General features: G+C 73.8%; 55 protein-coding genes, 2 pseudogenes and 1 riboswitch (2 of these 58 only partly in view). Of the genes and pseudogenes, 20 read left to right on the top strand and 37 right to left on the bottom strand.

Annotation, left to right across the window (positions count from 1 at the left end; genetic code table 11):
* Positions 1–872: the 5' portion of a DUF885 domain-containing protein gene (locus ACF08F_RS22310; RefSeq protein ID WP_392300267.1), read on the bottom strand. Its footprint begins 832 nt before the window's first position; 872 of the gene's 1,704 nt are visible here — the first part of the coding sequence; it begins with the start codon at positions 870–872; its stop codon lies beyond the left edge, outside the window.
* Between the two features lie 48 nt (positions 873–920).
* On the bottom strand, positions 921–1,418 hold the full coding sequence (locus tag ACF08F_RS22305) for an Lrp/AsnC family transcriptional regulator (protein WP_189513211.1): 498 nt from the start codon (positions 1,416–1,418) through the stop codon (positions 921–923).
* A gap of 59 nt (positions 1,419–1,477) precedes the next feature.
* On the opposite strand from ACF08F_RS22305, the gene ACF08F_RS22300 reads away from it, so the two are divergent.
* Positions 1,478–2,707: a trans-sulfuration enzyme family protein gene (locus ACF08F_RS22300; RefSeq protein ID WP_392300266.1), complete on the top strand. Its 1,230-nt coding sequence runs from the start codon at positions 1,478–1,480 to the stop codon at positions 2,705–2,707.
* Here the strand turns inward: ACF08F_RS22300 and ACF08F_RS22295 are convergent.
* The 7 genes from ACF08F_RS22295 to ACF08F_RS22265 form a co-directional block, all read right to left on the bottom strand.
* The gene (locus ACF08F_RS22295; RefSeq protein WP_392300265.1) at positions 2,616–4,136 is read right to left on the bottom strand and encodes a GNAT family N-acetyltransferase; all 1,521 of its coding nucleotides are present in this window, start codon (positions 4,134–4,136) and stop codon (positions 2,616–2,618) included. The genes ACF08F_RS22300 and ACF08F_RS22295 overlap by 92 nt on opposite strands.
* Positions 4,137–4,277: 141 nt before the next feature.
* On the bottom strand, positions 4,278–6,989 hold the full coding sequence (locus ACF08F_RS22290) for a DUF6493 family protein (RefSeq protein ID WP_392300264.1): 2,712 nt from the start codon (positions 6,987–6,989) through the stop codon (positions 4,278–4,280).
* 397 nt (positions 6,990–7,386) lie between these two features.
* Positions 7,387–8,985, bottom strand: coding sequence for an alkaline phosphatase D family protein (locus tag ACF08F_RS22285; RefSeq protein WP_392300263.1), 1,599 nt, complete (start codon positions 8,983–8,985; stop codon positions 7,387–7,389).
* Positions 8,986–9,230: 245 nt separating this feature from the next.
* A complete protein-coding gene (locus tag ACF08F_RS22280; protein WP_392300393.1) occupies positions 9,231–10,610 on the bottom strand; it encodes a PLP-dependent aminotransferase family protein in 1,380 nt (459 codons plus the stop codon).
* 184 nt (positions 10,611–10,794) lie between these two features.
* Positions 10,795–12,225, bottom strand: coding sequence for a flotillin family protein (locus ACF08F_RS22275; RefSeq protein WP_392300262.1), 1,431 nt, complete (start codon positions 12,223–12,225; stop codon positions 10,795–10,797).
* Between the two features lie 120 nt (positions 12,226–12,345).
* On the bottom strand, positions 12,346–12,861 hold the full coding sequence (locus tag ACF08F_RS22270) for a hypothetical protein (RefSeq protein ID WP_392300261.1): 516 nt from the start codon (positions 12,859–12,861) through the stop codon (positions 12,346–12,348).
* A 165-nt stretch (positions 12,862–13,026) separates the two neighbouring features.
* Positions 13,027–14,100: a PucR family transcriptional regulator gene (locus ACF08F_RS22265; RefSeq protein ID WP_392300260.1), complete on the bottom strand. Its 1,074-nt coding sequence runs from the start codon at positions 14,098–14,100 to the stop codon at positions 13,027–13,029.
* 138 nt (positions 14,101–14,238) lie between these two features.
* Here ACF08F_RS22265 and ACF08F_RS22260 point away from each other — a divergent pair.
* Positions 14,239–14,778 (top strand): annotated as a pseudogene (locus ACF08F_RS22260) (EamA family transporter); the annotation flags it as partial.
* A 471-nt stretch (positions 14,779–15,249) separates the two neighbouring features.
* Here the strand turns inward: ACF08F_RS22260 and ACF08F_RS22255 are convergent.
* Entirely contained in the window at positions 15,250–16,080 is an 831-nt protein-coding gene (locus ACF08F_RS22255) for an alpha/beta fold hydrolase (protein ID WP_392300259.1), read from the bottom strand.
* Between the two features lie 118 nt (positions 16,081–16,198).
* Between ACF08F_RS22255 and sigJ the strand changes: the two genes are divergently transcribed.
* Together sigJ and ACF08F_RS22245 are read left to right on the top strand one after the other, a co-directional pair.
* Positions 16,199–17,104 carry an RNA polymerase sigma factor SigJ gene (gene sigJ / locus ACF08F_RS22250; RefSeq protein ID WP_392300258.1) on the top strand — a complete coding sequence of 302 codons (906 nt, stop codon included), beginning with the start codon at positions 16,199–16,201 and terminating at the stop codon, positions 17,102–17,104.
* A 295-nt stretch (positions 17,105–17,399) separates the two neighbouring features.
* Positions 17,400–18,140, top strand: a complete 741-nt coding sequence (locus tag ACF08F_RS22245) for a GntR family transcriptional regulator (RefSeq protein ID WP_392300257.1) — start codon at positions 17,400–17,402, stop codon at positions 18,138–18,140.
* A gap of 54 nt (positions 18,141–18,194) precedes the next feature.
* Here the strand turns inward: ACF08F_RS22245 and ACF08F_RS22240 are convergent, their stop codons facing one another.
* The gene (locus ACF08F_RS22240; RefSeq protein WP_392300256.1) at positions 18,195–19,352 is read right to left on the bottom strand and encodes an ROK family transcriptional regulator; all 1,158 of its coding nucleotides are present in this window, start codon (positions 19,350–19,352) and stop codon (positions 18,195–18,197) included.
* Positions 19,353–19,502: 150 nt separating this feature from the next.
* Here ACF08F_RS22240 and ACF08F_RS22235 point away from each other — a divergent pair, with 150 nt between their 5' ends.
* Complete coding sequence (locus tag ACF08F_RS22235; RefSeq protein ID WP_392300255.1) at positions 19,503–19,922, top strand: hypothetical protein; 420 nt, start codon at positions 19,503–19,505, stop codon at positions 19,920–19,922.
* On the opposite strand, the gene ACF08F_RS22230 is transcribed toward ACF08F_RS22235, so the two are convergent.
* From ACF08F_RS22230 to ACF08F_RS22215, 4 genes are all read right to left on the bottom strand, one after another.
* Complete coding sequence (locus ACF08F_RS22230) at positions 19,913–20,443, bottom strand: hypothetical protein (RefSeq protein WP_392300254.1); 531 nt, start codon at positions 20,441–20,443, stop codon at positions 19,913–19,915. The genes ACF08F_RS22235 and ACF08F_RS22230 overlap by 10 nt on opposite strands.
* Positions 20,444–20,454: 11 nt before the next feature.
* Positions 20,455–20,952 (bottom strand): G/U mismatch-specific DNA glycosylase, encoded by a 498-nt coding sequence (gene mug, locus ACF08F_RS22225; protein ID WP_392300253.1) that lies wholly within the window; start codon positions 20,950–20,952, stop codon positions 20,455–20,457.
* A 62-nt stretch (positions 20,953–21,014) separates the two neighbouring features.
* Entirely contained in the window at positions 21,015–22,457 is a 1,443-nt protein-coding gene (purB, locus tag ACF08F_RS22220) for an adenylosuccinate lyase (protein WP_392300252.1), read from the bottom strand.
* Positions 22,458–22,530: 73 nt separating this feature from the next.
* Positions 22,531–23,337 carry an SGNH/GDSL hydrolase family protein gene (locus ACF08F_RS22215; protein WP_392300251.1) on the bottom strand — a complete coding sequence of 269 codons (807 nt, stop codon included), beginning with the start codon at positions 23,335–23,337 and terminating at the stop codon, positions 22,531–22,533.
* A gap of 65 nt (positions 23,338–23,402) precedes the next feature.
* Between ACF08F_RS22215 and ACF08F_RS22210 the strand changes: the two genes are divergently transcribed.
* A complete protein-coding gene (locus ACF08F_RS22210) occupies positions 23,403–24,434 on the top strand; it encodes a maleylpyruvate isomerase N-terminal domain-containing protein (protein ID WP_392300250.1) in 1,032 nt (343 codons plus the stop codon).
* Between the two features lie 77 nt (positions 24,435–24,511).
* Here ACF08F_RS22210 and ACF08F_RS22205 read toward each other — a convergent pair whose 3' ends face one another.
* The 8 genes from ACF08F_RS22205 to bioB form a co-directional block, all read right to left on the bottom strand.
* On the bottom strand, positions 24,512–25,531 hold the full coding sequence (locus tag ACF08F_RS22205) for a hemolysin family protein (RefSeq protein WP_392300249.1): 1,020 nt from the start codon (positions 25,529–25,531) through the stop codon (positions 24,512–24,514).
* Positions 25,528–26,877: a hemolysin family protein gene (locus ACF08F_RS22200; RefSeq protein ID WP_392300248.1), complete on the bottom strand. Its 1,350-nt coding sequence runs from the start codon at positions 26,875–26,877 to the stop codon at positions 25,528–25,530. Before ACF08F_RS22200 ends, ACF08F_RS22205 begins: the two co-directional genes overlap by 4 nt.
* 231 nt (positions 26,878–27,108) lie before the next feature.
* A complete protein-coding gene (locus tag ACF08F_RS22195) occupies positions 27,109–27,534 on the bottom strand; it encodes a GNAT family N-acetyltransferase (protein WP_392300247.1) in 426 nt (141 codons plus the stop codon).
* Positions 27,535–27,598: 64 nt separating this feature from the next.
* Positions 27,599–28,183: a class I SAM-dependent methyltransferase gene (locus ACF08F_RS22190; RefSeq protein ID WP_392300246.1), complete on the bottom strand. Its 585-nt coding sequence runs from the start codon at positions 28,181–28,183 to the stop codon at positions 27,599–27,601.
* 136 nt (positions 28,184–28,319) lie between these two features.
* Positions 28,320–28,664 carry a VOC family protein gene (locus ACF08F_RS22185; protein ID WP_392300245.1) on the bottom strand — a complete coding sequence of 115 codons (345 nt, stop codon included), beginning with the start codon at positions 28,662–28,664 and terminating at the stop codon, positions 28,320–28,322.
* 102 nt (positions 28,665–28,766) lie between these two features.
* On the bottom strand, positions 28,767–29,495 hold the full coding sequence (bioD, locus tag ACF08F_RS22180) for a dethiobiotin synthase (RefSeq protein WP_392300244.1): 729 nt from the start codon (positions 29,493–29,495) through the stop codon (positions 28,767–28,769).
* 26 nt (positions 29,496–29,521) lie between these two features.
* A complete protein-coding gene (locus ACF08F_RS22175; RefSeq protein WP_392300243.1) occupies positions 29,522–30,802 on the bottom strand; it encodes an adenosylmethionine--8-amino-7-oxononanoate transaminase in 1,281 nt (426 codons plus the stop codon).
* The gene (gene bioB, locus ACF08F_RS22170; protein ID WP_392300242.1) at positions 30,795–32,048 is read right to left on the bottom strand and encodes a biotin synthase BioB; all 1,254 of its coding nucleotides are present in this window, start codon (positions 32,046–32,048) and stop codon (positions 30,795–30,797) included. The genes ACF08F_RS22175 and bioB overlap by 8 nt, the downstream gene beginning before the upstream one ends.
* Before the next feature lie 143 nt (positions 32,049–32,191).
* On the opposite strand from bioB, the gene ACF08F_RS22165 reads away from it, so the two are divergent.
* Positions 32,192–33,373 carry an 8-amino-7-oxononanoate synthase gene (locus ACF08F_RS22165; protein WP_392300241.1) on the top strand — a complete coding sequence of 394 codons (1,182 nt, stop codon included), beginning with the start codon at positions 32,192–32,194 and terminating at the stop codon, positions 33,371–33,373.
* Between the two features lie 172 nt (positions 33,374–33,545).
* A complete protein-coding gene (locus ACF08F_RS22160; RefSeq protein ID WP_392300240.1) occupies positions 33,546–33,989 on the top strand; it encodes an ATP-binding protein in 444 nt (147 codons plus the stop codon).
* Between the two features lie 58 nt (positions 33,990–34,047).
* Here ACF08F_RS22160 and ACF08F_RS22155 read toward each other — a convergent pair whose 3' ends face one another.
* From ACF08F_RS22155 to ACF08F_RS22145, 3 genes are all read right to left on the bottom strand, one after another.
* Positions 34,048–34,524, bottom strand: coding sequence for a C40 family peptidase (locus tag ACF08F_RS22155; RefSeq protein WP_392300239.1), 477 nt, complete (start codon positions 34,522–34,524; stop codon positions 34,048–34,050).
* Between the two features lie 3 nt (positions 34,525–34,527).
* Positions 34,528–34,735, bottom strand: a riboswitch (cyclic di-AMP (ydaO/yuaA leader).
* Between the two features lie 314 nt (positions 34,736–35,049).
* Positions 35,050–35,355 (bottom strand): hypothetical protein, encoded by a 306-nt coding sequence (locus ACF08F_RS22150; protein WP_392300238.1) that lies wholly within the window; start codon positions 35,353–35,355, stop codon positions 35,050–35,052.
* A gap of 7 nt (positions 35,356–35,362) precedes the next feature.
* Positions 35,363–35,986 carry a ClpP family protease gene (locus tag ACF08F_RS22145; protein WP_392300237.1) on the bottom strand — a complete coding sequence of 208 codons (624 nt, stop codon included), beginning with the start codon at positions 35,984–35,986 and terminating at the stop codon, positions 35,363–35,365.
* Positions 35,987–36,053: 67 nt separating this feature from the next.
* Here ACF08F_RS22145 and ACF08F_RS22140 point away from each other — a divergent pair, with 67 nt between their 5' ends.
* Positions 36,054–36,332 carry a type II toxin-antitoxin system Phd/YefM family antitoxin gene (locus tag ACF08F_RS22140; RefSeq protein ID WP_392300236.1) on the top strand — a complete coding sequence of 93 codons (279 nt, stop codon included), beginning with the start codon at positions 36,054–36,056 and terminating at the stop codon, positions 36,330–36,332.
* Positions 36,333–36,603: 271 nt separating this feature from the next.
* Here the strand turns inward: ACF08F_RS22140 and ACF08F_RS22135 are convergent, their stop codons facing one another.
* Entirely contained in the window at positions 36,604–37,185 is a 582-nt protein-coding gene (locus ACF08F_RS22135; protein ID WP_392300235.1) for a TetR/AcrR family transcriptional regulator, read from the bottom strand.
* Between the two features lie 63 nt (positions 37,186–37,248).
* Here ACF08F_RS22135 and ACF08F_RS22130 point away from each other — a divergent pair, with 63 nt between their 5' ends.
* Positions 37,249–37,785, top strand: a complete 537-nt coding sequence (locus tag ACF08F_RS22130) for an SRPBCC family protein (protein ID WP_392300234.1) — start codon at positions 37,249–37,251, stop codon at positions 37,783–37,785.
* Between the two features lie 170 nt (positions 37,786–37,955).
* Here the strand turns inward: ACF08F_RS22130 and ACF08F_RS22125 are convergent, their stop codons facing one another.
* The gene (locus ACF08F_RS22125) at positions 37,956–38,966 is read right to left on the bottom strand and encodes an ABC transporter permease (protein ID WP_392300233.1); all 1,011 of its coding nucleotides are present in this window, start codon (positions 38,964–38,966) and stop codon (positions 37,956–37,958) included.
* A gap of 103 nt (positions 38,967–39,069) precedes the next feature.
* Here ACF08F_RS22125 and ACF08F_RS22120 point away from each other — a divergent pair, with 103 nt between their 5' ends.
* The 7 genes and pseudogenes from ACF08F_RS22120 to ACF08F_RS22090 all read left to right on the top strand — a co-directional run bounded on the left by ACF08F_RS22120 (position 39,070) and on the right by ACF08F_RS22090 (position 44,668).
* Entirely contained in the window at positions 39,070–39,687 is a 618-nt protein-coding gene (locus ACF08F_RS22120) for a TetR/AcrR family transcriptional regulator (protein WP_392300232.1), read from the top strand.
* Positions 39,688–39,853: 166 nt separating this feature from the next.
* On the top strand, positions 39,854–40,156 hold the full coding sequence (locus ACF08F_RS22115; RefSeq protein WP_392300231.1) for an urease subunit gamma: 303 nt from the start codon (positions 39,854–39,856) through the stop codon (positions 40,154–40,156).
* Positions 40,157–40,168: 12 nt separating this feature from the next.
* Positions 40,169–40,474, top strand: a pseudogene (locus ACF08F_RS22110) (urease subunit beta); the annotation flags it as partial.
* A gap of 118 nt (positions 40,475–40,592) precedes the next feature.
* On the top strand, positions 40,593–42,314 hold the full coding sequence (locus ACF08F_RS22105; RefSeq protein WP_392300230.1) for an urease subunit alpha: 1,722 nt from the start codon (positions 40,593–40,595) through the stop codon (positions 42,312–42,314).
* Positions 42,315–42,328: 14 nt separating this feature from the next.
* Positions 42,329–42,991 (top strand): urease accessory protein UreF, encoded by a 663-nt coding sequence (locus ACF08F_RS22100; RefSeq protein WP_392300229.1) that lies wholly within the window; start codon positions 42,329–42,331, stop codon positions 42,989–42,991.
* A gap of 241 nt (positions 42,992–43,232) precedes the next feature.
* Positions 43,233–43,928 carry an urease accessory protein UreG gene (gene ureG, locus ACF08F_RS22095; RefSeq protein WP_392300228.1) on the top strand — a complete coding sequence of 232 codons (696 nt, stop codon included), beginning with the start codon at positions 43,233–43,235 and terminating at the stop codon, positions 43,926–43,928.
* Positions 43,925–44,668, top strand: a complete 744-nt coding sequence (locus ACF08F_RS22090) for an urease accessory protein UreD (protein WP_392300227.1) — start codon at positions 43,925–43,927, stop codon at positions 44,666–44,668. Before ureG ends, ACF08F_RS22090 begins: the two co-directional genes overlap by 4 nt.
* A gap of 35 nt (positions 44,669–44,703) precedes the next feature.
* Here ACF08F_RS22090 and ACF08F_RS22085 read toward each other — a convergent pair whose 3' ends face one another.
* Positions 44,704–45,738 carry an NAD-dependent epimerase/dehydratase family protein gene (locus ACF08F_RS22085; RefSeq protein WP_392300226.1) on the bottom strand — a complete coding sequence of 345 codons (1,035 nt, stop codon included), beginning with the start codon at positions 45,736–45,738 and terminating at the stop codon, positions 44,704–44,706.
* 64 nt (positions 45,739–45,802) lie between these two features.
* The gene (locus ACF08F_RS22080) at positions 45,803–46,522 is read right to left on the bottom strand and encodes a lysophospholipid acyltransferase family protein (RefSeq protein WP_392300392.1); all 720 of its coding nucleotides are present in this window, start codon (positions 46,520–46,522) and stop codon (positions 45,803–45,805) included.
* A 79-nt stretch (positions 46,523–46,601) separates the two neighbouring features.
* Here ACF08F_RS22080 and ACF08F_RS22075 point away from each other — a divergent pair, with 79 nt between their 5' ends.
* Positions 46,602–47,648 (top strand): DUF3048 domain-containing protein, encoded by a 1,047-nt coding sequence (locus ACF08F_RS22075; protein WP_392300225.1) that lies wholly within the window; start codon positions 46,602–46,604, stop codon positions 47,646–47,648.
* Positions 47,649–47,682: 34 nt separating this feature from the next.
* Here ACF08F_RS22075 and ACF08F_RS22070 read toward each other — a convergent pair whose 3' ends face one another.
* From ACF08F_RS22070 to ACF08F_RS22050, 5 genes are all read right to left on the bottom strand, one after another.
* The gene (locus ACF08F_RS22070) at positions 47,683–47,904 is read right to left on the bottom strand and encodes a hypothetical protein (RefSeq protein ID WP_392300224.1); all 222 of its coding nucleotides are present in this window, start codon (positions 47,902–47,904) and stop codon (positions 47,683–47,685) included.
* 121 nt (positions 47,905–48,025) lie between these two features.
* Positions 48,026–48,973 carry a cytochrome c oxidase assembly protein gene (locus tag ACF08F_RS22065; RefSeq protein ID WP_392300223.1) on the bottom strand — a complete coding sequence of 316 codons (948 nt, stop codon included), beginning with the start codon at positions 48,971–48,973 and terminating at the stop codon, positions 48,026–48,028.
* A 102-nt stretch (positions 48,974–49,075) separates the two neighbouring features.
* A complete protein-coding gene (locus ACF08F_RS22060; RefSeq protein ID WP_392300222.1) occupies positions 49,076–50,101 on the bottom strand; it encodes a 6-phosphofructokinase in 1,026 nt (341 codons plus the stop codon).
* Positions 50,102–50,247: 146 nt separating this feature from the next.
* Positions 50,248–50,976: a type 1 glutamine amidotransferase gene (locus ACF08F_RS22055; protein ID WP_392300221.1), complete on the bottom strand. Its 729-nt coding sequence runs from the start codon at positions 50,974–50,976 to the stop codon at positions 50,248–50,250.
* Positions 50,977–50,995: 19 nt separating this feature from the next.
* Positions 50,996–52,243, bottom strand: coding sequence for a MurT ligase domain-containing protein (locus ACF08F_RS22050; protein ID WP_392300220.1), 1,248 nt, complete (start codon positions 52,241–52,243; stop codon positions 50,996–50,998).
* 125 nt (positions 52,244–52,368) lie between these two features.
* On the opposite strand from ACF08F_RS22050, the gene def reads away from it, so the two are divergent.
* On the top strand, positions 52,369–52,929 hold the full coding sequence (gene def / locus ACF08F_RS22045) for a peptide deformylase (protein ID WP_392300219.1): 561 nt from the start codon (positions 52,369–52,371) through the stop codon (positions 52,927–52,929).
* Positions 52,930–52,937: 8 nt separating this feature from the next.
* On the opposite strand, the gene ACF08F_RS22040 is transcribed toward def, so the two are convergent.
* A complete protein-coding gene (locus ACF08F_RS22040; protein ID WP_392300218.1) occupies positions 52,938–53,585 on the bottom strand; it encodes a TetR family transcriptional regulator in 648 nt (215 codons plus the stop codon).
* Between the two features lie 164 nt (positions 53,586–53,749).
* Here ACF08F_RS22040 and ACF08F_RS22035 point away from each other — a divergent pair, with 164 nt between their 5' ends.
* Positions 53,750–54,967 carry an acyl-CoA dehydrogenase family protein gene (locus tag ACF08F_RS22035; RefSeq protein ID WP_392300217.1) on the top strand — a complete coding sequence of 406 codons (1,218 nt, stop codon included), beginning with the start codon at positions 53,750–53,752 and terminating at the stop codon, positions 54,965–54,967.
* Between the two features lie 43 nt (positions 54,968–55,010).
* On the opposite strand, the gene ACF08F_RS22030 is transcribed toward ACF08F_RS22035, so the two are convergent.
* Positions 55,011–55,237, bottom strand: partial view of a VOC family protein gene (locus ACF08F_RS22030; protein WP_392300216.1) — the final stretch only. 241 nt of this gene lie beyond the right edge of the window; 227 of the gene's 468 nt are visible here — the last part of the coding sequence; its start codon lies beyond the right edge, outside the window — the gene reads right to left on this strand; the stop codon is at positions 55,011–55,013.

The following is a 55,237-nucleotide window of genomic DNA, read 5'->3' as shown; positions in this document are numbered from 1 at the left end:
GCCTCCCAGGGGCCCGCGCCGGGCAGGATCCGCTCGGCCTCGGTCCGCATCTCGCCGAGGAGGCGGTGGTACTCCGACCAGCCGTACGCGTAGGCCTGGTCGAGGTCCAGGTCGGTGCCGTTGAAGTAGCGGCTCCACCGCTGGTACCGCTCACGGCCCACGGTGTTCGGCGCGTCCGCGACGGTCGGGGCGTACACGTCACGCATCCAGTCCCGCAGCGCCGCCACCGCCGCCGTGGCGCCCCGGGATGCCGCCGCGAGCTCGGCCCTGAGCTCCTCGGGCAGCGTGTCGGGACAGGACGCGGCGAACTCCTCGAACCAGCCCCGCCCTCCGCTCTCCGCGCCGGCCCACTCGGTGAGCTGGCCGACGAAGGTGGCGGTCGGGCGCGGCCCGGCGTACAGCTTGCGCTCCAGGCCGAGCGCGAGCGCGGAGCGGTAGCCCTCCAGCGCCGTGGGGACGGCCCGCAACCGGGTGGCGACCGCCGTCCAGTCCTCGGCGGTCTCCGCCGGCATCATCGTGAAGACGATGCGCACGCTGTGGGCGGGGGAGCGCATGTTGCTGACCACGCAGAGACCCTCGTCGGCCTCGTGCACGGCGAGTTCGGCCGTGAGGCGCTCCCGCAGCAGCCGGGCGCACCGCTGCTCCGCGTCGCTTCCGGCGCCGGGGGCGCTCTCCGCCGCGTCCAGGGCCGCGAGCGTCCGCCGGGCGAGGTCGGCCACGGCCTTCTGCCCGGCGGGCGAGAAGTCCGGCAGACGACCGGCGCTCTCCTTGACTCCCAGGTACGTACCGGTGATCGGGTCGAGGGCGATGAGTGCGTCGACGTGGGCGTCGGCGACCTGGCGGGGCAGCGGGCTGCTGGAAGTCTCTGGCATGGGGGTCATCCTGGCCTCTCCCGTCGGCTCCGTCACCCTCGTTCGATCTCAGTCGGCCGACAAGGAAGGGCCCGCCGAGGGCGGCAGGAGCGGGCCGCACTCCCACTGCTGGAAGATCAGCCGCGTCTCGACGCGAGCCACCTCGCGGCGCGAGGTGAACTCGTCGAGCACGAGTCGTTGCAGGTCGGCGGGGTCCGCCACGGCCACGTGGACCAGGTAGTCGTCGGGACCCGTCAGATGGAAGAGGGCCCGGGACTCGGGAAGGGCCCGGATCCGGTCGACGAACGGACCGATCAGTTCCCGCCGATGGGGGCGGACCTGGACGAGAAGAAGAGCTTCGAGCCCACGCCCGAGTTTGGCCGGATCCAGTCGTAGCTGATGACCCAGGATCACGCCCGTGCGGCGCAGCCGGGCCACTCGGTCCAGGCAGGTCGAGGGCGCCACGCCGACCTCGGCGGCGAGTTCGCGGTAGGTGGTCCGGGCGTCGTTCTGCAGGAGGCGAAGAATGTGCAGATCGACCGCGTCCAGTACGACAGATTCGGCCATCTGTCGAACGTAGCACGGCCTGTTCCCCCTACTTTCCGGTAAACGTTCACAGTGCCGCCATGGACGCCATGGACCGCGACCCCTCGGCCACCCCGAGGGCGCTCGCCACCGAAGCAGTGCACGCCGGCCGCGAGGACCTCGCCACGCTCGGTCTGCACGCCCCGCCGCTCGACCTGTCGACCACCTACCCCTCGTACGACGCCCGGGCCGAGGCCGCCCGCATCGACGAGTTCGCGACCACCGGCGCGCGGCTCGACGGCCCGCCCGTCTACGCCCGGCTCGACAACCCCACCGTGGCCCGCTTCGAGGAGGCCCTCGCCCGCCTGGAGGGCGCCGAGGCAGCCGTGGCCTTCGCCAGCGGCATGGCGGCGTTCACCGCCGTCCTGCTCGCCCGGGCCAGCCAGGGCCTGCGCCACGTCGTCGCGGTCCGTCCGCTGTACGGCTGCAGCGACCACCTCCTGGAGGCAGGTCTCCTCGGCACCGAGGTGACCTGGACCGACCCGGCGGGCATCGCCGACGCGATCCGCCCCGACACGGGCCTCGTCATGGTCGAGTCCCCGGCGAACCCGACCCTGGCCGAGGCCGACATCCGCGCCCTCGCCCACTCCTGCGGCTCCGTGCCGCTCCTCGTGGACAACACCTTCGCCACGCCGGTCCTCCAGCGCCCCGTCGAGCAGGGCGCGCGGATCGTGCTGCACAGCGCGACCAAGTACCTGGGCGGGCACGGCGACGTCATGGGCGGCGTCGTCGCCTGCGACGAGGAGTTCGCCCGTACCCTCCGCCAGGTCCGCTTCGCCACCGGCGGGGTGCTCCACCCGCTCGCCGGCTACCTGCTGCTGCGGGGCCTCTCGACCCTTCCCGTACGGGTGCGGGCGGCGTCCACGTCGGCGGCCGAGCTCGTCCGGCGCCTCGCCACGGACCCCCGGATCGCCCGCGTCCACTACCCGCGGATCGGCGGCGCGATGATCGCCTTCGAGGTGTACGGGGACCCGCACGACGTGATAGCCGGGGTACGGCTGATCACGCCGGCGGTCAGCCTCGGCAGCGTCGACACCCTCATCCAGCACCCGGCCTCCATCAGCCACCGGATCGTGGCCGAGGGAGACCGTCGCTCGGCGGGCGTCAGCGACCGGCTGCTGCGCATGTCGGTCGGCCTGGAGGACGTCGAGGACCTGTGGCGGGACCTGACGCAGGCGCTCAGCGCTCCGCCCGCCGGACCTCCTCGTGAGGCAGAGAGTGCGACGCGGGGCGCGGGCTCCGGTGCGGTGCCGTGGCCAGCCGCGCGGTGATGACGAGGGTGCCCTCCTCGATCTGGTAGTCGAGGGGGAGCCGCAGCGCCCGCATGGCGGCCACCATCCCGGTGTTGGACGCCTGGGTCACGGCGTACACGCTCTCGCAGCCGGCCTCCTCGGCCATCGCCACCAGCCGGCCGAGGAGTTCGGAGCCGATGCCCCGCCGCTGCCAGTCGTCCTCGACCATCAGGGCGACCTCGGTCTCGTCGCCGTCCCACAGGAGATGGCCGAGCGCGACGAGCCGGCCCGAGGCCGTCTGCACGGCGAGCGTCCGCCCGAAGCGGGGGCTGAGCAGATGGTCGAGGTAGCGGTCGGCGTCACCGACGGGGCCGTGGTAGCGCAGGCCGAGGGTGCGGGCCGAGCAGCGGTCGTGCATCGCCCGCGCGGCCCGCAGGTCGCGCTGGTCCGCACGACGGACCGTGATCTCGTTGCCCTCCGGCAGGGTCAGCACGTCCTGGCTGCGCGGCACGCGCGGACCGAGCCGGGCATCGAGCTCGACGAGCGCCCGGGCACGGGCGAACTCGGTCGGGGTGAAGGGCAGATAGGGCCGCTCGACGATGAGCGTGCCGCCGTGCGGATCGCGCAGCTTCATCACGGTCTCCTCCAGCACCCCTTCGACCGGCGCCTGTTCGCCGATGGGGCGGCCGGTGAGGGAGCGCGCGGGCACGGAGTGGAGCGTGCAGCGGCCGAGGAGCCCGCGCAGCGCGAGCGGCAGTTCGGCCGCGTCGAGGGCCGTACGGGTGGCCAGGCCGAGGACCCGGGTCGGGGTGTCGACCAGGTCGTGGGCGTCGGCCCGCTCGGTCCAGGTGTCGCGGCCGCCGGCCGATGTGGTCTCGCGGGCGAGGTCCTGGGCGGAGAGCTCGGCGGGGGCGCGGAGCAGGAACTCGTCGACGGTGCCCCGGGCGAGCGGGTGGGTCTGGAGGGTGAGGATGTCGACGCCCAGCCGGGCGAGGACCGTGCACAGGGCGGCGAGGCTGCCCGGGGTGTCCTCGACGGTGGTCCGCATGCGCCAGAGCGCGGTCTCGGCGGGCGGACGCGGGGCGTCCTCCGCGCCCTCGCCGCCGTCGGCCGCGCCCGTGCTCCGGCCGTCCGTGCCCGTGCCCGTGTTTTGTTCGGTCGTGCCCGTGCCTCGGCCGGCCGTCGGGGCCGTGGTGGCGCGCCCGCCGGTGGCCCCGGCCGGGGATCCGGGGGGCGGGGGATGACTGGCATGGCTGTGCCTCCGCGCCCACCAGGTGTGGAACGCGACGGTGGCGACCAGCGCGATCGCCGAGAACACCAGCAGGTAGGGGCCGTCGGGCCCCTTGGCGATGGTCTTGGCGATCGTGTCGGCCACCACCACGGCGGTGAAGAGGGCGGCGAGCTCGATCAGGTCGTGCCGCCAGTGGTGCGGGCGGCGGTTGCTCTTCGAAGACGTCACATCGGTCATGACCTCACTGTGACCCAGCGGTGTTGCGTGATCACGAACGTTCTGTGACTGACGGGTTAAGCGCCGATCTGGTGCCTTAGGGCCCGTTTCAGGCCGTTTGGGTCAGGGTCTGATCGGGCCCGTGACCGGGCCTTGACCGGCTCACCGTCCGAGCGCCTCCCGCAGCCGCCTCGCCTGGACGACCAGCTGCGTGGAGCCCTTCGCCGAGGCGAGGCCGTCCAGGCCGGGAAGCTCACCCCGCGCCCCGCACCGCTCCACGCAGTCGGCCGCCACCGCGAGCACCTCGCCCAGACCCCGCACCGGCTGCCCCGCGCCCAGCGCCTCCGGGAGCGCCGCGGCGAGAACCGCCCAGACCGTCCCGTACGCCCCGGTGGCCGCCGCCGTCCGGGCCGCGTCCGCCAGCCGGTTCGGCTTGACCGAACCCTCGGCGAGCAGCCACGCCAGCTCCTCGCCCACCCGCCGCGCGTCCAGGTCCCCCCGGGACGCGAGCACGAGCAGCGCGTCCACCGCCCGCAGCCGGTCGTCCGCGTCCCCGTGACCCAGCCCGAGCGCGAGGGCGAGCGCCACGGCCCGGCCCATCCGGCCCTCGGCCTCGGCCACCCCCGTCAGCGGCTCGGCCGAGTCCCGCGTGCCGCCGCCGACGGACCGCGCGAGCGAGGGCACGAGACAGGCCGCGAGCACCTCACGGTCGGCCGGCAGGACCGACGCCCAGTGCTCCCCGCCGGTGATCCAGTGGGAGCAGGAACGGGGAGCCGCCTCCGAGGCGCCGCCCAGCCACCGGAACGCGGGCGGGAACTCCGCCCCCACCACGGCACTGTCGGCGAACTCCACGACCAGCCGGTGGACGACGTGCCACCGCATCAGCGACCGGTCCTCCTCCCGCGCGAGGACCCGCACGTCCGCCGCCACCGGCGCGTCCGCCCGCAGCCACGCGGCGAGCCGCAGCCCCGCCGGGGTGTCCAGTGCCCAGGCCTCCTCGGCCGCCCGCCCGGCCCCCGGGTCGCCCCGCAGGACCCGCAGCAGCGCCTGGGCCAGGTCGGCGGGGGCGGGTTCGACGCCCGCGTCCCGGTAGGCGCGCAGCCGCTCCACGAGCGTCGCCGGATCGATGCCGCCGGTGCTCAGGGTCGGCGAGGCCAGCAGGAAGGGCAGCGCGTCCGTGCCGACCAGGGCGGCGGCCTCCCACAGCCGGGTCTCCCTGATGCCCGTCAGCCCCTCGTGGGGACAGGCCGTCGCCTCCGGCTCACGCGCGAGACGGGCGTCGATCCACGACCGGTCCACCGTCCCGAGCAGCCCCGCGAGCACCGAGTGCACACCGTGGCTGTCGTACGCGAAGTGGTACGGCTCCCCCCACTCCGTCGTGGCGAACGCCTCCCGCACCGCCGAGGTCAGCGCCTCCCGGTCCCGGTGCGCGTGGCGCACCAGCCCGTCCAGGGCCCGCTCGAACCGCACCGGATCCTCGGAGACCCCCTTCGCCAGCAGCTCCTCCACCAGCTCCTCGACCGTCGACGCCGGCGGACCGACCGGCAGCGGCGCGGGCACGGGCGGCAGGATCTCCTCGTACGGAAGCCCGGTCCCGCCCTCCACGGACGCCCCGAACAGCTCCACGGCCTCCCGCCGGTGCACCGGGCTCAGCAGCCCGGCCTGATCGGTCAGCTCCCGTCGTACGGAGTCGTCCACGGCCGACAGATGACGGCCCACCAGCTTCAGACCACGCCCCTGGAGCTCGGTGTCCTCGTTCCCGAAGACCTCCGCCACCGCGGGCAGCAGCCCGGCCGCGGCGTCCGGCTCCCGCGCCAGCACCTTGCCGACCAGCGCCAACTGCGCCCGCACCAGCTTCTTCTCGGTCCGGAAGAGCGCCGCGGCCGTCATCTCGGCCAGCGCGCCGGCCGGCAGCGCCCCCTCCTCCGCCAGCCCGGCCAGCGCCTCCTGCGCGTACCCCGCGATCGGCGACGGGGCGTCCGCCACCATCCCGACCAGGTCAGGGACCCGCTCCCGGAACTCCGCCGCGGTCGGCTCGACCAGCCGCAGCACGTCCATGGGGAACCGCAGGTCACGCGGGCGTCCGCCGCGCAGCAGCCGGGAGACCGCCGCGTCCAGGACCTCCGACCGGTCCACCACGCCCTCCCCGACGAGCGCCGCGACCGCCGAGGGCCAGTGCGCCTGCGGAGCCTCGGTGAGCGTCCAGGTCAGCTCGTCGGGGCTCTCCGCCATCGACAGCGCGTGGACCACGAGGACCGGCGTCTGCGGGTCCTGCCGCAGGCGCCCCAGGAGCGCGGGGGTGTCGGCCGACCGCCGCCACCGGCTGCCCGCCCGGAACTCCCAGGCCCAGCCCAGGACATAGCCGTCCGTAGCCGGCACCGCGCAGCCCGCACGCTCGGCGAGCCCGCGGATCACCCGGTGGCTGTGCTCCGCCACGGACGGCCGCGCGGCGAGCCGGGCCGCCATGTCGGCCAGCCACTCCGGAGCCCGGCCGGCGACCGCCCGGAGCACCAGGTGAGCGCCCTCCGAGCGCCAGGGCAGCAGATCACGGCCACCGAGCCAGGTCGCCGCCCCCGCCGCCCCCGGGTGACAGCCCGCCCCCGCGACGTACAGCGCGCGCCGGACGGCGGCCGCCTCCCTCGGGCGCTTCGACTCCCAGCCCCGCACCTCGGCGCGCAGCACCTTCAGCTCCGCGAGCGCCGTCTTCCGCTCGGCCTCGCCCAGCCCCTCCAGCAGCGCGGGCACGTCCTTCGCGTGCCCACCGCGCACCGCCTCGACCAGCGTCCCGCTCCGCACGGCCACTCCGCCCACCTCGGCCCCCTCGCCGTTCGCCGCCGTCCCCACGACCTTCTCCGTCCCCATGGCGCTCCCCATCTCCACGGCTCCTTCCGCCCCTCGCGTCACCGTCCCGGCCCCCACCGCGCGCTCCTCCGCCTCGCCTCCCGTCACCCCGTCACCGCCGTCGTCCCCCGCACGGCCCGCGGCTGCCCTCCCACCGCCGGCGCCGGCACCGGCTCGGCGGCCGAGGCGCCCCGCCGGACCATCCGCACCGCGAGCGCGTGCTTGCACGGGCCTCGGCACCCCGGGGAGTGAGACCCCCGCCGTCTCCAGGCCGAGCAGCCGGCCGGAGCCCGTGGACTCCAGCGCGGAAGGGCGTGCGTAGGCGAGCGCATGTACGGATCGCGTCATGAGGAAAACGGTAGGACCCGCCACTGACAATCACCCCGGAAGCCCAGCCGCTCCACCTCCGGCCGGCCGACCCGTCAGCCGGTCACTGCCCGACGAGCCCCGGCCGCAGCACCTTGCTGAACAGCACCGACCCGCCCTCGGCCCGCAGCCGTACCGTCAGTTCGCCGCTGTGTCCGTCGATGTCGACCTCGCCGAAGTACTGCGGGCTCTCCATCGGCGACAGGTTCGCCCGCTCCGGCGCTCGGACGAACACCCGCTCCGGACCGAAGGTCGCGTCCAGCGCGTTCGCCGGGAACCCGCCCGCCGCCAGCGGCCCCGAGACGAACTCCCAGAAGGGCGCGAAGTCCTGGAAGGCCGCCCGCTCCGGGGCGTAGTGCTGCGCCGAGGTGTAGTGCACGTCCGCCGTCAGCCACACCGTGCCGGTGATGCGGCGGTGTTTCACGAACCGCAGCAGCTCCGCGATCTGGAGCTCGCGGCCCAGCGGCGCGCCCGGGTCGCCCTGCGCGACCGCCTCGAAGTTGGCGGAGCCGTCCGGCACGACGAGCCCGAGCGGCATGTCCGCGGCGAGCACCTTCCACACCGCCGTCGAAGCGGCCAGCTCCCGCTTCAGCCAGGCGAGCTGCTCCGCACCCAGGATGCCCGTGGTGTCGTCGGCCTGCCGGCCGGGGGAGTTGGCGTTCCGGTACGACCGCATGTCGAGCACGAACACGTCGAGCAGCGGGCCGTACCGCACCACCCGGTGCATCCGGCCCGCCCGCGCGCCGGAGCCCCCGCGCGCGTGGAGGGTGGACACCGGCGTGTACTCGCCGAAGGCGCGCAGCGCGCGGGCCGCCAGGACGTCCACGTCCTTCTCCGTGTACCGCGCGTCGTCCAGGATCTGCCCCGGGTACCAGTTGTTGCGCACCTCGTGGTCGTCCCACTGCACCACCGACGGCACCTGCGCGTTGAACGCCCGGACGTTGTGGTCGAGCAGGTTGTACCGGAAGTTGCCCCGGTACTCGGCGAGCGTCTCCGCGACCTTCGACTTCTCCGGCGTCGTGACGTTCCGCCAGATCCGCCCGTCGGGCAGCGTCACGCTCGGCTGGACGGGCCCGTCCGCGTAGATCGAGTCGCCGCTGCACAGGAAGAAGTCCGGGTCCAGACGGCGCATCTCCTCGTACGCGCGGAAGCCGCCGATGTCCGGGTTGATGCCCCAGCCCTGGCCCGCGATGTCACCCGACCAGAGGAAGCGGACCCCGTCACGGCGCCGCTCCGGGGCCGTCCGGAACGTGCCGACGACCGGCTCGCCCGTCCGGCGCGGGTCGTCCGGGTCCGCCAGCGTCACCCGGTAGTGGATCTGCTCGCCGGCCGGCAGCCCGCGCAGCGCGGTGGTGCCGGTGAAGTCGGTGCCCGCGCCGACGAGCGGCCCGTGGTGCCGGCGTACCCGACGGAAGGACTCGCTCGCCGAAGTCTCGACGAGCACGCGCGCGGGCCGGTCCGAACGCACCCACACCAGACCGGAAGAGGCGGTGACGTCGCCCGTCTGCACGCCCCAGCCGGCCCGCGGCCGCCCCGAGAGCGCGAGCGCCGGCGCCGCCAGGCCCGTGCCGCCGAGCACGAGTGCCGCCGAGGCGGCCAGCGACCCGCGCAGCACACCGCGCCGGGCGGGGGACGGTGAAGGAGCGGGTGAGGGAAGGGACATGGAAGACCTCCGGGAGCGTGTCCGGGCGCGCGGGCCGCGCCGCCGCACCCTGCCTAACGGCCGGGGGCGGCGCCCGCGCGAACCCCGCGTGAACAGATCACTCCCGGCCCGCCGTCGCGGGCGGGTCACTCCCGGCCCACTGTCACGGGCAGGTCACTCCCGGACCGCCGTCTCGGGCAGGTCACTCCCGCCCCGCCGTCGCGGGCAGGTCACTCCGATCGGTCCCTCGTGCCCCGCCCCGCCTGTCACTCCCGCCCCATGGCCTCCGCCGCGAGCCGCACGCCCCGCGCGATCGCCGAGGGCGTCAGGTGCGCGTACCCGAGGACCAGGCGTACGTCCCCGTCGGCGGGCCGCTCCGTGCCGTACTCCTCCAGGGGCCGCAGCGCCACACCCGCCTCCGCCGCCCGCGCCAGGAACCGCGCGGGAGGCCCGAATCGGCCCGGCACGCGCGCGATGACGTGCAGTCCGGCCGCGATCCCGCTCACCCGGGTGCCCGGCAGATGCTCGTCGAGCGCGGCGAGCAGCGCGTCCCGCCGCTCCCGGTAGGCGCGCTGACAGCGCCGCAGCTGCCGGTCGTACCCGCCGCTCGTCACGAACTCCGCCAGCGTGGACTGATCGAGGACGGGATTGCCGAGGTCCATCGTCCTCTTCCGCTCGGCCACCTCGCCCAGCAGAGCCCCCGGGACGAGCATCCAGCCCAGCCGCAGCCCGGGCGCCAGGGACTTGCTGACCGAGCCCGCGTACACGACGCGCTCCGGGTCGAGCCCCTGGAGCGCGCCCACCGGTGCCCGGTCGTATCGGAAGTCCCCGTCGTAGTCGTCCTCCAGGACGTACCCGTCCACCGTCCGCGCCCAGTCGAGGAGCGCCGCGCGGCGCTCAGCCGACCAGCTGATCCCGGACGGGAACTGGTGCGAGGGGGTCACGACCACCGCGCGCACCCCCGAGCCGGCGAGCGGCCCGGGCCGCAGCCCCTCCTCGTCCAGCGGCAGCCACACCGTGTCCATGCCGGTCGCGGCGAACAGCCGCCCGTGCTCCGGGCTGCCAGGATCCTCGACGCCGACCGCCCGCAGCCCGCGCGCCCGCAGCACGAAGCCGAGCAGCGTCGACGCCTGCGCCACGCCCGAACAGACCACGAGCCGCTCCGGGTCGGCCACCACGCCCCGGCGCCGCGCCAGCATCCCGGCCAGCGCCTCGCGCAGCTCGGGCAGTCCGCGCGGATCCGGGTAGCCGAGCGAGGGGTGCGGCAGCCGTGCCAGGACGGACCGCTGGGCCGCCGCCCACGCGGCCCTCGGGAACAGCGACAGGTCGGGTGTGCCCGGACGGAAGTCCACCAGGACCCCCGGCGCCCCGGCCGCCGGGGGCCGGGCCGCGCGCACGGCCGAGCGCGCCGCACCGCCCACCCAGGTCCCCGCGCCCCGGTCGCTGCGCAGGTACCCCTCCGCGGTGAGCTGCTCGTACGCCTCCGTGACCAGCCCCCGCGAGACGCCGAGGTCGGCCGCGAGCTCACGGCTCGACGGCAGTCGGGTCCCGGGCGTCAGCCGCCCCGAGCGCACGGCGTTCCGGAGGGCCTCCTGAAGGGCCCGCCCCCGCCGCCGGGCCGGGGCGCCGGCCGCCGGCAGGAGCAACTCCCAGGCGGGCTGGGGTGACACGCCGGACCCGGACGGCACGTCCGCCGCTGACGGCACCTCCGTCACCTCCAGCACCTCCGGCCCTGACGACACGCCCGTCGCTGACGACACGTCCGCCGCCTCTGATGACACGTCCGCCTCACGACCTTCTCTCCGGGAGCCCGCTCCCGACGAGTCTGCCCTACTCGCCGATCTCGACCGGAGTGCCGGCGGTGGCCGGTGCCGGGGCCGGCGCGGGGACCGGCTTCCGCTGGGTGATGCCCTGGAGGAGCTGGGAGAGGTCGACACCCGTGGTGGAGGAGAGGAGTTCCATGCCCTGGGCGACGTTGTCGGTGACGGTACGGGTCAACCGGCCTGCCCCGTCGGTGGAGATGACGGTCAGCTTGTCGACGGCCGACAGCGGCTCGGACGCCTTGGCGACGACCTGCGGCAGGACCTCGACGAGCATCTGGAGGACGGCGGCGTCACCGTACTGCGCGAAGGCGTCGGCCTTCTTCTCCATGGCCTCGGCCTCGGCGGAGCCCCGCGCGGTGATGGCCGCGGCCTCGGCCTCGCCCTCGATGCGCACGGCGTCGGCGAGCGCGGCCCGGTGGGCCTTCTCGCCCTCACCCGTGAGCCTGGCCCGCTGGGCGTCCGCCTCGGCCTGCTTGACCAGGGCGATACGGCGGGCCTCGGCCTCCTGCTCGGCCTGGTAGCGGGCGGCGTCGGCGGGCTTGCGGACCTGGGTGTCGAGCTGGCGGTCGGTGAGCGCGGCCTGGCGCGCGGCGACCTTCTCCTGCTCGGCCAGGATGTCCTGCTGGCGTGCGGCGTCGGCGAGCGGACCGGCCGCGTTCGCCTGGGCCGCGGCCTCGTCGGTCTGGGCCTTGATCTCGGCCTGCTTCAGATAGAGGGTCCGCTGCGCGATCGCGATCTCCTCCTCCGCCTTCAGCCGGGCCTGCTCGGCGGCACGCCGCGCGACGGCCTCGGCGATGTCCGCCTCCTGCTTGGCGCGGGCGGCCTCGGGGCGCCCGAGGTCCTCCAGGTAGGAGCCCTCGGTGGTGATGTCCTGGATCTGGAAGGCGTCCAGGACCAGGCCCTGACCGGACAGGCTGGCCTCGGCCTCCTCGGCGACCTGCCCGGCGAAGGCGGCGCGGTCCCGGATGATGTCCTCGACCGACATGCGGCCGACGATGGACCGCAGCGCGCCGGACAGCACTTCCTGGGTGAAGCCGACGATGCCGTCCTGCTGCATGAGGAACCGCTGGGCGGCGGCCCGGATCGAGTCCTCGGTGCCGCCGACCTTGACGATCGCGACGCCCTCCAGATTGGCCTTCACCCCGCGCAGGGTGACCGCGCCGCGGACCGCGACGGGGATGTGCCGGCTCGACAGGTCGAGGGTGAACTTCTGCTGCACGAACGGCACGACGAACACCCCGCCGCCGACCACGACCTTCTGACCGCTGTTGTCGGTGAACACCCGCCCGGTGGCGGGATCCGTCGCCTGCTTGCCGCGCCGGCCGGTGATGATGAACGCCTCGCTGGGCCCGGCGACCTTGTAGCGGGTGACGACGGTCAGGCCGAGGAGCACGACGAGGACGACGATGCCCACGACGGCGGCCAGGACTGGACTCATGGTGAACTCCCTTTGGACGGAAGGTGAGAAGAAGAAGAGATGGCAGCCCGGACGGGGGCCGACTCTCGTCGCACCCCGGTCGGCACCCGGCGCCGGCGGCCCGGTCGCGGCGCCCGGCGGTCAGCGTTCGACGGGCCGGACCGTCACCGACGTCGGCGACAGCACGGACTCCACCCACACCTCGGCGCCCCGTGCCACCGGTTCCGCGGCCTTCGCCGCGTACTTCACGGGCTGCCCGGCCAGGTACAGCAGGACCTCGCCGTAGCCTCCTGCGGGGATGGCCGTGACCACGGCTCCCGAGGTCCCCGTGAGGTCCTCGCCCCGGGGTGCGGGCGCCGCGCCGTCCCGGAGCAGCGCCCGGCCGAACCGCCAGGTGAGCCAGGCCGCGAGCGCGCCCGCGGCGACGCCTGTGAGGGTCGCGGCCACGACGCCGGCCCCGGCGGCTCCTGTCGCGATGGCCCCGGTGAACCCGAGCGCCGAGACGAAGCCGGCGACGACCGGCAGCGAGAGGACCCCGTCGAGCGCGCCGAACCCGGCGCCGATCGACTCGAAGAACCCTTCGAGGAGGCCGTCGAAGACCAGGGAGAGGGCCAGCAGGACGAGGCCCGCGCTGCCGAGACCCAGAAACCACCCCATGCGCGCCACCCCGTTCCGTACGACCGTTCCGCCCCCGCGAGAAGGCTTTCACGGAACCGCACGCGTGTTCATTGCCGGAATCCGGCAGTCTTTACGCGTTCTTGATGCCGTCGCGGGCGGGATGGGGCGGGAAGGGGCGAGGCGCGGCGGGACCCTCGGGGACGGTCACAGAGGCTGGTCGGGCCAGCCGAGGAGCCGGGCCCCGACCGTGGCCGTCTGCAGGGTGTAGCGCTGGACCGGATCGCCGGGATCCGAGCCCGTCAGCCGGTGGATGCGGTCGAGCCGGTACGTCATCGCCCGCACGCTCAGGCTGAGGCGGCGAGCCGCCTGCGCGGTGACGCAGCCGGTGTCGAAGTAGGCGGTGAGCGTGTCGAGCAGCGGCTTCGGACCGCCGCGCGCCTCGGTGAGCGGTCCCAGCACGGTGTGGACGAGATCGGCCATGGCCTGCCGGTCGCGGGCGAGGACCGGGTAGACGAGCAGGTCCGCCGCGTGCAGGACCGGGTCGTCCAGTTCCATCCGGGTGGCGAGGTCGAGGGCGTTGAGGGCCTCCTCGTAGGAGTGGACGACGCCGCCGGCGCCCGGGTGGGCGCGGCCGATCGCGACCTGGCCGCCACCGGTGGCCGCGTATGCCTGCTTGGCGAAGTGGGCGAGCAACTCGGGCTCGTCCGCCGGGGCCAGGCAGACGAGCCGCCCGTCCTTGGTCGTGAGCAGGATCCGCCGGTCGCCGAAGCGGGCGAGGAGCGAGGACTCGACGGCCCGGGTGACCGCGCAGCCGTCGTCGTACGGCTCAGGGCCCCGGGCCACGGCCACGGCGTGGGCGTGGGACAGGAGCAGCCCGAAGCGCACCGCGCGCTCGGCGAGCCTCCCGAGGTCGCTGCGGCCGTAGAGCAGGTCGTCGACGAACTCCCGCCGTGCGGCCTCCTCCTGACGGATCGCCAGTCGCTGTGCCCGCTCGTGCCCCTCGGCGAACGCGTCGACGGCGTGCTCGACGGCGCTCAGGAGGTGACCGACGGCGGAGTGCGGAACCTCTGGCAGGACCCGCTGCGCGGCCGAGAGGTGGGCGCGGACGAGGGCCCGCAGACCGATGCCGGCCTCCGCGGCCCGCTCCCCCCGGGAGCGCAGGGCCTCGCGCTCGTCACGGGTGAGCCTGCGGCCGGCCGCGCACACACCGGTCAGGATCTCGGAGTACCCGTCCAGGTACTCCTCGACCGGCTCCCTCTCGCTGCCCGTCTCCGTCACGGCCCCTCCCGCCCTGAGCTGCGCGTCCTGACGAGTTCCCGACGCGTGCGGACCAAGGGTGACACGCAGAGCACCCGCACGGGGAACGGAGGGGTTCCCCCTGCGTCGTACGGACGCGGTCGCCACCGGCGTACGGACATGCTCCCCACCGTCGTACGGACACGGTCCACTCCTCCGTACGGACGCGGTCCCCACCGGCGCACGAAGTGGTCCCCGATAGCGCGGGGAAAGTGGACCTCCACCAGGGCCGCCCCGCTTCCTAACGTCGGGACCATGAACGCGAACTCCCTGCGGGGCGTCCTGCTCGTGACCCTCGCCTACGCACTCGTCGGCGCCTCCTTCACCGCCAACAGCCTCCTCGGCGCCTATCCGTACGCGGGCGGGCAGGCGCTGCGGTACGCGGCGGCCTGTCTGCTCCTGCTCCCGCTCCTCGGCCGTGGAGGACTGGCTCCGCTCCGGGTCCTGACCCTCCGTCACTGGCTGCGGCTCGGCGCGGTCGCGGCCGTCGGCATGGTCGGCTTCAACCTCGCGATCCTGGCCGCCGAGCGGACCGCCGAACCGGCCGTACCGGGCGTCCTGGTCGGCTGCGCCCCGGTCGTCGTCGCCGTCCTCGTCCCGCTGACGGAGGGCCGCAGGCCCGCCCCCGCCGTTCTGTACGGGGCGCTGCTCGTCGCCGCCGGCGCCTTCACCGTGCAGGGCTGGGGGCGGACGGACCTGGCCGGGATCGGCTGGTCGGTGGCGGCGCTCGTGGGCGAGGTGGGGTTCACGGTGCTCGCCGTACCGGTGCTGCGGCTGCTCGGGCCGAAGCTGCTGACCGCCGCGGTGTGCGGGGTCGGGGCGGTCGAGGCGACGCTCCTCGGTCTCGTCGTCGACGGGGCCGGGTTCGTCCGGATGCCGACGGCCGTGGAGACGGGCGCGCTGGTCTGGCAGGCGGCCCTGGCCACCGTCGTCGGCTTTGTCCTCTTCTACATGGGCGTCCAGCGGATCGGGATGGAGCGGGCCACCCTCTACACCGGGGCGATCCCGGTCGCCGCGGCCCTCAGCGCCGCCGCCGTCGCGGGCGCCGCCTTCGGGCTCCCGCAGGCGGCCGGCAGCCTCCTGGTGGGGGCCGGGGCCGCGCTGGGCACCGGCCTGTTCGGCCGGGCGCGGTCAGCGGCTGCCGTCCAGGACGACGCGGGCGACGAGAGCGGGATCGTCGTTCATGGGAACGTGCCCGCAGCCGGGCAGCCGCACGAGCCGGGCGTCGGGCAGGGCGTGCTTGGCGCGGACGCCCTGGCGGGGCAGGAGCAGCCGGTCCTTGGTGCCCCAGGCGACGGTGACCGGGACGGCGGGCACGTCGTCGCGGAAGCGGGCGGTGCGGCCCGCGGCCAGGGTCTGGTGGAAGCCGGTGGCCGCGCGCAGCGCGAGGGTCTCGGCGAGGACCGCCTCGGGTGAGCGGCGGCCCGGGCGCGCGTAGATGGTGCTGGTGAGCACGGTCCGGCCGGCGGGCGTACGGGAGAGCCGCTCGATCAGCGGCACGGGCAGCGACAGGGCCGCGCCCCGCATGGCCCGCAGCGTCCCGAAGGCGTACCGCCGCTCGGCCTCGGACCAGAAGCCGGCGGGGGAGAGGGCGGTCACCGAGCGCACCAGCTTCTCCCGGCCGAGCTCGATCGCGAGCAGCCCGCCCAGGGAGTTCCCCGCGACGTGCGGGCGGTCGAAACCGACGGCCTCGCAGAAGGCGCCGAGCACCGGGACGACGGCGGACAGATCGTAGGGACAGCCCTCGGGCAGCCCGTCAGAGGCGCCGAACCCGGGCAGGTCGACGGCGATCACCTCGCGCTCGCCGGCCAGGATGTCGAGCACCGGCTCCCAGGCCTGCCAGTGGTGCCCGATGCCGTGGAGCAGCAGCAGCGGTTCCCCCGCGCCCCTCCGCTCGTACGTCAGGGACGTCGTACGGGGACCCGAAGGGGTCTCGATCGAGAACGCGATCCGTGCGGGCATGCCGGCTCCCTGCGGTTACTCAGATGACTCGTCAGCAAGAATTACCGTTCGGTAGCCGGTAGTTCAAGAGCGGGAGCGGAAACTGGACAGGGTGGCGGTGGTGGGCTGGGATGGACGGGTGCCCACCGATACCGCGACCACGCCGACCGACACCCTCACCGCCCTCTTCGAGGAACACCGCCGGATGCTCCTCGGTGTCGCCTACCGGATGCTCGGCCGCGCCGCCGACGCCGAGGACGTCGTCCAGGAGGCCTGGCTCCGCTGGGCCGCCGAGGACCGCGCCGCCGTCCGCGAACCGCGCGCCTTCCTCGTACGGATCACCACCCGGCTCGCGATCGACCGGCTGCGCCAGGCCCAGGCCCGCCGCGAGTCCTACGTCGGCCCCTGGCTGCCGGAACCCGTCGTCACCGACTTCGGGCCGACCGCCCCCGACACCGCCGAGCGCGCCCTGCTCGCCGACTCCGTCTCCCTGGCGGTCCTCGTCGTCCTGGAGTCCCTCTCCCCGCTGGAGCGGGCCGTCTTCGTGCTCCGCGAGGCCTTCGGCTTCCCCTTCGCGGAGATCGCCACCGCGCTCGACCGCACCGAGGCGGCCGTGCGCCAGCTCGCCGGGCGGGCCCGGCGCCACGTCGACGAGGGCAGGCCGCGCTACGACGTCGACCCGGCCGAGCGCCGCGACCTCACCGAGCGCTTCCTCGCCGCCGCGGCCGGCGGCGACCTCGGTGAGCTCCTCTCCCTCCTCGCCCCGGACGCGCGCCTCGTCGGCGACAGCGGCGGCAAGTCCAAGGCCCCGCTGCGGATCATCGACACCGCCGACAAGGTCGGCCGCTTCCTCGCCGGTGTGGCGAAGGCGGCGGAGGGGATCTACGCGTACCGCTTCGCCGAGCTCAACGGCGCCCCCGCCGTCGTCGCCCTCCAGGACGGCAGGCCGGACTCGGTCTTCCAGGTCGAGGTGCGCGACGGCCGCGTCCAGTGCGTCTACATCATCCGCAACCCCGACAAGCTCCAGGCCCTCGCCGACCTCTGAGGCCCGCGGCCCCCGGGCCACCCCATCGGCCCCGCTCCCGGCCAGTCCTCCGGCCCCCCCTCCGGCCCCGTCTCCCGACCCGGGAGGCGGGGCCGATTGCTGCGCCGGGCACACGAAGGCGCGAACGTCCTGTGAACGATCTAGGTCAGAGGGTCACATTCGGGGTCGTCTGACGGAGGATTGGTCTTGACCAAGGGGGTGGCTCGCCTTATGGTCGCAGAGTTAGTGCAGGAACCTTTAATAAACAAGGGCGCGGAAAAACGCCGCGGGACACGGCGAATTGCGGAGGATCAGGGTGGGGACCACGCAGCTGGAATCGGTACCGGAGCCGAAGTACCAGCACCTCAAGACAGTGATCGGCGAAGCGCTCGACTCGGACTTCGCCGTCGGAGAGATCCTGCCCAACGAGCGGGAGCTCGCGGCGCGCTTCGGCGTCGCCCGTGCCACCCTCCGCCAGGCCCTGGAGCAGCTGGAGCTGGAAGGCCGCCTCCAGCGCCGCCGCGGCGTCGGCACCACCGTCGCCCCGCCGCGCGTCGGCGTCGACGTCTCCACCGCCCAGCACGCCTGGCCCGGCGTCGCCGACGAGACCTGGCAGCCCCAGGACTCCGTCTCGGACGTGGCCCCGACCGCCGTCGCGCGCGTCCTGGAGACCGAGCCGGGCGAGCGGGTGCACGTCGTCCGCCGCATCCGCGTCACCCAGGGCCAGCCGGTCGCCGCCGAGCTGCTCTACGTGCCCGCGTCCTCCGTGCCGGGCCTCAGCGCCATCGACGCCCCCGCCGGCTCCGCCCGGGCCCGCGCCGTGCTGCGCGAGCTCCAGCACCTCGCCCTCGACGGCCAGGACCGCTCCGTGGAGCTCGGTTCCGCCCGCGCCGACGACGCCAAGGAACTCGACCGGCTGCCCGGCGCGCCCGTCCTCGTCGTGACGACCCGCTACCTCTCCGAGGGGCGCACCGCCGCCGTCTCCGTGGCCACCTACCGCGCCGACACCTGCCGCCTCACCTTCGGCGACTCGGTCGACCTGGTGATGGCCTCCTGACACCTCGCGCTCCGCGCGCACACGGCCCGTCGAGGCACCGCCACCACCGGCGGTTCAGCGGCGGGCCGTCACCGTTCCGTCGACCGCGAAGAGCTGCTCCTCGACGTGGTCCAGGGCGAGGCGCAGCGCACCCGTGCCCACGGCGGCCTCGCCCAGCAGCGAGAGCACCACGCGCGGCGGCCGCAGGCAGAAGCGCGCCAGCTCCTCGCGGAGCGGCGGCAGCACCCCGTCGAGCCCGGCGGCCCAGCCGCCGACGACCACCAGCTCGGGGTCGAGCGCCAGCACCAGCGCCGCCACGTCGTGCACCAGCCGCTGGATGAACCGGTCCACCGCCGCCTCCGCCCGCGCGTCGCCCTTCCGGGCCAGCGCGAAGACCTCGGCGACCGCCTGCTCGTCCAGCGGGTGCAGCGGCTCGTCGGTGGTCGACAGGAGGTGCTCGGGGGTGACCCCGCGGCCCAGCAGGTGCAGGGCGCCGATCTCGCCGGCCGCTCCGCCGTAGCCACGGTGCAGCCGGCCGCCGATCAGGGACCCGGCGCCCGGGCTCAGCCCGGCGAGCACGAAGACGATGTCGTCGGAGTCGGTCGCGGCACCCTTCCAGTGCTCGGCGACCGCCGCCGCGTTCGCGTCGTTCTCGACGATCACCGGGCAGCGGAAGGAGCGGCGCAGCCGCTCGCCGAGCGCGAGACCCGTCCAGCCGGGCAGCGCCGTACCCAGGCGGACCGTCCCGTCGGCCTCCACGATGCCGGGCGTCCCGACCCCGACGGCCCGCAGATTGGACCGGGCGACCCCGGCCCTGCGCAGGACGTCGGCGACGACCGCGCGCACCTTGTCCAGGCGCTCGTCCTCGGGAGCGGTCTCCGCCACCTCGCGGGACCCGGCGCCGATGATCCGGCCGTCCAGACCGGACAGCAGCGCGGCGACGCGGTGCGGGCCGATCTCGATGCCGAGGAGGTGACCGGCCTCCGCGCGGAAGCGGAACCTCCGCGCCGGGCGCCCCTGGCGCCGGGCCTCGCCCTCCTCGGGCGCGGACTCGACGACGAGCCCGCCCTCCATGAGTCCCTCGACGACACCCTCGACCGTCGGCCGGGACAGACCCGTGATCCGGGTCAGGTCCGTGAGCGTGGGCGCGTCGGCGCCCCGCAGGGCATGGAGTACCACCGCGGAGTTGATCCGCCGCAGCAGAGACGGATCCCCGCCGGTCAGCCGCCCCACCGTGTGTCCTCCCAGCTCGTGCACTTCTCAGCCGGATGGTACTCAATGGGCCCCGGCGCGGCGAGTGCCGCCCCCGGGCCGGCGGCCCCGGGGCCGCCGGGCCGGCCTGACGCGACGCCAACTGTCAGTGCCGGCGGCTTTACTGGCCCCATGACGACGGCACGCCACCTGGCGACGATCGACGAGTTCCGCGCGCGCCTCGCCGACGGTCCCGGCGACGGTCCGGGCTTCCACCTGGCGGAGCTCGCGACCAGCGAGGACTTCTGGGACGACGGCAGCGGCCGGGCGCTCGCCGAGGAGCAGTACGAAGCGGAGCGTGACGGGCTCGCCGCCCTGCTCACCGCGCGCTGGGGCCCACCGACGGAGCTGGACCTCTGGCCCGTCCTGGAGCGGACCCTGGCCGGCGAGTCCTTACCGGAGCCCTGGTCCACGCTCTGCGCCCACACGCCGGAGCTGCGCCTCTGGCGTGACGAGGACCGGTGGATCGGCCTCGCGGTCTCCCGCTGGGACAAGGAGCTGCCGCTCCGGCTCCTCGCCCTGGTGACCACGGCGGACCCGCCTCAGGCGTAGGAGACCGCCGAGTCGACGAAGCGCCGGAAGCTGCCGTGCGCGTCGGAGCCGCCGAGGTGGCTGCCGCCGGTCCCGACCGCGAAGGCGAACGGGTCGACGTTGTACCGCTTGTTCCGGAGGCCGGTGAAGCCCATGATCACCGGATGCTGGTGCGCCACGTCCCGGGAGCCGGCCCGGGAGCGGTAGAAGGACCAGGAGAGGCCGGGGGCCCGAGCGATGATGGTGTCCCCGAGGTGGAGCCCCAGGTCGTAGGCGACCGCGATCCACAGCGGACGGGGGCGCGGGGCCCGCTCGTGATCGGCCTCGACCCCGGCCAGGTACCACCGCTCCAGGTCGTCCACCGCCTCGGCGTCCTTGCCGAGCCGCAGCCCGTTCGCCCCGACCAGCGCGGCCAGCACCGCGAGCCGCTCGTCCTTGGTCGCCATCCGGTGCTCGTACTCCCGGCGCGCGGCCGCGGGCGACAAGTCCTCCATCGGACCGTCCTCGACCGGCTGGAACGGCCGGTAGTCACCCCACTCCACGGGCGTTCCCTTCACGGACCGGGCGGCCCCGCCGCCTCCCGGAGCCTGGCGTACTCCTCGGCCATCGTCGCCGCCGTCCAGTGCGCGTTGAGGCCGCTCGGGTTGGGCAGCGCCCAGACCCGGGTGGAACCGATCATGCGCTCCTGCGGCCCGATGGCCGCCTTCGGCTCGCCGAAGGCCGTCCGGTACGCGGTGACCCCGACCACCGCGAGCCACCGCGGCGCGAGCCGCTCGACCTTCGCGGTCAGGATCCGGCCGCCCTCGACGTACTCGTCCCGGCTCAGCTCGTCGGCCCGCGCCGTCGCCCGCGCCACCACGTTCGTGATCCCGAGCCCGTACGACAGGAGCTCGGCCTGCTCGTCCGGCCTGAGCAGCCTCGGGGTGAACCCCGACAGGTGGAGGACCGGCCAGAAGCGGTTGCCGGGGCGGGCGAAGTGATGGCCCGTGGCCGCCGTCATGAGCCCCGGGTTGATGCCGCAGAAGAGCACGGAAAGGCCGCCCGCCACCACGTCGGGAACGACGCGGTCGCGGGCGGCCTCCAGCTCGGCCTTGGTGAACCGGGGGGTTCCGGTCAGAGGATCGCGCCCGGGGCGTAGGCGGCGGCCTCCGGGTGCTGCTTGAGGATCTCCTCGACACGGGAGACCACGACCGCGACCTGGTCGGCCGCGGCGCCCGTGAAGGACAGCTTGTCGGCCATCAGCTCGTCGAGCTGCGCGCGGTCCAGCGGGATCCGCTCGTCGGCGGCCAGCTTGTCGAGCAGCTCGTTCTGCACGGTGCCCTGCTCGCGCATGGCGAGCGCGGAGGCGACGGCGTTCTCCTTGATCGCCTCGTGCGCGACCTCGCGGCCGACCCCGGCGCGCACGGCGCCCATGAGGACCTTGGTGGTCGCCAGGAAGGGGAGGTAGCGGTCGAGCTCACGGGCGACGACGGCCGGGAAGGCGCCGAACTCGTCGAGCACGGTGAGGAAGGTCTCCAGGAGGCCGTCCAGCGCGAAGAAGGCGTCCGGCAGCGCGACACGGCGGACCACGGAGCAGGACACGTCGCCCTCGTTCCACTGGTCGCCGGCCAGCTCGCCGGTCATCGACGCGTAGCCGCGCAGGATGACCATCAGGCCGTTGACGCGCTCGCAGGAGCGGGTGTTCATCTTGTGCGGCATCGCAGAGGAGCCGACCTGGCCGGGCTTGAAGCCCTCCGTGACCAGCTCGTGGCCCGCCATCAGACGGATCGTCTTGGCGATCGACGACGGCGCGGCGGCCAGCTGCACCAGCGAGGTGACCACGTCGTAGTCGAGGGAGCGCGGGTAGACCTGGCCGACCGAGGTGAAGGCGTGCGCGAAGCCGAGGTGACCGGCGATCCGCTGCTCCAGCTCCGCCAGCTTGCCGGCGTCGCCGCCGAGCAGGTCCAGCATGTCCTGCGCGGTGCCGACCGGGCCCTTGATGCCGCGCAGCGGGTAGCGGCCGAGGAGCTCCTCGAGGCGCGCGTACGCCACGAGCAGCTCGTCCGTGGCGGTCGCGAAGCGCTTGCCGAGGGTGGTGGCCTGGGCGGCGACGTTGTGCGAGCGGCCCGCCATGACCAGCTCCGCGTACTCGGCGGAGAGCTTGCCGAGGCGGCCGAGGACGGCGACCGTCCGGTCGCGCATCAGCTCCAGGGAGAGGCGGATCTGGAGCTGCTCGACGTTCTCGGTGAGGTCGCGCGAGGTCATGCCCTTGTGGACGTGCTCGTGGCCGGCGAGGGCGTTGAACTCCTCGATGCGGGCCTTCACGTCGTGCCGGGTGACCTTCTCGCGCTCGGCGATGGAACCGAGGTCGACCTGGTCGAGGACGCGCTCGTAGTCGGCGAGGGCGGCGTCCGGAACCTCGATCCCGAGGTCCTTCTGCGCACGCAGCACGGCGAGCCAGAGCTGGCGCTCCAGCTTCACCTTCTGCTCGGGGGACCAGAGGACGGCGAGCTCCGCGGAGGCGTAGCGGCCGGCCAGAACGTTGGGGATGCGGGGCTTCGCAGTCACAGCAGTCACGTGGAGAGAGTCTACTGGCGGTTTGTGCAGGCCAGCGCCACGGTGGGATGTGGAGCTTGCTACGAGACGCAGGTCACGGACGTGACGCGCCGTCGGCCCGCGGGCCGGTCGGCGCCTCGTACGGCAGCAGCTCCGGCCGCTTCGGGGCGCGGCCGTCCCCGGAGGAGCGGCCCGTCAGCCGCCGTCCGATCCACGGGCCCAGGTGCTCCTTGGCGAAGCGGGCGTCCGCGATCCGCCGGCTCGTCCAGGCCTGCGGACCGGCCGGGGGCAGCGGAACCTGCCAGTCCTCCTCGGGTGGGAGACCCAGCGTCTGCCACACGGCCTCGGCCACCCGCCGGTGCCCGTCGCCGGTCAGATGGAGCCGGTCCACGTCCCACAGCCGGGGATCGCCGAGCGCCGACGCCCCGTACAGGTCGACGACGAGGGCCCCGTGCCGGGCGGCGAGCTCGTCGAGGTGGGCGAAGAGCTCCTCCATGCGGGGGCGGAAGCGCTCCATCACCGGTCCCCGGCGGCCGGGGCTGCGCATCAGGACCAGCTGCCCGCAGGAGGGTGTGAGGCGTTCCACTGCCTCGGTGAGCAGGTCCCGCACCCGGACCATGTCGACCTTGGGTCGGAGGGTGTCGTTGAGGCCGCCGACCAGGGTCACCACATCGGCCTTCATGCCTGCGGCCAGGTCGACTTGCTCGTCGACGATCTGGCCGATGAGCTTTCCGCGCACGGCGAGGTTCGCGTAGCGGAAGTCGGGCGTGCGGGCGGCGAGCCGGCCCGCGAGGACGTCGGCCCAGCCCTGGTACGAGCCGTCGGGCTTCAGGTCCGACATACCCTCGGTGAAGCTGTCGCCGAGGGCGACGAGACTGGTGTAGGTGGCATTGATCTCCATGGCGGAGAGATCATACCGCGCGGTATGCGCGGGATGCCGTGGAGGACCCGGAGGGGAAAGATCCGATGAGCGACGCGCTCCTGAGCACGCTGGCGGAGGCCCTGGCCGAGCTGGTGACGGCCGTCGGGACGAGCGACGACGAGGTCCTGGACCCCGACACGGCCGTGAAGTGGCTGGAGGGCACCGCGGCCACGCTCTCCGCGCTCCCGGCCGCCGACCGCCGCGCCCTCGACGGGCACTTCCGCGCGGCGGCCCTGCGCCGCCCGGAAGGGCCCTGGCGGGACGACCTGCTCAAGGTGTCCGAAGGCTTCGGCCTCACCGAGGACACCCACGCCGCCGCCTGCGCGGCCCTCGTCGAGCGGGTCGGCCGCTTCGTCGCCACCGTCCGGGACGCCGATCCCGCCACCCCCGTGCCCACCTGCCCCGGCTGGACGCTCGCCGAGCTGACCCGGCACCTCGGCACCGGCCACCGCTGGGCGGAGCACCTCGTCCGCACCCGGGCCACCGTCCGCGTCCCCGTCCGGGACGTCCCCCTCGACCTGCCGCAGGACCAGGCCGCGTACCCCGGCTGGCTCGCCGCCGGCGCCGAGGCCCTCGCCGCGACCCTGCGCGCCGCCGACCCGGACGCCCCGCTCTGGTCCCCGGGACCCGAACCGCGCGCCGGGCACTACCCGCGCCACGCGCTCTTCGAGGCCGTCGTGCACCTCGCCGACGCCCAGATCGCCCTGGCCGGGACGGCGGACCCGATCGACCCCGGCACGGCCACCGAGGGCATCGAGCACCACCTCGCCGCCCTCCCGTACGTCCCGTCCACCGCCGAGCGGATCGCCCACCTCGACCGCGACGGCGACCTGCTCCGCCTCACGGCCCGCGACACGGGGACCGTCTGGACGCTGACCCTCGGCGGCGGCGGCTTCACCTGGCGACGCGGGACCGAGGCCTCCGCCGCCCGTACGGAACCGACCGCGAGCGTCACCGGCGACAGCGGCGACCTGCTCCTCCTCCTGCACCGCCGCCACGCCGCCGACGCCCCGCGGTTCGACCGCACCGGGGACGTCACGCTGCTCGACGCGTGGCTGACCGCCACCGCGCTCTGAGGCGCCGTACGCGCGGAGGACGCCCGAAGGGCCCCGGGAGGAGATCCCGGGGCCCTTCGTCATGGCATGACCACGGCCTACGGCGCCGCCGGGCGCCCCACCAGCTCGCGCAGCACGTCCTCCATCGTCACGAGCCCGGCCGGCTTGCCGTCCTCGTCGAGGACCGCCGCCAGATGCGTCCGGCTGCGGCGCATCGCGGTCAGGACGTCGTCCAGCGGAGTGGCCGCCCGGACCCGGGCGACCGGCCGCAGCGCCGACACCGGGAACGGCAGGTCGCGCGGCGTGACGTCCAGGGCGTCCTTGACGTGCAGATAGCCGAGGATCCTGCGCGTCGAGTCGACGACCGGGAAGCGCGAGTAGCCCGTCGACGCCGACAGCGCCTCCAGCTCCTCGGGCGTGGTGCCGACCTGCGCGTACACGACCTTCTCCGCCGGCATCAGGACGTCCCGCACCGGCCGGCGGCCCAGCTCCAGGGCGTCGTGCAGCCGCTCGGCGGCCCGGTCGTCCAGGAGTCCGGCGTCCCCGGCGTCGGTGACCATCCGGGCCAGCTCGTCGTCCGAGAACGTCGCGGCGACCTCGTCCTTGACCTCCACCCGCAACAGCTTGAGCAGCGCGTTGGCGAAGGCGTTGATCGCGAAGATCACCGGCCGCAGCGCCCGGGCCAGCGTCACCAGCGGCGGGCCGAGGACCAGAGCGGTGCGCGTCGGCTCGGCGAGCGCGATGTTCTTCGGGACCATCTCGCCGAGCAGCATGTGCAGATACGTGGCCAGGCTCAGCGCGATCACGAACGAGATCGGGTGCACCAGGCCGTGCGGCACGCCCACCGCGTCGAAGACGGGCTCCAGGAGGTGCGCGATGGCCGGCTCGGCGACGATGCCGAGGACCAGGGTGCAGAGCGTGATGCCGAGCTGCGCCGCCGCGAGCAGCGCGGAGACGTGCTCAAGGCCCCAGATGACGCTGCGCGCCCGCCGGTTCCCGGCCTCGGCCAGCGGCTCGACCTGACTGCGGCGGACCGAGATCAGGGCGAACTCGGCGCCGACGAAGAAGGCGTTGACGACCAGGGTCAGCAGACCGATCAACAGCTGGATCACGATCATCGGCCGGCCTCCCCCGTCTCGTCGGAGTCGTGCGGGGCGGCGTCTGCGGGGGCGTGCAGCAGCACGCGCGCGGCGCGCCGACCGGAGGCGTCCACGACGTCCAGCCGCCAGCCCGCCAGCTCCACGCTGTCACCGACGGCCGGGATGCGGCCCAGCTCGTTGGCGACGACACCCGCGAGCGTCTCGTACGGGCCGTCCGGCACCCGGAGGCCGATCGCCCCCACCTGGTCCGTACGGGCGGCGCCGTCGGCGGACCACAGCTCGCGGCCGTCCGCGTCCTCGCCGGCCCTCGCCAGGTCGGGCGTCTCGTGCGGGTCGTGCTCGTCGCGGACCTCGCCGACGACCTCCTCGACGATGTCCTCCAGGGTCACGACGCCGGCCGTACCGCCGTACTCGTCGATGACGACGGCCATCGTCTGCTTGCCGGAGAGCCGGTCGAGGAGACGGTCCACCGTCAGGGTCTCGGGGACGAGCAGCGGCTCGCGCACCATCTCGCCGATCCGGCGGCGCGCCCGCTCGCCGGCCGGTATGGCCAGCACGTCCTTGATGTGCGCGATGCCGACGACGGAGTCGAGACTGCCCCGGTAGACGGGGAAGCGGGAGAGGCCGGTCGCGCGGGTCGCGTTCGCCACGTCCTCGGCGGTCGCCTGCACCTCCAGGGCGGTGACCTGGACGCGGGGCGTCATCACGTTCTCGGCGGTCAGCTCCGCCAGGTTGAGCGTACGGACGAACAGCTCGGCCGTGTCCGCCTCCAGGGCGCCCTCCTTCGCGGAGTGCCGGGCGAGCGCCACGAGCTCCTGCGGGGAACGGGCGGAGGCCAGCTCCTCGGTCGGCTCCATGCCGAGCCGGCGCAGGATGCGGTTCGCGGTGTTGTTGAGGTGGCTGATCAGCGGCTTGAAGGCGGCGGTGAACACCCGCTGCGGGGTCGCCACCACCTTCGCGACCGCGAGGGGCGAGGAGATCGCCCAGTTCTTCGGAACCAGCTCGCCGACGACCATCAGGACGACGGTCGACAGGGCGGTGCCGATGACGAGGGCTACCGAGGAGGCCACCGTGGGGGAGAGGCCGAGGGCCTCGACCGGGCCCTTGATCAGCTTGGCGACCGAGGGCTCGGCGAGCATGCCGACCACCAGGTTGGTGACGGTGATGCCGAGCTGGGCCCCGGAGAGCTGGAACGTCAGTGACCGGACGGCCTTGAGGGCGCTCGACGCGCCGCGCTCGCCGCGCTCGGCGGCGGCCTCGAGCTCGCCGCGCTCGACCGTCGTGAGCGAGAACTCGGCCGCGACGAAGGCGCCGCACGCGAGCGACAGCAGGAGCGCCAGCACGAGCAGAAGCACTTCGGTCATCGGTTCACCTCCGTCCCATGATCAGTCAGGGGGGAGAGGATCGCTCGATGTCGGAACGTGGAACCAGTGCTACTGGGAGGCTCGCCCATGGGCGGACGCTCACACCTTTCGGTCGTCGGAATGAAGGACCATGGTAAAGGATGGGCAAAGCGGAGTGATGATCGGCTTGCTCCGCCCACCGTCGATCAGCTGGGGAGGGGCCTGAGGGGGGCTTTCCCGCCCTCCCTCCGGTCAGCGCTTGAGGGGCTTCACCCACCGCCGCCAGTGGTCCTGGCGCTCGTACCCGGCGGCCGTCCAGAGCAGCCGGCCCGTCTCGTTCGCCTCCAGGACCATCGCGTCGACCCGCCGCCCGCCGAGCGCGGCGAACCGCTCGTCGGCGGCGCGCAGCAGGGCCGTGGAGATGCCGCGCCGACGGTGCGAGGGCAGCACGGCGAGCCGGTAGAGGGAGGCGCGCCAGCCGTCCCAGCCGGCGATCACGGAGCCGACGATCACCCCGTCGGCGACCGCGAGGATCAGCGCGTCCGGATCCCGCTCGACGAGCCGGCTCACCCCGGTCACGTCGTCCGAGACGGACGTCCCCTCGGCGGACTCCCTCCAGAAGGCCAGGACGGCCTCCGCCTCGTCGGGCCGGGCGGAACGTATCTGCGGATCGGTCATGGCCGGATCCCATCACGCGTGCCGGACCCGGTGCCACGGAGTTCCGGCGGGTGGGACACGCCGCTCACCGCGTGGCCCTGCCGAGTACGCACGGGGAGCTCGGCGTGCGCGGCCCGCGCTCCGGGAGGTCGAAGGAGCGGTACGGACCGAGGGCGAAGCCCGCCGCCCCGATCGCCCCGACCGCGTCCCGCGAGGTGTGGCAGCCGCCGAAGAGCAGCGGCCAGACCGTACGGTCCAGACCCCGCTGGACGCGCGCGAGCCCGGGTGTCCCCGCCGCCACGTGCTCGAAGAAGCGGAGCTCCCCGCCGGGACGCAGGACGCGCCGCGCCTCCGCGAGGGCCCGCGGCACGCTCCGTACCGTGCAGAGCACCAGCGAGGCCACGGCCGCGTCGAAGACGCCGTCCTCCGCCGGCAGCGCCTCGGCCGTGCCCGGCCGGACGGTCACCGGTACGGTCGCCCGCCGCGCGGCCTCCTCGGCGAGCCGCCGCAGCCGGGGCTCCGGCTCGACGGCCACGACCTCCGTGACGCCGGCCGGGTAGTGGGCGAAGTTCAGCCCGTTCCCGGCGCCGATCTCGACGACCCGGCCGGTGAGCCCGGAGAGCAGCTCCTCGCGCAGCGCGGCGACTCCGCCGCGCGCGTCGGCAGACACGCTGACCTTGGCGTAGAACCGCGCGAAGAGCGGGTGGTGGACCCGAGGGCCCGCGGGAGCCGGAGAGCCCGGGGGCGTCGGAGAGTCCGAGGGAGGCGGAGAACCCGGGGGAGGCGGGGAGGTCATGGGGCGCCCCTCACCCCGTCACGAAACAGAACTCGTTGCCCTCCGGGTCCCGCATGACCTGGAAGGACCCCTGCTCGTCCGTCACGGGACCACCGACCCGGACGGCGCCGGCGGGACCCGCCTCGGTGGCGGCCCGGTCCGGGTCCGCCACCTCCAGGTCGAGATGGACGCGGTTCTTCACGGCCTTGCCCTCCGGCACACGCTGGAAGGCGAGGCGGACGAACTCCGGCGGATCCACGTACGACCAGTCGCCGGAGCGGTCGACCGGATCACCGCCGAGGAGGCCCGCCCAGAAGCGGACGAGGGCGGCCGGATCGGCACAGTCGAAGACGATCTCCTGAACACGAGCGCGCATGCGCCCCAGCGTAGGGGCTGGCGTGTCGATCGGGCCGGGCCCGGTCGACACGACACGAAGGGATCAGCTCCCAAGGCCGCCCCCGGTGTCAGCGGCGGCGCGTCACGCCCGGAACTCCGCGGCGAACTCCGTCCCGAACGCCGCCGCGTCCCACGTGCCGCCGAGCGCCGGCGCCAGCCAGGTGCCCGCCGCCGCGCGGAACTCCGCCGGGCCGAGCGACCCCGAGCCCTCCGGTACGGCCCCGAGCAGGGGCGCGCCCGCCGACTCCGGCAGGTCCGCCAGGTTGCAGCGGGCCGCCAGGTCCGGCTCGGCCGGCCAGCTGCCGACCACCACGCCGAGCTGCTCGATTCCGCGCGCCGCCAGCGCCTCGGCCGTCAGGGCCGTGGTGTTGAGCGTCCCCAGACCCGCGGGGACCACGCACAGCACGGGCGCGCCCAGCAGCGCCGCCGCGTCCGCGAGCGTGCCGCCCGCCTCGTCGAAGCGGACGAGCAGCCCGCCCGCCCCCTCCACGAGCACCAGGTCGTGCGACTCGGCCAGCTTGCTCGCGGCCTCGGCCACCTGCCGGGGCCCGACCGGGGTGAGCCCGGCCCGCTTCGCGGCCGTGCCCGGCGCCAGCGGCTCCGGGAAGCGCCCCAGCTCGACCGAGGCGGCGGCGCCGGACAGCCGGACCACCTCGTCGGCGTCACCCGTCTCGTCCGGACCGACCCCGGTCTGCGCCGGCTTCAGCACCGCGACCGACCGGCCCGCAGCCGTGGCCACGGCGGCCACCGCCGCGGTCACGACCGTCTTGCCGATCTCCGTCCCCGTACCGGAGACCACGACGATTCCCACTGCTTCCCCGTCCTTCCGTCCTTCGTTCAGCCCGCCGCGGCGGCCGCGTGGACCCCCGCGCAGATCCGGGCCAGGTCCTCGTCACCGGTCACGTACGGCGGCATCGTGTAGATGAGGTCGCGGAAGGGGCGCACCCACACGCCCGCCCCGACCGCCGCCCGCGTCGCCGCCGCCATGTCGACGGCGTGGTCGAGCTGGACGACACCGATCGCGCCGCACACGCGCACGTCCTTCACTCCCGGGAGCCCGGCGACCGGGGCGAGGCCCTCGCGCAGCCCCGCCTCGATCCGCTTGACGTCCAGGGCCCAGTCCCGCGACAGGAGCAGGTCGATCGAGGCGAGGGCCACCGCCGAGGCCAGCGGGTTCCCCATGAAGGTCGGTCCGTGCGCCAGGACCGGGACCTCGCCCTGCGAGATCCCGTCGGCGACCCGGCTCGTGCAGAGCGTCGCCGCCATCGACAGGTAGCCGCCGGTCAGCGCCTTGCCCACGCACATCACGTCGGGGGAGACCCCCGCCTGGTCCGCGGCGAACAGCGTGCCCGTGCGGCCGAAGCCCGTCGCGATCTCGTCGAAGACGAGCAGGACGTCGTTCTCGTCGCAGGCCTCGCGCAGCACCTTCAGATACGCCGGGTCGTGGAAGCGCATCCCGCCCGCGCCCTGCACGACCGGCTCCACGATCACCGCGGCCAGCTCGTCCGCGTGCCGCGCGATCTCGGTCCGCAGCAGCTCGGCGTACGACTCCTCGTAGGCGACCGGAGGGGCGTCCACGAACACCTGCCGCTGGAGCACCCCCGTCCACAGCTCGTGCATCCCGCCCTGCGGGTCGCACACCGACATGGGCTGCCAGGTGTCCCCGTGGTACCCGCCGCGCCAGGTCAGCAGCCGCTGCTTGCCGGGCCGGCCCACCGAGCGCCAGTGCTGGAGGCACATCTTGACCGCGACCTCGACGGCGACCGAACCCGAGTCGCTGAGGAAGACGTGGCGCAGCGGCTCGGGGGTGATCTCGACGAGGCGGGCCGCGAGGCGTACGGCCGGCTCGTGGGTGAGCCCGCCGAACATGACGTGGCTCATCCGGTCGAGCTGGCCGCGCACCGCCTCGTTGAGCACGGGGTGGTTGTAGCCGTGGATCGCCGACCACCACGAGGACATGCCGTCGATCAACTCGTCCTGGCCCTCGGCGGGTTCGGCGAGCCGGAGCCGCACCCCGGACGCGGACGCGACGACCAGCGGGTCCGTACGGCCCGGCATGGGGCCGTACGGATGCCAGACGTGCGCCCGGTCCAGGGCGAGGAGTTCGTCGTTACGCATTCGGCGCCAGGTCGGTGCCCGCACCCCGGCGGCGCACGGCCACCAGGTCGGTCCGGGCCTCGTCGGCACCGCGACCGCCCGTCGCGGCGGGCGCCTCCGGAGCCGCGTGACCGCCGCAGGGGCCGCAGCCGCCGCCCGCCTCCGCGTGCGAGCCGCAGCCGGCGCCCTCGGACGGGGCCTCCGATCCGCATCCGGTGGACGCGGACGAGCCGCACCCGCCGCCCGCCGCCGCGAGCGCGTCGGCCCGGTGCGCGGGCAGCGTCGTCGTGCCCGCGCCCTCCACCTCGAAGCCCGCGTCCGCGATCATGTCGAGGTCGGCCTGGCCGGCCTGGCCCTCGCTCGTCAGGTAGTCGCCGAGGAAGATCGAGTTCGCGATGTTCAGCGCGAGCGGCTGCATCGAGCGCAGGTGCACCTCACGGCCGCCCGCGATCCGCACCTCGACGTCGGGGCAGACGAACCGCACCATCGCGAGGATCCGCAGGCAGCGCTGCGGCGTGAGGTTCCACTCCTTGGCGAGGGGCGTGCCCTCGAAGGGGATGAGGAAGTTGACCGGCACCGAGTCCGAGTCCAGGTCGCGCAGCGCGTAGACGACGTCGACCAGGTCCTCGTCGGTCTCGCCCATGCCCGCGATCAGACCGGAGCAGGCCGACAGACCGGCGGCGTGCGCCTTCTGCACGGTGTCCACCCGGTCCGCGTACGTGTGGGTCTTGGTGATGCCCCCGTACGTCGCCTCGGAGGTGTTGAGGTTGTGGTTGTACGCGTCGGCGCCGGCGTCCCGCAGCCGCTCCGCCTGGCCGTCCGAGAGCAGACCGAGGCAGGCGCAGACCTCGATGCCCTCGTTCTGCTCCTTGATCGCCTCGATGGTCTTGCCGACCCGCTCGACGTCGCGGTCCGTCGGACCGCGCCCGCTCGCCACCAGGCAGACCCGCTTGGCCCCGCCCGCGACACCCGCGGCGGCGGCCTGGGAGGCCTCGTCCGGCTTCAGCCACGTGTACTTGAGGATCTCGGCCTTGGAGCCGAGCCGCTGCGAACAGTACGAGCAGTCCTCGGGGCACAGCCCCGACTTCAGGTTGACCAGGTAGTTGAGCTTCACCCGCCGCCCGAACCACTGACGGCGCACCTTCCCGGCAGCCGCCACCACATCGAGCAGCTCGTCGTCGGATGTCGCCAGTACGGCGAGCGCTTCTTCACGGGTCGGCAGCTCGCGCCGCAGCCCCTTCTCCACCAGCGTGTTCAGCAGGTCCATAAACGCTGATCCTTGCCTACCGCGCACCTCCGGGCCAAGGAGGATCCGAACAAACGCCCCCGAACGAGGTGTGTGGATGACCACATCCCGACCCCGGCCCGCTCCGGTTAGGGTCTGTGGGCTGCCTACAAAAGGATCGCCGCATGCCACTGGCCGACGACGCCCGGGCCGAGGGCCCGCGCCGGACCGCGTTCGACTGGACCGACGCCGAGGCGCGCCACCGGGCGGAAGCCGGTCTGGTCCGTACGCTGCGGCCCCGGGCCGCCGAGTCGGAGCTGCTCGACCTGGCGAGCAACGACTACCTGGGCCTCACCCGCCGCCCCGAGGTCACCGAGGCGGCGGCCGAGGCGGCGCGGCGCTGGGGCGCGGGCGCCACCGGCTCCCGGCTCGTCACCGGGACGACCCGGCTGCACACCCGCCTGGAGCGCGAACTCGCCGAGTTCTGCGGCTTCGAGGCGGCCCTCGTCTTCTCCTCCGGGTACGCCGCCAACCTGGCCGCGCTCACCGCGCTCGGCGGCCGGGACGCGCTGATCGTCTCGGACGCCTCCAACCACGCCTCCATCGTGGACGGCTGCCGGCTCGCCCGCGCCGAGACCGCCGTGGTGCCGCACGCCGACCCCGAGGCCGTGCGCAAGACCCTGGAGGCGCGGTCGGCGGGGCGGGCGCTCGTGGTCAGCGACTCCGTCTTCTCCGTCGACGGCGACAAGGCGCCGCTGCCGGAGCTGGCCGAGGTCTGCCGCGCACACGGCGCCGGGTTCGTCGTCGACGACGCCCACGGCTTCGGCGTCCTCGGCGACGGCGGCCGGGGCGCCCTGCACGAGGCCGGCCTCGCGGGCGACGCGGACGTCGTCGCCACCCTCACCCTCTCCAAGTCCCTGGGCAGCCAGGGCGGCGCGGTCCTCGGCCCCGCCCGCGTCGTCGAGCACCTGGTGAACGCGGCGCGCACCTTCATCTTCGACACCGGGCTCGCACCGGCGGCCGCGGGCGGCGCGCTCGCGAGCCTCCGGCTGATCGCCGCCGAACCGGCGCTCGCCGGCCGGGCGCGGACCGTCGCCGCCACCCTGTACGAGCTCCTCACGGCGGCCGGACTGACCGCCGCGCGGCCGGACGCGGCCGTGGTCTCGGTGCGCGCCCCCTCGCCCGAGGCGGCGCTGCGCTGGGCGGCGGACTGCCGCGAACAGGGTCTGGCGGTCGGCTGTTTCCGGCCTCCGTCCGTCCCGGACGGCATCTCGCGCCTGCGGCTCACGGCCCGCGCCGACCTGACGGATTCCGAACTCGACCGGGCGGTGCGGACGATCCTGCGCACCGCGCCCGCCGGCGCCTGACGACGTCGACTCCGCTGCCCAAGAGCGTTTCCGGGCAGCAGAGTTCACCGCTTCGGGCGATAGATGCGCACATATCGTGGTGGAACCCCGTACGGGGCGGCACGATCGGTGGCACTCTGACGCGAAGCGCAATCCGGGGTGGTGTCCCCGGCGGGAAAGGGACAGCGCCGCCATGGCAGACCATCAGGAAGTAACCGTCACTCTGCCGAGCGATCCCGCCTCGGTCCGCACGGCACGCAGATACGTGGCGGACGTTCTGGGGGACTGGGGGCTCGACGGTGACGCGGAGATCGCGGACTCGATCCGGCTGATCATCTCGGAGCTGGCCACCAACGCCGTCCAGCACACCTTCGGGCAGTCGCCCACCTTCACGGTCGACCTCCGGCTGGAGCGGGAGGAGCGGCTGCACATCGGTGTGACGGACAGCCATCCCCGCTGGCCCCGCCGCCTCCCGGCGGCGGTCCAGCAGGACAACGGGCGGGGCATGGTCATCATCCGTGTCCTGGCGGCGGAGGCCGGTGGCCGCCTCTCGGTCACTCCGACCGAGGAGGGCGGCAAGACGGTCTGGATCACGCTGCCGTGGACGACGGCCCCGCTGTCGGGCTCGTACCGCTGAGGCGAGGGGTGCGGCGGCGCCACCGCACCCCTCGTCACGGGTCAGCGCCCGGGGGCCGTCACCGGACGCGGCCGTAGTAGACCTTCGACGACCAGATCTTGTCGAGCTTCACCCAGGAGCCCGTCTTGGGCGAGTGCCAGATCTTGCCGCTGCCGGCGTAGATGCCGACGTGGTAAACCCTTCCACCCGAGTGGAAGAAGACCAGGTCCCCCTTCTGCCTGCTGGCCTTGGAGATGTGCCGGGTCTTGTTGTACTGCTGCTGCGCGGTGCGAGGCAGCGACTTGCCCGCCTTCTTGTACGCGTAGAGCGTCAGACCGGAGCAGTCGAACCTCGTGGGTCCGGCCGATCCGTACCGGTAGGGCGATCCTTTCTTGGACACGGCGACGCTCAGTGCCTTGTTCGCGTGTGACGTCGCTGCCTGGGCCTCCGGTGCCGCACCGGGTGCGAACAGCGTGCCGCCGACGGCGGCGAGGGTGAGAGCCGAGACGGCTCCGGCCCGGGACAGCAGGGACGGGACATGCATCTGCGCGGTCATGCGCAACCCTTCGTCAGCCGCCTGAGAAGGATGACCTGTCGGGTTCGGGCAGGCGAAGATGCCCGGCCGCGGCTGCGGCTTCACCCCAAGGAGCGGTCCTCGCTGTCGTGACAACGCGAACGCCCCGTACTGATTGGGTCCTCCACTCCTGCCGATCCACTCCTGTCGACCAGACGTCCGGGACAGCGGCAGGACTCGGCGTCCGCCCGGACCGCCCCGCCGCGGTGGCGGGGGCTTGTCGTCGACAGGGATCTTGACCCACGACATGGGCGAAAACCGAGCTGAAACGGCGATATGTGAGGCTCCTCACGACTGATCCGTTCAGGTGGACAGGGAGCCTTTGTGATCTTCAGAGGTTTGGCCGACGAGCCGCGTACCAGCGATGGAACGTTCGATTCCGCCAGATGTGTACACCTGTTGCGCAACTTTCCCGCCGCATGTGTCGACTCATCGACTACGCCGAACGGGCGAGGGATTCTGCGGCGGGCGTCGGCCGACCGGACCTCGACACGACACGCGAGAATGTCAACTCGCCCGGGTCCGAGGGACGGTGACGCGGTCGGCCCGGCGCTCCCCGTCCAACACCCTTAGGGCGCGCGCCAGTGTGTCCGTGTGGACCTCGGCCTCGCCCCGCATATGCATGAGCGTCAGGGCCTCGCGCAGTGCCTCCGCACGTCCCACCAGGGCCTGCGCCGCGCGCAGCGCCCCATAAGTATGCGTGGACCTGGATGGATTGATCTTCCCCAGGAGGTCGACGACTTCGAGGTACGCGTCGACGAGTTCACCCTCCGCCCGGGTCAGGGCGGGCAGTGGCGGCAGTTCGGGGACCACGGCCGGGTCACCGCTCCGTACCGCCGGCGGCGGCGCGCCGGTTCGCGACCACGTGGTCCGCCAGGCCGTACGCGACGGCCGCCGGTGCGTCCAGGACGGTCAGCCGGTCGGTGTCGGCGTCGATCCGCTCCCGGTCCTGTCCGGTGTGCTCGGCGAGCATCCCGCTGACCAGCGCCCGCAGGCGCAGCAGCTCGGCGGCCTGGAGGTCGAGGTCGCTCAGCTGTCCCTGGAGGGGCTCGTCCAGGGTCGGCTGGCGGAGTGTCACGCGGGCGCCGGGCAGGATCAGGCGCTTGCCCGGGGTGCCGGCCGCGAGCAGGACGGCGGCGGTGGAGACGGCCTGGCCCAGGCAGGTGGTCTCCACGTCGCAGGAGAGCGACCGCATCGTGTCGTAGATCGAGGTCATGGCGCTGATGGAGCCGCCGGGGGAGTTGATGTAGAGGGAGATGTCCTGGCCGGGCGCCGCGTGGTCGAGATAGAGGAACTGGGCGATGGCGTCGTTGGCCGAGGTCTCGTCGACCGGTGTGCCGAGGAAGACGATCCGGGACTCCAGGAGCTTCGAGTACGGGTCGAGGGTCCGGGTCCCGAAGCTGGTCCGCTCCGTGAACTCCGGCAGAACGTAGCGCGCGTCCATGACTGAGCACCTCCATCGAGCTGTCTGTAAAAAATGTACAGGACGTACAGACCGTAAGATGGGGAGCATGACCTACGAGATCCCGGTGACGCAAGCGCGGGCTGAGCTCGCCGACCTCATCAACCGCGTCGTGTACGGCGGTGAGCGCGTGGTCGTCACCCGTCACGGGAAACCCCTGGTCGCCCTGGTCTCGGCCGCTGACCTGGAGGCTTTGGAAGCGGACGGGGAGCCGCCGACGGAGCAGGTGATCAGCTCGGTCTCCGCGCTGCGACCCGTCGACTCCGCCACGGGCGAACAGCGCCGCTTCGGCATCGCCGCCCACCACCGCGACCCGGGCGTCTCCTGAAGGGCGCCTCTTAGGGGTGGCACCGGCGGCTGGGGCCGCCTCGGATCAGCGCGCGCGGCCGCTCTTCGGCCGCGCGCGCTGTGCTGTGCGCCCCCTAGGCCCTGTCGTCGAACTCCCGCCTGCCCCGCGACGACATGCGCGCACTCTCGCCGCACCGGGCGCGGGCCCGCGTACGTCCAGTACGCGGGTCCGCGCCCGGCACGCCGAGAGCACGCACCTGCCGCGGCAGGGCCCGCCCTTCGGGCGGACGACGGGAGTTTGACGACAGGACCTAGCCCAGAAGTGCCGCCGTGCACTGCTCCGTGAGGTCCTCGGCGTGCGTCGGCAGGGGTGTGCCCGCGCGGAGGTGGCGGCGGACCACGGTCAGCGGGAGGTCGACGAGCGCCAGCGCGATGCGCTCCCGGGCCTGCTCGTCCTGGGCGCCCAGGGCCTCCGCGAGGTCGGCCAGGGCGGCGAACACCCGGGCGTTGCCGGAGTCCGCGCGCCGGGTGTGCTCCTCGGACCAGTCGGCGCGGCCGAAGTCGGCTGCGCCGTAGAGGAGGAGTGCCGCCTCGTCCGGGTTCTCGCGGCACCAGGCCACCACGTGCCGGGAGGCCGCGCGGGCCGCCCGTCGAGGGTCGGGCTCGTCGGTCAGGACCGCGAAGTAGCCCTCCTGGAAACGTTCCACCGTACGCAGCCACACCTCGGCGAGCAGCGCCGCCCGCCCGGCGAAGCGGTGGTACACGGAGCCGCTCGGCGCGCCGACGGCCTGGGCGACCGCCGACATGGTCACCGCGGCGGGTCCGCCGGAGGCCGCGAGGCGGACGGCGGCGTCGAGGAGCTGGTCCGTGTCGAAGCGGGGTGGTCTCGCCATGAATCAGAGAGTACTCTCCAATTAATTGGAGACAGGTCTCCAATACTCTGGAGGGGAGGACGCATGGGCGTCCACAACGTGCACGAGCGCCTGCTGCCCGCGAAGGAGAGTGAGGTGGGTGCGCTCATCGACACCCTGGCGAGCGGGGAGGGCGACCGGCTCTGGCCCGGCGCGGCCTGGTCGCCGATGGAGTTCGACCGTCCGCTGGGGGCGGGCGCGGTGGGCGGCCACGGCCCGGTCCGCTACACCGTCGCCGGATACGCGCCCGGGCGCTGGATCCGCTTCGAGTTCACCGGGCCCCGCGGCTTCCACGGCTTCCACGAACTGGCCGTGCTCCCGCTCGGCCCGGACCGCACGCGCCTGCACCACACCCTCACCATGGCACCCCGGGGCCTGGCTCGACTGACCTGGCCCCTGGCCTGGCGCCCGCTGCACGACGCCTGCCTGGAGGACGGCCTCGACCGCGCCGAACTGGCCTGCACCGGCACGCTGCGACGCCCGGCCCGCTGGTCGCCGTACGTGCGCCTGCTGCGCGCCTTGGCCGGCGCCGCGACGCGCCGGGAGAGGGGTGGGCGGGGAGTCGGCGGCGCGAGAGCGTGATCTGGCCCGTCGGAGGGTGGCGGACGAAACCCCGGGCGCCGAGTCACTGACGAGCCGTCAGGAGGTATGCGGTCGTGCGGTGATGCCCGGGGCCTCCCCTGCGCACGGAAGAGCCGCGCGCCCCCCTCCGCTACAGCGGGGGCGCGCGGCCGTACTGAGGGCCCGTGGGCTCAGCCCATGGGTGCCGGGACCGGGGCGGGCGCCGCCGCCGACTCCGTACGGACTCCGCGTCCGCGGGCGCCCAGCGCGGTCGCGGTCAGGCCCGCGACCGCCCAGGCCGCGAGGACGAGGAGCGGGCCTGCCGCCGTCGCGCCGTCGAAGAAGGCGACGGACCGCAGGGCCGAGCCCCCGGCGCCCGGCGGCAGCAGCTGACCGAACGAGCCGACCGCGGAGGGCAGCAGCTCGGGCGCGCTCGACACCCCGGAGAACGGGTTGCCGATCAGGATCATGAGCAGCGCCGCGAGCCCGAAGCCCGGCTTCCCGATGAGCGCGGCGAGTCCCGCGAACGTCGAGCCGATCGCCAGGACGGTGAGCGACAGGACCCCGGCCTCCGCCCACCAGTCGCCGGTGAGCGCGCCGAGCCAGCTGTCGGCGAGGGCCGTGCCGACGAGGCCGGCGAGCACCGAGGCGCCGACGAGGGTGGCCGCCGCCCGGGCCCCGCGCAGCCCGAGGAGGGTCGTGACCACGCCCGCAGCGGCCCCCGCCAGGGCGAGGGGCAGCAGGCTGGAGGCGAGCACGGCCCCGCGCGGGTCACCGGCAGGGGCCGCCACCACGTCCGTGACCTGGACCTTCGTGCCCTCCGGGGCCTGCGCGGTGACGGCCTCCCGCAGCAGCCCGGCCACCACCGGACTCGCCGCCGAGGCGGTGAGCAGCTCCGTACCGCCCGGTGTCACGACCACCGCTCCGTATACGTCCCGGTCCGCTATCGCGGCGCGGGCGGCGGCCTCGTCCTCGTAGCGGTGGACCTCGAAGGCGCCCTCGTGGCTGTCGAACCCGCGCTCCAGGGCGGCGACCGCCGTGGCGGGGCCGGCGACGCCGATCGGCAGGTCGCGGGGGGCCGTCCGGGCCGCCGGCCAGGCGAAGGCCCAGAGGGCCAGGGCCACGACGGTCGGGATCAGCACCATCACCGCGATGGTTCTGCGCCCCGCGCCGAGGGAGGGGGCGGTGGTGGTGGCGGACATGACGTCCTCGATTCAAAGAGAAGGATCGTTCGTTTTTCTTGGTCTCACTGTCCTGCTCGGCCGGGAAGTTGTCAAGAATGAATATTCGTTTTAGATTCGGGCCATGGCTCGTGTCTCCCAGGAACACCTCGACGCCCGGCGGCGGCAGATCCTCGACGGCGCGGCGCGCTGCTTCGCCCGGAACGGCTTCCACGCGACCTCGATGCAGGACGTGCTGGCCGAGGTCGGCCTGTCGGCCGGCGCGGTCTACCGGTACTTCCGCGGCAAGGACGAAATCGTCGCGGCCATCGCGAGCGAGGCCTTCGCCGGCATCCGGAGCGCGTTCGAGGAGGCGTCCAGGGCCACCCCGCCGCCCACCCCCGACGTCCTGCTCGGCGCGGTGCTCCGGCTCTTCCTGGAGGAGCGGATCGAGGGCGCCGACCGGCAGGCCTTCGCGCGGCTGATCATCCAGGTGTGGACGGAGACGCTCCGCGACGAGGCGCTGGCGAAGACCCTCGCCGAGGGTTACCACGGCATGCGCGCCGCCTGGACGGACCTCGTCACCGCGTACCGCGAGAGCGGCATCCTGCGCGCCGACGTCCCCGCCGACCACGTGGCCCGCACGCTGATCGCCGTCGCCCAGGGGTTCATCGCCCAGCAGGCGCTCTTCGGGGACGTGGCCGTGGACATCCTGGAGGACGGACTCAGAGGTCTGATGTCGATGTCCGTCGACGCGGTCTGATGATCATGGAAACGCAAAGCCGGAGTTAACGAGCCGGAAAAACTTCCGCCCTAACGTGCAATGTCTGGCCGCGGACCACTTCCTGAGACGTCAACACCCTGTTGAAGGTGGGTAGGGTCCGCAGCTGTCCGGGTGCCGTCCCGGTCGACGACTGTGAGGTGGAAGAGTGCAACTGAGCCCGCACGAACAGGAACGCCTGCTCATTCATGTCGCGGCCGACGTGGCCGAGAAGCGCCGCGCGCGGGGAGTGAAACTCAACCACCCCGAGGCCGTCGCCCTGCTCACCTCCCACATCCTGGAAGGCGCCCGGGACGGCCGCACCGTCGCGGAGCTCATGGCCTCCGGCCGCAAGGTGCTCTCCCGCGAGGACGTCATGGAGGGCATCCCCGAGATGATCCACGACGTCCAGGTCGAGGCCACCTTCCCGGACGGCACCAAGCTCGTCACCGTCCACGACCCCATCGTCTGAGCGGGGGCACCGATGATCCCCGGAGAGATCCTCTACGCGGAGGACCCCGTCGCCCTCAACGAGGGGCGCCCCGTCACCCGAGTGACCGTGCTCAACGCCGCGGACCGGCCCGTCCAGGTCGGCTCCCACTACCACTTCGCCGAGGTCAACCCGGGCCTGGAGTTCGACCGCGCCGCCGCGCGCGGGCAGCGCCTCCACATCGCCGCGGGGACCGCCGTCCGCTTTGAACCCGGCATCCCCGTCGAGGTCGAGCTCGTCCCGATCGCCGGCCGCCGGACCGTCCCGGGTCTGCGTGGCGAGACGGCGGGCCCCCTCGACGTCGAGCCCGCCGCCGTCGCCACCGCCGACGTCACGGCCGTCGCCACCCCCGACGTCACGGCCGTCGTCACCGCCGGCCCCACCCCCGCCACGGCCACCGGCCCGAACGGAGCCCCCCGTGCCTGACCTGCACCGCGCCGTCTACGCCGACCTGTTCGGCCCCACCACCGGCGACCGCATCCGGCTCGCCGACACCGACCTCCTCGTCGAGATCGAGGAGGACCGCTGCGGCGGCCCCGGCCGCGCCGGCGAGGAGGCCGTCTTCGGCGGCGGCAAGGTCATCCGCGAGTCCATGGGCCAGGCCCGCACCACCCGCGCCGAGGGCGCCCCCGACACCGTGATCACCGGGGCCGTGATCATCGACCACTGGGGCGTCGTCAAGGCCGACATCGGCATCCGCGACGGCCGGATCACCGCCATCGGCAAGGCCGGCAACCCCGACACCATGGACGGTGTCCACCCCGACCTCGTGATCGGCCCCGAGACCGAGATCATCGTCGGCAACGGCAGGATCGTCACCGCCGGCGCCGTCGACGCCCACGTCCACTTCATCTCCCCGACCGTCGTCGAGCAGGCCCTCGCCACCGGCGTCACCACGCTCGTCGGCGGCGGTACGGGACCCGCCGAGGGCACGAAGGCGACCACCGTCACCCCCGGCCCCTGGCACCTTGCCCGGATGTTCGAGGCCCTGGACACCTTCCCCGTCAACATCGGTCTGCTCGGCAAGGGCAACACCATGTCCCGGGAGGCCATGCACTCCCAGCTCCGGGGCGGAGCCCTCGGGTTCAAGATCCACGAGGACTGGGGCGCCACCCCGGCGGTCATCGACGCCTGCCTCGGGGTCTGCGAGGAGACCGGCGCCCAACTCGCCATCCACACGGACACCTTGAACGAGGCGGGCTTCGTCGGAGACACCCTCGCCGCCATCGCGGGCCGGACCGTCCACGCGTACCACACGGAGGGCGCGGGCGGCGGGCACGCCCCCGACATCATCACGGTCGTCTCCGAGCCGTACATCCTGCCCAGCTCGACCAATCCGACCCGCCCGCACACCGTCAACACCATCGAGGAACACCTCGACATGCTGATGGTCTGCCACCACCTCAACCCGGCGGTCCCCGAGGACCTCGCCTTCGCCGAGTCCCGCATCCGGCCCTCCACGATCGCCGCCGAGGACGTCCTCCACGACCTGGGCGCCATCTCGATCATCTCCTCCGACTCCCAGGCCATGGGCCGCATCGGCGAGGTGATCATGCGGACCTGGCAGACGGCCCACGTCATGAAGAAGCGGCGCGGCGCCCTGCCCGGCGACGGCCGCGCCGACAACCACCGGGCCCGCCGCTACGTCGCCAAGTACACGATCAACCCGGCCGTCGCCCAGGGCATGGACCACCTCATCGGCTCCGTCGAGACCGGCAAGCTCGCCGACCTCGTGCTCTGGGACCCCGCCTTCTTCGGGGTGAAGCCGCTCCTCGTCGTCAAGGGCGGCCAGATCGCGTACGCGCAGATGGGCGACGCCAACGCCTCCATCCCGACCCCGCAACCCGTCATGCCCCGCCCCATGTTCGGCGCGCTCGGCAAGGCGGCCGCGGCCGGCTCCGTCAACTTCACGGCCCGCGCCGCGATCGAGGACGACCTGCCCCGGCGGCTCGGCCTGCACAAGGAGTTCACCGCGATCGGCGACACCCGGCGGGTCACCAAGGCCGACATGCGGGAGAACGACGCCCTGCCCCGGGTCGAGGTCGACGCCGACACCTTCTCGGTGTCCATCGACGGGGAGCCGGTCGAACCGGCACCGGCCGCCGAACTCCCCATGGCCCAGCGCTACTTCCTCTTCTGAGGGGCCGGTCGACGATGACACGCTCCACGCTCCTCGTGCTCGCCGACGGACGGTTCCCCGCCGGCGGGCACGCCCACTCCGGCGGTGCCGAGGCCGCGGTCAAAGCCGGCCGCATCAAGGACGCCGACGACCTGGAGGCCTTCTGCCGCGGCAGGCTCCACACCACCGGCCTCACCGCGGCGGGCCTGGCCGCGGCCGCCGCCCACGGACTCGACCCGTACGAGCTCGACGCCGCCGCCGACGCCCGGACCCCCTCACCCGCCCTGCGGGCCGCCGCCCGCCGGCTCGGCCGCCAGCTGATGCGGGCCGCCCGCGCCACCTGGCCGAGCCCCGAACTCGACGCGCTGGCGGCTGCCTTCCCGCGCGGAGCCCATCAGCCCGTCGTCCTCGGGGCCACCGCGCGGGCCGCGGGGCTCGGGCCCGAGGACGCCGCGCACTGTGCCGCGTACGAGACGGTCGGCGGTCCCGCCACCGCCGCCGTACGCCTCCTCGGCCTCGACCCCTACCGGGCGACCGCCGTCCTCGCCCGGCTCGCACCGGAGATGGACGACGTCGTCGCCCGCGCGACCGCCGCGGCGCGCCAGGGCATCGAGGCGCTGCCCGCCGCGTCCGCTCCGCTGCTCGACCTCACCGCCGAACAGCACGCGAGCTGGCCCGTCCGCCTCTTCGCCTCCTGAAGCACCCGGCCGACCCGGCACCCGGCCACCCGGCACCCGGCCACCCGGCCGACCCGGCCACCCGGCTGACCCGGCCACCCGGCTGACCCGGCCACCCGGCTGACCCGGCCACCCGGCCGACCCGGCCACCCATCCGACAGGACCGCCCGGCCACCCAGTCACCCGGCCGGGTGGCCGTACGACACGAACGCCCACCCCGCACATCCCACCCGCGACCCCCACGACCCCCGGGAGCCTCCCCATGCACCTCGACCACGGTCACACCCACCACGGAGCGGTCTCCGCCGACGCCCACCGCCCCGACGGCACCCGCCGCGCGCTGCGCGTCGGGCTCGGCGGACCGGTCGGCTCCGGCAAGACCGCCACCGTCGCCGCCCTCTGCCGGGCCCTGCGGGACACCCTCTCGATCGCCGTCGTCACCAACGACATCTACACCCGTGAGGACGCCGAGTTCCTCCTGCGGAACGCCGTCCTGCCGCCCGAGCGCATCCAGGCCGTGGAGACCGGCGCCTGCCCGCACACCGCGATCCGCGACGACATCTCCGCCAACCTCGAAGCCGTCGAGGAGCTGGAGGAGGCCGTCGGCCCGCTCGACCTCATCCTGGTCGAGTCCGGCGGCGACAACCTCACCGCCACCTTCTCCAAGGGACTCGTCGACGCCCAGATCTTCGTCATCGACGTGGCGGGCGGCGACGACATCCCCCGCAAGGGCGGACCGGGCGTCACCACCGCCGACCTCCTCGTCGTCAACAAGACCGACCTCGCCCCGCACGTCGGCTCCGACCTGGAGCGCATGGCCCGCGACGCGAAGGAGCAGCGCGGCGAACTCCCCGTCGCCTTCACCTCCCTGCGCGCCGAGAACGGTGTCGGACCCGTCGCCGACTGGGTCCGCGGCCGACTCGACGCGTGGACCGAGGCCGGGGCGCCGGCCGCGTGAGCCTGCGCGCCACCGCACGGATCGCGGCCGCCGCCGACGGAGGCCTGCCGGTCCTGGCGAGCGACGGCCCGCTCGCCCTGCGCCGCACCAGGGCCGCCGCCGGCTGGACCCGGGTCACCGTCGTCGGGGCGATGAGCGCCCCGCTCGGCGGCGACCGGCTCGCGATCGAGACAGAGGTACGGGACGGGGCCCGGCTCCTGGTCGACTCCGCCGCCGCCACCCTCGCCCTGCCGGGCCACAGCGCCGAGCCCGCCACCTACGACGTCCGGATCGCCGTGGGGGAGGGGGCCGTCCTGCGCTGGCTGCCCGAGCAGCTCGTCTCCGCCCACGGCTCGGACCTGCTGATGCGCACCACCGTCGAGCTCGCCGCGACGGCCCGGCTCGTCCTGCGCGAGGAGCAGATCCTCGGCCGGCACGGCGAGCCGCCCGGCACCCTGCTGACCCGCCTCACCGTCCGCCGCGCCGGACGCCCCCTGCTCGACCAGGAACTGACGTACGGGCCCGGGGCCCCGGGCGGCTGGGACGGCGGCGCGGTCCTCGGCGGTCATCGGGCGACCGGGCAACTCCTCGTGGTGGAGCCCGACTTCGCCGACAAGCCGGTGGAGCCGGGACTGCTCGGCGAGGGGGCCGTGATCGCCCCGCTCGCCGGCCCCGCGGCACTCGTCACCGCCGTCGCGCCCGACGCCCTCGCCCTCCGCCGCCTCCTCGACACGGCCCTGGCCGCCCTCGCCCCGAGCTGAGCCGGGTCCCGCGGCCCGGCCCGGGGACGGCCGGATCAGCCCCGGGAGCTCAGCCAGGCGTCCTCCGCCGCGTAGTCGAAGAAGTCCACCCCGTACTTCGCGAGACCCGGGAAGGCCTCCCGCCAGTCCCGGTCCGCCAGGTGCGCGGTCAGCCACGCCACCGTCCCGGGGAGCGACTCGGCGTACGACACCACCGGCCGGTACCCCAACTCCCGCTCCGCCGCCGCCATGTCGTAGACGATCGGATGCGGCGCGGTCCACGGAGTGGATCCCACCGTGCCTTCCGGCGCCCCCTCCATCAGCACGAACTCGCTCCGCACGCCCAGCACCGCGTCGATCGCCGCCCCGATCTCCGCCACGGTCGGCGCCTCGGGGTCGGCGCCGTTGAGCACCCGGCTCCCCGGCTTCGCCGCCGCGAGCCGCACGAGCTCGGCGAGGTTGTCCACATGGGCCGGATGGAACCGCGAGGCGCCGCCGTACGCGAGGACGCGCACCGGCCGTCCGTCGAGCGCCCGCTTGACGAACCACAGCTCGCGCGGCCCCGGGCAGTACGGCCCGTGGATCGCGCCCGCGCGCAGCAGCGTCGTCGGCAGTGCGTCGCCCGCCGCCAGCAGCTCCTGCTCCAGGGCGATCTTCCGTGTGCCGTACGTGCCCTCGCCGGGTGCGACGGTCGGCCAGTCCTCCGGGGTGGGCACCGGGAAGGCGGGGAAGCCGTCGGGCCGGTCCTGGGTGTCGAAGCTGCGGCCCTCCGCGTCCTCGTAGACGGCGCCGCTCGACACCACCACCGCGGAGCCGATCCGGTCGGCGAGACCGGTCAGCTGCCTGCCGTGCCCGCCGTCGTACGCGACGATGTCGACGAGCACGTCGCAGCCGTCGCCCAGCCCACGCGCGAGCGCCCCCTCCTCGGTCCGGTCGAGCCGCACCGACCGGACCTCGTCCGGCCACCTCTCGTCCCGCGCGCCGCCCCGCGAGGCGGCCGTCACCTCCCAGCCGTCCGCGACGAGGGCCCGCACGGCCGCCCGCCCCACCTGTCCCGATCCACCGAGTACGAACGCGTTTCCCTTGGTCATGACCGTGACGCTACGAGCGCCGGGAGCGGAGCCCCAAGCGATTGCGCCGTGCGCGGATCAGCCCTCAGCGTTCCCGGCGGCGGAACTTTCGCGCGGGCTCCTCGTTCCCCGCCTCCGCCGCCTTCACCACCGCCGCGTACTCGTCCACGTACTCCTGCCCGGACAGCCGCAGGATCTCGTACATGATCTCGTCGGTCACTGCGCGGACCACCGCCCGCTCGTCCGCCGACCCCGCGAAGCGCGAGAAGTCCAGCGGGGCGCCGAAGCGGATCGTGACCCGGCGGATCCGCGGCACCACCTTGCCCGGCGGCTGGATCTCGAAGGTGCCGACCATGGCGCACGGCACCACCGGCACCCCGGCGGTCAGGGCCATCACCGCCACCCCGACCTTGCCCTTGTAGAGCCGCCCGTCGTGGGAGCGCGTGCCCTCGGGATAGATCCCGAGCAGCTCGCCCTTGTCCAGGACACCGAGCCCCTCGCGGATCGCCGCCTGCCCGGCCTCCTTCCCGGACCGGTCCACCGGGATCTGCCCGGCGGCCCGGAAGAAGGCGGCGGTCAGCCGCCCCTTGAGGCCGGGCCCCGTGAAGTACTCCTGTTTGGCGAGGAAGGTGATCCGCCGGTCGAGCACGACCGGCATCAGGAAGTGGTCCGAGAAGGAGAGGTGATTGCCCGCGACGATCGCCGCGCCCTCCTCCGGGACGTGCTCGAGACCCTCGATCCGCGGCCGGAAGAGCAGCCTCAGCAGCGGCCCCAGCAGTACGTGCTTCAACAGGTGGTAGAACACCCGCGACCCCCGTTCGTCGTCCGTCATGCCCGTTGTATCGGCGCGCGGGCCCGTGGTCCACTGGTGGGGGAGCGTCACGATGACGGGACAACGCGGAACGAGACGTCCCGGCCGTGTCCTCACCGCGGTGCTCTGCGCGGTGACGGCGGCCGGACTGTACGGCTGCTCCGACCCCGGACCCCGCGAGCCGAGCCCCACGCCGACGCCCCCGCCCGCCACGACGGCCCCCGGCACCACGGCCCCGGCGCCCGCCACCACACCGCCCGCGGCCGCCGGCCGGTCACCGCTCACGGGACTCCCCGCGCGGCCCGCCCCCGTCCTCGCCGTGAAGATCGACAACGTCGCGGCGGCCCGCCCCCACACCGGTCTGGGCGCCGCCGACCTCGTCTACGTCGAACAGGTCGAGGGCGGTGCGACCCGGCTCCTCGCGGTGTACTCCTCCCGCCTCCCCGAGCTCACCGGACCCGTCCGCAGCGCCCGCGAGTCCGACATCGCGCTCCTCGCGCCCTTCGGTGAGCCGGTGCTCGCCTACTCCGGCGCGCAGAGCCGCCTGAACCCGCTGCTGGACGCCGCACCGCTGCACCTCGTGACCGAGAGCACCGCCCCCGGGGCCTTCCGGCGCTCCGCGGACCGGGCCGCCCCGCACAACCTCTACCTCCGCCCGGCGCGCGCCCTCGCCACCGATCCGGCGGCGGAGAACGCCCAGGACATCGGCCTCCGCTTCGGGGCCGCACCGCCCGGGGGAACCCGGGTGGACACGTCGACGGTCCGCTTCCCGGCCGCCCGCTACACCTTCACCTGGTCCGCCTCGGACCGTGCCTGGCGCGTCGCGATGGACGGCCGCCAGGCCCGTGCCACGGACTCCGGACCGCTCACCCCCGAGACGGTCGTCGTCCAGCGCGTCACCATCCGGCCGTCCGCCTTCCAGGACCGGTTCGGCGCGGTCTCGCCGTACACGGAGACCACCGGCAGCGGCACCGCGCTCGTCCTGCGCGACGGCCGTTCGTACGAGGCACGCTGGTCCCGGCCCACGCCCGACGCGGGCACCACCTTCACCACCCCGGACGGGGCGCCCCTCGCCCTCGCCCCGGGACAGACCTGGATCGTCCTCGCGCCGCGCGGTTAGGGGCCGGCCTTCGGATCATGCAGGGCCCGCGGGGTCAGGGCTGTGGCGTGCCCGGGCGGCCGGGTCGGCCCGGCCGGTGCCTGCGGGGACCGGCCGGCGCCGAGCTGTCCGCCGCCGCCATGCCGATCGTGGCCACCACCAGCACCATCAGACCGAACCACAGCCAGCCGCTGCTGCCGAGCGCCACCGTGTACGTCGTCGTCAGCACGAGCGCCGCGCCGGTGAGCGCCGCCATCGTCTTCGTGGGACCTGACATCGGTCCGCCTCCTCCCGACCGGGGCCGCGGAAGTCGTCGTCCCCATCGTGACCCCGGAAGGGGGGCGCGCGCTACTCCCTGGACGCCCCCGCGTGCGCCGGGGCCGGAAGGGACCCGGCCGTCAGCCCTTGGCCCGGAGCGAGGCCAGGTACGCGTTGTAGGCCTCCAGCTCCTTGTCCCCGTTCCGGTCGGCGGCCCGGTCCATGCGGACCGCCTGCCGCTGCTCGGAGTGGTACCACTGGTAGACCAGCGCGATCAGCACCAGCACGGACGGGATCTCGCTGAACGCCCAGGCGATGCCGCCCGCCGCGTTCTGGTCGCTCAGGGCGTCGATCCCCAGCGAGGCCGGCGGGCTCATGTACGTCCCGACCATCGGCTCGCTCGCCATCATCAGAGCGATGCCGAAGAACGCGTGGAACGGCATGCCCGCGAACAGCTCCAGCATCCGCATCACGTAACCGGGCCGGTGAGGGCCCGGGTCCACGCCCATGATCGGCCAGAAGAAGACCAGGCCGACCATCAGGAAGTGCACCATCATCCCGATGTGCCCGGGCTTGGAGCCCATCAGGAAGTCGAAGAGCGGCGTGAAGTACAGCGCGTACAGGCTCGCGATGAACATCGGGATCGTGAAGCCCGGGTGCGTGATCACCTTCATGTACCGGCTGTGCAGCAGCTTCAGGAGCAACTCGCGCGGTCCCGTCGAACCCCGGTCCGCCACCGGCAGCGCCCGCAGCGCCAGCGTCACCGGCGCGCCGAGGAGCAGCAGGATCGGCGACAGCATGGAGATCACCATGTGCTGCACCATGTGCACGCTGAACATGACCATGCCGTAGTCGTTCAGCTTGGTGCACATCACCAGGGCGATGCTCAGGACACCGACGGTGAAGAACACCGTCCGGCTCACGGGCCACGCGTCACCGCGCCGCCGCAGCCGCGCCACCCCCCAGCCGTAGAGGCCGAGCCCCGCGAGGCAGCCGATGAGGAAGAAGAGGTCGGGAGAGAACTCCAGGCCCCGCGCCAGCGTGAACGGCGGCAGATCCATGGTCATGCCGTGCCCGCTGTGATCCATCTGAGTACTCCTGGAGCCCGATTCGCGCTTGTTGTCCGCACCAGACTAGAACCGCCCCCGGCCGCGATCGCGACCGGGGGCGGTTCTGGGCTCAGGGCGTCGTCAGAGCACGCACTCGGCCTCGTCGTAGCGGTCCTCGGGGACCGTCTTGAGGGACTCGACGGCCTGCGCCAGCGGGACCATGACGATGTCCGTGCCGCGCAGCGCGGTCAGCATGCCGAACTCGCCGCGGTGCGCCGCCTCCACCGCGTGCCAGCCGAAGCGGGTGGCGAGGACGCGGTCGTACGCGGTCGGGGTGCCGCCGCGCTGGACGTGGCCGAGGATGACCGGGCGGGCCTCCTTGCCGAGGCGCCGCTCCAGCTCGACGGAGAGCTGGTTGGCTATCCCGGTGAACCGCTCGTGGCCGTAGATGTCCTTGCCCGCGGACTTGAAGTCCATCGAGCCCTCGCGCGGCTTCGCGCCCTCGGCGACGACCACGATCGCGAACCGCTTGCCGGCCTCGAACCGCTCGCCGACGCGGGCGGTCAGCTCGTCGATGTCGAAGGGGCGCTCCGGGACGACGACGGCGTGCGCGCCGGCGGCCATGCCGGAGTGCAGCGCGATCCACCCGGTGTGGCGGCCCATGACCTCGACGACGAGGACCCGCTGGTGCGACTCGGCGGTCGTCTTCAGCCGGTCGAGCGCCTCGGTGGCGACGGTGACGGCCGTGTCGAAGCCGAAGGTGACGTCGGTGGACGCGATGTCGTTGTCGATGGTCTTGGGGACCCCGACGATCGGCAGGCCCGCCTCGGAGAGGAGGTTGGCCGCCTTCAGGGTGCCCTCGCCGCCGATCGGGATGATGGCGTCGAGGCCCAGGTCGGCGACGTGGCCGCGGGCGCGCTCGACGCCGCCGACCAGGTGCGCGGGCTGGACCCGGGAGGAGCCGAGGATGGTGCCGCCGCGGGCGAGTATGCCGCCCACCGCGTCGAGGTCGAGCTTGCGGTAGTCGCACTCCAGCAGGCCCTTCCACCCGTCGTGGAAGCCGATGACCTCGTCACCGTGGTCGACGACGGCGCGGTGCACGACGGAACGGATGACGGCATTCAGACCGGGGCAGTCTCCGCCGGAGGTGAGCACACCAATGCGCATAGCCCAAAAACCTTTGCAACGTGGGCCGACTCCCGGACCACGTCGTCCGGCTGGATCCCCGCCACCCTATCGGTGCTGGGTGGCGGGGCCGAAACGGATGTCCGCACAGTGGACACCGTAGTTTCCTACGAGCCCGTGAGCGGGCGTCAGGCGGGCTGCGTGGCCGACGCGATGCGCTCGGCGCGCAGCGCCTCGTACCACCGGTCGTCGGTCGGCGGCAGCGCGTTCACATCGAGGGCCAGCTTCAGGAGCAGGTCCGCGATCTGCGGGTTCCGGGCCATGACGGGGCCGTGCATGTACGTACCGAAGACGGTGTCGTTGTACGCGCCCTCGGTGCCGTCGCCGGTCCCGTTGCCGTTGCCGAAGACGGTCCGGGCGAACGGCCGGGCCGTCGGGCCGAGGTGGGTGATGCCCTGGTGGTTCTCGAACCCGGTGAGCTGGGGCAGCCCGAGGCGCGGGTCGATGTCCGCGAGGACGTCGCCGACGCACCGAGCGCCCTCGCCACGGGTCGTGATCACGTCGAGCAGGCCGAGGCCGGGCTGGCGCTCACCGACGTCGTTGATGAACTCGTGGCCCAGGATCTGGTAGCCGGCGCAGACCGAGAAGATGATCGCGCCGTTGGCCGCGGCCCGGGGCAGACCGCCGTCCCGGAGGAGCCGCTCGGCGGCGAGCCGCTGCGGGCGGTCCTCGCCGCCGCCGATCAGATAGATGTCGCCCGAGGTCGGGATCGGCTGGTCGCTGCGGACGTCCACGCGCTCGACGTTGAGTCCGCGCTGGAGGGCGCGGCGCTCGACGACGAGGACGTTGCCCTGGTCGCCGTAGGTGCTGAGCAGGTCCGGGTAGACCCAGACCAGGCGCAGGCTGCTGTCACTCATGCTGCAAGTCCTCTACGGGTCAGTTGCCGACGCGGCGGCGGACGTCCTGGAAGGCGGTGTAGTTGGCGATCAGCTCGATCTGCCCGGGCGGGGCCATCGAGACGGCCTCGTCGAGCGTCTCGCAGACGCGGAAGTCCACACCCGCGACCTCCAGGCGGACCGCGAGGTCCAGCCGACGGTCGCCGATCACCATGATCGGGTGGCCGGCGAGCCGCCCGTAGTCCACGTCCCACAGCCAGGAGGTGTCCGTGCCGTCGGCGCCGCGCGCGTTGACGGAGAGGATCACCGGGGCGGGCGGCCCGTCGATCAGGGAGAAGGTCTCCAGCCAGCCGGCGGGGTTCTTCGCGAGCAGCAGTCGCAGCTCGCGGCCCTGGAACGAGACGACGTCGTAACGTCCCGCGACGGCCTGCACCTGGTACATGCGCTCCAGGGCGACCTGCGGGGGCACGCCGAAGACGGCGGCGACGGCGGCCGAGGTGGCGGCGTTCGCCTTGTTGGCGCGGCCGGGCAGCTGCAGCCGGATCGGCCAGGCCGAGCCGTGCGGGTCGAGCACGTGGTCGCCGTTGAGCGCCCAGCTCGGGGCGGGACGGCGGAAGCCGCACTCACCGCAGAACCAGTCGTCGCCCGGACGCTGCATCACACCGCCGCAGGCGGGGCACGACCAGGCGTCGTCCTTCCACTCCTGGCCGGCCGCCACCCACACCACGTTCGGGGAGGAGGAGGCGGCCCACACGATGAGCGGGTCGTCGGCGTTGGCGACGACGACGGCCTTCGTGCCGTTGAGTCCCTCGCGCCACTTCTCGGCGAGCATGCGGGTCTCGGCGGCGCGGTCGAGCTGGTCGCGCGAGAGGTTGAGCAGCGCGATGACCTTGGGCGTGGTGTCGCGGGCGACGCCGGCGAGGTACTTCTCGTCGACCTCGATGACGCCGTACTTGGAGTCCGAGCCGCCGGCCAGCGCCGAGGTGATGCCCGCGGGCATGTTGGCGCCGAGGGCGTTCGAGACCACGGGGCCGGCGGCGCGGAGCGCCTCCGCGATCAGCCGGGTCGTCGTCGTCTTGCCGTTGGTCGCCGACACCAGGACGACGTCCAGATGCTGCGCGAGCCGGCCGAGGAGGTCCGGGTCGAGCTTCAACGCGACCTTGCCGCCGATCACCGATCCGCTGCCGCGCCCCGCCGCCCGCGACACCGCGGCCGCGGCCCTGCCCGCCGTCACGGCCAGCTTGGCACGCGGCGACAGCGGCTCTGGATTACCGGGGTGTCCTGACATCGTTCTTGTTCCTCCTTGCGTCGGTCCGGGCTCAGCCTATCGAGATCAGGCCAGCAGCCCGAACAGCGGCACCACCGGAGACCGTGCGAAACGGCCTGGTCACGGCGGACCGTACCCTTACGGCCATGCGAAACCGTCCCATCCCCGGCAGTTCCGGCCTCGTCCGAGCGATGACTCTGCTCGGCGACCCCGTACTGCACACGCCCTGCGAACCCGTCACCGACTTCGGCCCCGAACTCGCCCGGCTCGTCGAGGACATGTTCGCCACGATGTACGCGGCGAACGGCGTGGGTCTGGCGGCGAACCAGGTCGGTGTGGGCCTGCGGGTCTTCGTCTATGACTGCCCCGACGACGAGGACACGCGCCACCTGGGCCATGTGGTGAATCCGACGCTGGTCGAGGCCGACGGCGACATCGTCCGGGGCCCCGAGGGGTGTCTCTCCCTGCCGGGCCTGGAGGCGCCGACCCCCCGTTTCGACCGCGCCGTGGTGGAGGGCGTCCGGCTGGACGGCACTCCGGTACGGATCGAGGGCACCGGGTTCTTCGCCCGCTGCCTCCAGCACGAGACGGACCACCTGAGGGGCGGGGTCTACGCCGACCACGTCACGGGGTGGCGTAAGTCACGTCTGCTGCGCACGATCCGCAAGCAGCCGTGGGGCGGCGGCGCGTCCGTGCTGGAGGGCTGAGCGTCCGGTCAGAACCCCGGTCCGCCGGGGAGGTCGTCGGCCAGCGCGAGCCGGCCCCACAGCAGGTCGGCCAGGCTGCTCACCAGCTCGGCGCGGGAGCAGGGGCGCTCGCCGAGCCACCAGTCGCCGGCCGCGTGCATCATGCCGACGATGCCGTGGCCCCAGATGCGGGCCTGGGCCTCGGCGGCGGGTCCCAGGTCGACGCGCTCGGCGATGACCTGGCCGAGCTCCTCGCCCATGCGGCGCAGCAGCGGGGCCGAGTGGCGGCCGACGTCGAAGCCCTGCTCGGACTGGGTCGACTCCTCCGCCGGGTGCATGAGGAAGCGGTAGACCTGGGGCATCGCCTCGATCGAGGCGAGGTAGGTGTCGAGGGTGGACTCGACGCGCCGGCGCCGGTCGGCGGGGGCGTCGAGCGCCGTCCGGAGAGCCGAGAGCAGGGCGTCCGTGTGGCGGGTGGCGAGGGCGCGGTAGAGGCCGCCCTTGTCGCCGAAGTGCCGGTAGAGGATCGGCTTGGTGATGCCGGCCTCCGCCGCGATGGCGTTCATGGACGCCTTGGGGCCGTCCCGGAGCACCACCCGGTCCGCCGCCTCCAGCAGTTCGCGCCGTCGCTGTTCCGCGGGCTTCTGCTGGTCGGTGGTCCGGTGTGTGATGTCCATAAGCGTGTCTCCCCGCCCGTGCGATTCCGTGAGGCTGTCGCAACGTAACACCCGCCCGGCACCCCGTGCCGGGCGGCCCGAAGTGCTCCGCCGCAGGTTGACAGCCCGTACCCGCCGGTAACAGACTGCTGTTACCGCAAGTAACGTACTGCTGGGAGGGAACTATGGCCGAGTTCACGCTCGAACTCAACGACGACCAGAAGCAGGTCCGCGACTGGCTTCACGGCTTCGCCGCCGATGTGATGCGTCCGGCCGCGGCCGAGTGGGACGAGCGTGAGGAGACCCCCTGGCCGATCATCCAGGAAGCCGCCAAGCTCGGAATCTACTCCCTCGACTTCTACGCCCAGCAGTTCTTCGACCCGACCGGCCTCGGCGTCCCCATGACCATGGAGGAGCTCTTCTGGGGCGACGCGGGCATAGCCCTCTCCATCGTCGGCACCGGCCTCGCCGCCGTCGGCGTCCTCGCCAACGGCACCGAGGAGCAGATCGGCACCTGGGTCCCGCAGATGTACGGCGACGCGAACGACGTGAAGGTCGCCGCCTTCTGCTCCTCCGAGCCCGACGCCGGCTCCGACGTCGCCGCCATGCGCACCCGGGCCGTGTACGACGAGGCCAAGGACGAGTGGGTCCTCAACGGCACCAAGACCTGGGCGACCAACGGCGGCATCGCCAACGTCCACGTCGTCGTCGCCGTCGTGGACGCCGAGCTCGGCTCCCGCGGCCACGCCTCCTTCATCGTCCCGCCGAACACCCCCGGCCTTTCCCAGGGCCAGAAGTTCCAGAAGCACGGCATCCGCGCCTCCCACACCGCCGAGGTCGTCCTGGAGGACGTCCGCATCCCCGGCCACTGCCTCCTCGGCGGCAAGGACAAGCTCGACGAGCGCCTCGCCCGGGCCCGCGAGAAGGCGAAGGCGGGCGGCGGCGCGAGCGTGAAGAACGCCGCCATGGCCACCTTCGAGGCCTCCCGCCCGGCGGTCGGCGCCATGGCCGTCGGCACCGCCCGCGCCGCGTACGAGGTCGCCCTCGACTACGCGAAGACCCGGGTGCAGTTCGGCCGCCCCATCATCGAGAACCAGGGCGTCGCCTTCCAGCTCGCCGACATGCGCACCCAGATCGACGCGGCCCGGCTCCTCGTCTGGCGCGCCTCCTGGATGGCCACCGCCGGCAAGCCCTTCACCTCGGCCGAGGGCTCCATGTCCAAGCTGTACGCGAGCGAGGTCGCCAAGCAGGTCACCGGCCAGGCCATCCAGATCCTCGGCGGCAACGGCTACACCCGGGAGTACCCGGTGGAGCGGATGCACCGCGACGCCGCCATCTACACGATCTTCGAGGGCACGAGCGAGATCCAGCGGATGGTCATCAGCCGCGCGCTCGCGAAGTAGCCGGCGCCGGGGGCGGGCACGGGACACCCCGCCCCCGGACGTCTCACACGAGGCAGAACTCGTTGCCCTCCGGGTCCTGGAGCACCACCGCGTAGTAGTCCATGCCGTTCGGCTCGTCCATCGCGTACAGGATCGTCGCCCCCAGGGCCGTCAGCCGGGCCACCTCGCCGTCCACCCGCTCCCGGCGCACCGCGAGCGGGACCTCACGGCCGCCGCCGACCTTGAGGTCGAGGTGGACGCGGTTCTTGACGGTCTTCGGCTCGGGGACCC

Origin of the sequence: Streptomyces sp. NPDC015130 (genome assembly GCF_043080005.1) — a bacterium.
GTDB lineage: Bacteria > Actinomycetota > Actinomycetes > Streptomycetales > Streptomycetaceae > Streptomyces.
The sequence above is the reverse complement of the archived record's forward strand: the minus strand, read 5'-3'. Positions and strand labels throughout refer to the sequence as shown.

Bases quoted from the DNA above. Each gene is read 5' to 3' on its own strand.
- ACF08F_RS22305 (WP_189513211.1), bottom strand. From the start codon at position 1,418: ATGGCCGAATCTGTCGTACTGGACGCGGTCGATCTGCACATTCTTCGC.
- ACF08F_RS22300 (WP_392300266.1), top strand. From the start codon at position 1,478: ATGGACGCCATGGACCGCGACCCCTCGGCCACCCCGAGGGCGCTCGCC.
- ACF08F_RS22295 (WP_392300265.1), bottom strand. From the start codon at position 4,136: ATGACCGATGTGACGTCTTCGAAGAGCAACCGCCGCCCGCACCACTGG.
- ACF08F_RS22290 (WP_392300264.1), bottom strand. From the start codon at position 6,989: ATGGGGAGCGCCATGGGGACGGAGAAGGTCGTGGGGACGGCGGCGAAC.
- ACF08F_RS22285 (WP_392300263.1), bottom strand. From the start codon at position 8,985: ATGTCCCTTCCCTCACCCGCTCCTTCACCGTCCCCCGCCCGGCGCGGT.
- ACF08F_RS22275 (WP_392300262.1), bottom strand. From the start codon at position 12,225: ATGAGTCCAGTCCTGGCCGCCGTCGTGGGCATCGTCGTCCTCGTCGTG.
- ACF08F_RS22270 (WP_392300261.1), bottom strand. From the start codon at position 12,861: ATGGGGTGGTTTCTGGGTCTCGGCAGCGCGGGCCTCGTCCTGCTGGCC.
- ACF08F_RS22255 (WP_392300259.1), bottom strand. From the start codon at position 16,080: ATGCCCGCACGGATCGCGTTCTCGATCGAGACCCCTTCGGGTCCCCGT.
- ACF08F_RS22235 (WP_392300255.1), top strand. From the start codon at position 19,503: ATGACGACGGCACGCCACCTGGCGACGATCGACGAGTTCCGCGCGCGC.
- ACF08F_RS22215 (WP_392300251.1), bottom strand. From the start codon at position 23,337: ATGGAGATCAATGCCACCTACACCAGTCTCGTCGCCCTCGGCGACAGC.
- ACF08F_RS22210 (WP_392300250.1), top strand. From the start codon at position 23,403: ATGAGCGACGCGCTCCTGAGCACGCTGGCGGAGGCCCTGGCCGAGCTG.
- ACF08F_RS22205 (WP_392300249.1), bottom strand. From the start codon at position 25,531: ATGATCGTGATCCAGCTGTTGATCGGTCTGCTGACCCTGGTCGTCAAC.
- ACF08F_RS22200 (WP_392300248.1), bottom strand. From the start codon at position 26,877: ATGACCGAAGTGCTTCTGCTCGTGCTGGCGCTCCTGCTGTCGCTCGCG.
- ACF08F_RS22195 (WP_392300247.1), bottom strand. From the start codon at position 27,534: ATGACCGATCCGCAGATACGTTCCGCCCGGCCCGACGAGGCGGAGGCC.
- ACF08F_RS22185 (WP_392300245.1), bottom strand. From the start codon at position 28,664: ATGCGCGCTCGTGTTCAGGAGATCGTCTTCGACTGTGCCGATCCGGCC.
- ACF08F_RS22175 (WP_392300243.1), bottom strand. From the start codon at position 30,802: ATGCGTAACGACGAACTCCTCGCCCTGGACCGGGCGCACGTCTGGCAT.
- bioB (WP_392300242.1), bottom strand. From the start codon at position 32,048: ATGGACCTGCTGAACACGCTGGTGGAGAAGGGGCTGCGGCGCGAGCTG.
- ACF08F_RS22165 (WP_392300241.1), top strand. From the start codon at position 32,192: ATGCCACTGGCCGACGACGCCCGGGCCGAGGGCCCGCGCCGGACCGCG.
- ACF08F_RS22160 (WP_392300240.1), top strand. From the start codon at position 33,546: ATGGCAGACCATCAGGAAGTAACCGTCACTCTGCCGAGCGATCCCGCC.
- ACF08F_RS22155 (WP_392300239.1), bottom strand. From the start codon at position 34,524: ATGACCGCGCAGATGCATGTCCCGTCCCTGCTGTCCCGGGCCGGAGCC.
- ACF08F_RS22145 (WP_392300237.1), bottom strand. From the start codon at position 35,986: ATGGACGCGCGCTACGTTCTGCCGGAGTTCACGGAGCGGACCAGCTTC.
- ACF08F_RS22140 (WP_392300236.1), top strand. From the start codon at position 36,054: ATGACCTACGAGATCCCGGTGACGCAAGCGCGGGCTGAGCTCGCCGAC.
- ACF08F_RS22135 (WP_392300235.1), bottom strand. From the start codon at position 37,185: ATGGCGAGACCACCCCGCTTCGACACGGACCAGCTCCTCGACGCCGCC.
- ACF08F_RS22130 (WP_392300234.1), top strand. From the start codon at position 37,249: ATGGGCGTCCACAACGTGCACGAGCGCCTGCTGCCCGCGAAGGAGAGT.
- ACF08F_RS22125 (WP_392300233.1), bottom strand. From the start codon at position 38,966: ATGTCCGCCACCACCACCGCCCCCTCCCTCGGCGCGGGGCGCAGAACC.
- ACF08F_RS22120 (WP_392300232.1), top strand. From the start codon at position 39,070: ATGGCTCGTGTCTCCCAGGAACACCTCGACGCCCGGCGGCGGCAGATC.
- ACF08F_RS22100 (WP_392300229.1), top strand. From the start codon at position 42,329: ATGACACGCTCCACGCTCCTCGTGCTCGCCGACGGACGGTTCCCCGCC.
- ureG (WP_392300228.1), top strand. From the start codon at position 43,233: ATGCACCTCGACCACGGTCACACCCACCACGGAGCGGTCTCCGCCGAC.
- ACF08F_RS22085 (WP_392300226.1), bottom strand. From the start codon at position 45,738: ATGACCAAGGGAAACGCGTTCGTACTCGGTGGATCGGGACAGGTGGGG.
- ACF08F_RS22075 (WP_392300225.1), top strand. From the start codon at position 46,602: ATGACGGGACAACGCGGAACGAGACGTCCCGGCCGTGTCCTCACCGCG.
- ACF08F_RS22070 (WP_392300224.1), bottom strand. From the start codon at position 47,904: ATGTCAGGTCCCACGAAGACGATGGCGGCGCTCACCGGCGCGGCGCTC.
- ACF08F_RS22065 (WP_392300223.1), bottom strand. From the start codon at position 48,973: ATGGATCACAGCGGGCACGGCATGACCATGGATCTGCCGCCGTTCACG.
- ACF08F_RS22060 (WP_392300222.1), bottom strand. From the start codon at position 50,101: ATGCGCATTGGTGTGCTCACCTCCGGCGGAGACTGCCCCGGTCTGAAT.
- ACF08F_RS22055 (WP_392300221.1), bottom strand. From the start codon at position 50,976: ATGAGTGACAGCAGCCTGCGCCTGGTCTGGGTCTACCCGGACCTGCTC.
- ACF08F_RS22050 (WP_392300220.1), bottom strand. From the start codon at position 52,243: ATGTCAGGACACCCCGGTAATCCAGAGCCGCTGTCGCCGCGTGCCAAG.
- def (WP_392300219.1), top strand. From the start codon at position 52,369: ATGCGAAACCGTCCCATCCCCGGCAGTTCCGGCCTCGTCCGAGCGATG.
- ACF08F_RS22040 (WP_392300218.1), bottom strand. From the start codon at position 53,585: ATGGACATCACACACCGGACCACCGACCAGCAGAAGCCCGCGGAACAG.
- ACF08F_RS22035 (WP_392300217.1), top strand. From the start codon at position 53,750: ATGGCCGAGTTCACGCTCGAACTCAACGACGACCAGAAGCAGGTCCGC.